The sequence below is a fragment of the Pseudomonas sp. IT-P218 genome (genome assembly GCF_949767605.1).
Classification (GTDB): domain Bacteria; phylum Pseudomonadota; class Gammaproteobacteria; order Pseudomonadales; family Pseudomonadaceae; genus Aquipseudomonas; species Aquipseudomonas putida_AE.
The window spans coordinates 171759-229259 of the sequence record NZ_CATKQQ010000077.1 but is presented as its reverse complement, the minus strand read 5'-3'; the positions used below and the strand labels follow the sequence as shown (position 1 = coordinate 229259).

General features: G+C 60.9%; 51 protein-coding genes and 1 pseudogene (2 of these 52 running past the window's edge). 30 read left to right on the top strand and 22 right to left on the bottom strand.

All coding sequences use genetic code 11. The features are described from left to right. From ACM6I6_RS27205 to ACM6I6_RS27185, 5 genes and pseudogenes are all read left to right on the top strand, one after another. Positions 1-403, top strand: a pseudogene (locus tag ACM6I6_RS27205) (cache domain-containing protein) (its annotated part extends 629 nt beyond the left edge of the window); the annotation flags it as partial. A gap of 93 nt (positions 404-496) precedes the next feature. Then, positions 497-1261, top strand: coding sequence for a methyl-accepting chemotaxis protein (locus ACM6I6_RS27200; RefSeq protein WP_406592124.1), 765 nt, complete (start codon positions 497-499; stop codon positions 1259-1261). Positions 1262-1448: 187 nt separating this feature from the next. Beyond that, positions 1449-2570 carry a glycosyltransferase family 4 protein gene (locus tag ACM6I6_RS27195; RefSeq protein WP_274074346.1) on the top strand — a complete coding sequence of 374 codons (1122 nt, stop codon included), beginning with the start codon at positions 1449-1451 and terminating at the stop codon, positions 2568-2570. Next, complete coding sequence (locus tag ACM6I6_RS27190) at positions 2563-3339, top strand: DUF2334 domain-containing protein (protein WP_406592113.1); 777 nt, start codon at positions 2563-2565, stop codon at positions 3337-3339. The genes ACM6I6_RS27195 and ACM6I6_RS27190 overlap by 8 nt, the downstream gene beginning before the upstream one ends. Next, the gene (locus ACM6I6_RS27185) at positions 3336-4331 is read left to right on the top strand and encodes a lysylphosphatidylglycerol synthase transmembrane domain-containing protein (protein ID WP_274074344.1); all 996 of its coding nucleotides are present in this window, start codon (positions 3336-3338) and stop codon (positions 4329-4331) included. Before ACM6I6_RS27190 ends, ACM6I6_RS27185 begins: the two co-directional genes overlap by 4 nt. A 268-nt stretch (positions 4332-4599) precedes the next feature. On the opposite strand, the gene purU is transcribed toward ACM6I6_RS27185, so the two are convergent. Next, positions 4600-5448, bottom strand: coding sequence for a formyltetrahydrofolate deformylase (gene purU, locus ACM6I6_RS27180; protein ID WP_323607822.1), 849 nt, complete (start codon positions 5446-5448; stop codon positions 4600-4602). Positions 5449-5785: 337 nt separating this feature from the next. Between purU and mvaT the strand changes: the two genes are divergently transcribed. Continuing rightward, the gene (gene mvaT, locus ACM6I6_RS27175) at positions 5786-6163 is read left to right on the top strand and encodes a histone-like nucleoid-structuring protein MvaT (protein ID WP_008058684.1); all 378 of its coding nucleotides are present in this window, start codon (positions 5786-5788) and stop codon (positions 6161-6163) included. 95 nt (positions 6164-6258) lie between these two features. Here mvaT and sbcB read toward each other — a convergent pair whose 3' ends face one another. After that, positions 6259-7689 carry an exodeoxyribonuclease I gene (gene sbcB, locus ACM6I6_RS27170; RefSeq protein WP_274074343.1) on the bottom strand — a complete coding sequence of 477 codons (1431 nt, stop codon included), beginning with the start codon at positions 7687-7689 and terminating at the stop codon, positions 6259-6261. A gap of 184 nt (positions 7690-7873) precedes the next feature. Between sbcB and ACM6I6_RS27165 the strand changes: the two genes are divergently transcribed. From ACM6I6_RS27165 to ACM6I6_RS27140, 6 genes are read left to right on the top strand one after another with little or no spacing between them, the layout of a single operon-like run. Next, a complete protein-coding gene (locus tag ACM6I6_RS27165; protein WP_406592115.1) occupies positions 7874-8599 on the top strand; it encodes an RDD family protein in 726 nt (241 codons plus the stop codon). Beyond that, positions 8596-9573, top strand: a complete 978-nt coding sequence (locus tag ACM6I6_RS27160; protein WP_414920962.1) for a stage II sporulation protein M — start codon at positions 8596-8598, stop codon at positions 9571-9573. Before ACM6I6_RS27165 ends, ACM6I6_RS27160 begins: the two co-directional genes overlap by 4 nt. Continuing rightward, positions 9560-11107, top strand: coding sequence for a DUF4129 domain-containing protein (locus ACM6I6_RS27155; RefSeq protein ID WP_414920961.1), 1548 nt, complete (start codon positions 9560-9562; stop codon positions 11105-11107). The genes ACM6I6_RS27160 and ACM6I6_RS27155 overlap by 14 nt, the downstream gene beginning before the upstream one ends. Then, a complete protein-coding gene (locus ACM6I6_RS27150; RefSeq protein WP_414920960.1) occupies positions 11104-12267 on the top strand; it encodes a DUF4350 domain-containing protein in 1164 nt (387 codons plus the stop codon). The genes ACM6I6_RS27155 and ACM6I6_RS27150 overlap by 4 nt, the downstream gene beginning before the upstream one ends. After that, positions 12264-13265 (top strand): AAA family ATPase, encoded by a 1002-nt coding sequence (locus ACM6I6_RS27145; protein ID WP_414920959.1) that lies wholly within the window; start codon positions 12264-12266, stop codon positions 13263-13265. The genes ACM6I6_RS27150 and ACM6I6_RS27145 overlap by 4 nt, the downstream gene beginning before the upstream one ends. Continuing rightward, positions 13262-14593, top strand: a complete 1332-nt coding sequence (locus ACM6I6_RS27140; RefSeq protein ID WP_414920958.1) for a DUF58 domain-containing protein — start codon at positions 13262-13264, stop codon at positions 14591-14593. The genes ACM6I6_RS27145 and ACM6I6_RS27140 overlap by 4 nt, the downstream gene beginning before the upstream one ends. A gap of 40 nt (positions 14594-14633) precedes the next feature. On the opposite strand, the gene ACM6I6_RS27135 is transcribed toward ACM6I6_RS27140, so the two are convergent. Both ACM6I6_RS27135 and ACM6I6_RS27130 read right to left on the bottom strand, forming a co-directional pair. Then, positions 14634-14993, bottom strand: a complete 360-nt coding sequence (locus tag ACM6I6_RS27135) for a PilZ domain-containing protein (protein WP_274074336.1) — start codon at positions 14991-14993, stop codon at positions 14634-14636. A gap of 240 nt (positions 14994-15233) precedes the next feature. Beyond that, complete coding sequence (locus ACM6I6_RS27130; RefSeq protein WP_274074335.1) at positions 15234-15608, bottom strand: tetratricopeptide repeat protein; 375 nt, start codon at positions 15606-15608, stop codon at positions 15234-15236. 172 nt (positions 15609-15780) lie between these two features. On the opposite strand from ACM6I6_RS27130, the gene pyk reads away from it, so the two are divergent. The 3 genes from pyk to ACM6I6_RS27115 all read left to right on the top strand — a co-directional run bounded on the left by pyk (position 15781) and on the right by ACM6I6_RS27115 (position 20398). Further along, positions 15781-17232 carry a pyruvate kinase gene (gene pyk, locus ACM6I6_RS27125; protein ID WP_150733727.1) on the top strand — a complete coding sequence of 484 codons (1452 nt, stop codon included), beginning with the start codon at positions 15781-15783 and terminating at the stop codon, positions 17230-17232. A gap of 238 nt (positions 17233-17470) precedes the next feature. Then, positions 17471-18853: a hypothetical protein gene (locus ACM6I6_RS27120; RefSeq protein WP_414920957.1), complete on the top strand. Its 1383-nt coding sequence runs from the start codon at positions 17471-17473 to the stop codon at positions 18851-18853. Between the two features lie 243 nt (positions 18854-19096). Beyond that, positions 19097-20398, top strand: coding sequence for a hypothetical protein (locus ACM6I6_RS27115; RefSeq protein ID WP_414920956.1), 1302 nt, complete (start codon positions 19097-19099; stop codon positions 20396-20398). A gap of 271 nt (positions 20399-20669) precedes the next feature. On the opposite strand, the gene ACM6I6_RS27110 is transcribed toward ACM6I6_RS27115, so the two are convergent. Further along, the gene (locus tag ACM6I6_RS27110) at positions 20670-21605 is read right to left on the bottom strand and encodes an iron-sulfur-binding ferredoxin reductase (RefSeq protein ID WP_323607833.1); all 936 of its coding nucleotides are present in this window, start codon (positions 21603-21605) and stop codon (positions 20670-20672) included. After that, the gene (locus ACM6I6_RS27105; RefSeq protein ID WP_323607834.1) at positions 21598-22704 is read right to left on the bottom strand and encodes a GGDEF domain-containing protein; all 1107 of its coding nucleotides are present in this window, start codon (positions 22702-22704) and stop codon (positions 21598-21600) included. Before ACM6I6_RS27105 ends, ACM6I6_RS27110 begins: the two co-directional genes overlap by 8 nt. 311 nt (positions 22705-23015) lie before the next feature. Between ACM6I6_RS27105 and ACM6I6_RS27100 the strand changes: the two genes are divergently transcribed. From ACM6I6_RS27100 to ACM6I6_RS27075, 6 genes are all read left to right on the top strand, one after another. Next, positions 23016-24539 carry a fumarate hydratase gene (locus ACM6I6_RS27100; protein ID WP_008061943.1) on the top strand — a complete coding sequence of 508 codons (1524 nt, stop codon included), beginning with the start codon at positions 23016-23018 and terminating at the stop codon, positions 24537-24539. Between the two features lie 135 nt (positions 24540-24674). Next, positions 24675-26441, top strand: a complete 1767-nt coding sequence (locus ACM6I6_RS27095; RefSeq protein ID WP_406592122.1) for an ATP-binding protein — start codon at positions 24675-24677, stop codon at positions 26439-26441. Continuing rightward, complete coding sequence (locus ACM6I6_RS27090; RefSeq protein ID WP_414920955.1) at positions 26435-27760, top strand: sigma-54-dependent transcriptional regulator; 1326 nt, start codon at positions 26435-26437, stop codon at positions 27758-27760. Before ACM6I6_RS27095 ends, ACM6I6_RS27090 begins: the two co-directional genes overlap by 7 nt. Before the next feature lie 306 nt (positions 27761-28066). Further along, entirely contained in the window at positions 28067-29386 is a 1320-nt protein-coding gene (locus ACM6I6_RS27085; protein ID WP_274074327.1) for an MFS transporter, read from the top strand. 320 nt (positions 29387-29706) lie between these two features. Beyond that, entirely contained in the window at positions 29707-29922 is a 216-nt protein-coding gene (locus tag ACM6I6_RS27080; protein ID WP_323626980.1) for a hypothetical protein, read from the top strand. Positions 29923-30175: 253 nt separating this feature from the next. Next, entirely contained in the window at positions 30176-30805 is a 630-nt protein-coding gene (locus ACM6I6_RS27075; protein WP_323607838.1) for a flavin reductase family protein, read from the top strand. On the opposite strand, the gene ACM6I6_RS27070 is transcribed toward ACM6I6_RS27075, so the two are convergent. Continuing rightward, complete coding sequence (locus ACM6I6_RS27070) at positions 30806-31036, bottom strand: hypothetical protein (RefSeq protein ID WP_274074324.1); 231 nt, start codon at positions 31034-31036, stop codon at positions 30806-30808. 41 nt (positions 31037-31077) lie between these two features. Further along, positions 31078-31431, bottom strand: coding sequence for an antibiotic biosynthesis monooxygenase family protein (locus tag ACM6I6_RS27065; protein ID WP_274074323.1), 354 nt, complete (start codon positions 31429-31431; stop codon positions 31078-31080). 404 nt (positions 31432-31835) lie between these two features. On the opposite strand from ACM6I6_RS27065, the gene ACM6I6_RS27060 reads away from it, so the two are divergent. Then, a complete protein-coding gene (locus tag ACM6I6_RS27060) occupies positions 31836-32765 on the top strand; it encodes an AraC family transcriptional regulator (protein ID WP_274074322.1) in 930 nt (309 codons plus the stop codon). 103 nt (positions 32766-32868) lie between these two features. Here ACM6I6_RS27060 and ACM6I6_RS27055 read toward each other — a convergent pair whose 3' ends face one another. The 6 genes from ACM6I6_RS27055 to ACM6I6_RS27030 form a co-directional block, all read right to left on the bottom strand. Continuing rightward, positions 32869-33924 (bottom strand): ABC transporter ATP-binding protein, encoded by a 1056-nt coding sequence (locus ACM6I6_RS27055; protein WP_274074321.1) that lies wholly within the window; start codon positions 33922-33924, stop codon positions 32869-32871. A 16-nt stretch (positions 33925-33940) separates the two neighbouring features. Further along, positions 33941-34789, bottom strand: coding sequence for an ABC transporter permease (locus tag ACM6I6_RS27050; RefSeq protein WP_007986104.1), 849 nt, complete (start codon positions 34787-34789; stop codon positions 33941-33943). Next, on the bottom strand, positions 34786-35694 hold the full coding sequence (locus tag ACM6I6_RS27045; RefSeq protein WP_414920954.1) for an ABC transporter permease: 909 nt from the start codon (positions 35692-35694) through the stop codon (positions 34786-34788). The genes ACM6I6_RS27050 and ACM6I6_RS27045 overlap by 4 nt, the downstream gene beginning before the upstream one ends. Positions 35695-35888: 194 nt before the next feature. Next, positions 35889-36992 (bottom strand): extracellular solute-binding protein, encoded by a 1104-nt coding sequence (locus ACM6I6_RS27040; RefSeq protein ID WP_274074319.1) that lies wholly within the window; start codon positions 36990-36992, stop codon positions 35889-35891. Positions 36993-37210: 218 nt separating this feature from the next. Next, the gene (locus tag ACM6I6_RS27035; protein ID WP_414920953.1) at positions 37211-38659 is read right to left on the bottom strand and encodes an aldehyde dehydrogenase family protein; all 1449 of its coding nucleotides are present in this window, start codon (positions 38657-38659) and stop codon (positions 37211-37213) included. After that, positions 38656-40293: a 5-guanidino-2-oxopentanoate decarboxylase gene (locus ACM6I6_RS27030; protein ID WP_274074317.1), complete on the bottom strand. Its 1638-nt coding sequence runs from the start codon at positions 40291-40293 to the stop codon at positions 38656-38658. The genes ACM6I6_RS27035 and ACM6I6_RS27030 overlap by 4 nt, the downstream gene beginning before the upstream one ends. Positions 40294-40452: 159 nt before the next feature. Between ACM6I6_RS27030 and ACM6I6_RS27025 the strand changes: the two genes are divergently transcribed. After that, on the top strand, positions 40453-41334 hold the full coding sequence (locus ACM6I6_RS27025) for a LysR substrate-binding domain-containing protein (RefSeq protein WP_274074316.1): 882 nt from the start codon (positions 40453-40455) through the stop codon (positions 41332-41334). A 103-nt stretch (positions 41335-41437) separates the two neighbouring features. On the opposite strand, the gene ACM6I6_RS27020 is transcribed toward ACM6I6_RS27025, so the two are convergent. Continuing rightward, on the bottom strand, positions 41438-42316 hold the full coding sequence (locus tag ACM6I6_RS27020; protein ID WP_414920952.1) for an MBL fold metallo-hydrolase: 879 nt from the start codon (positions 42314-42316) through the stop codon (positions 41438-41440). 113 nt (positions 42317-42429) lie between these two features. On the opposite strand from ACM6I6_RS27020, the gene ACM6I6_RS27015 reads away from it, so the two are divergent. Both ACM6I6_RS27015 and ACM6I6_RS27010 read left to right on the top strand, forming a co-directional pair. Further along, positions 42430-43335 (top strand): LysR family transcriptional regulator, encoded by a 906-nt coding sequence (locus tag ACM6I6_RS27015; RefSeq protein ID WP_274074314.1) that lies wholly within the window; start codon positions 42430-42432, stop codon positions 43333-43335. A gap of 213 nt (positions 43336-43548) precedes the next feature. Further along, complete coding sequence (locus tag ACM6I6_RS27010) at positions 43549-43725, top strand: hypothetical protein (RefSeq protein WP_162837843.1); 177 nt, start codon at positions 43549-43551, stop codon at positions 43723-43725. Between the two features lie 8 nt (positions 43726-43733). Here the strand turns inward: ACM6I6_RS27010 and ACM6I6_RS27005 are convergent, their stop codons facing one another. Next, positions 43734-44630, bottom strand: coding sequence for a helix-turn-helix domain-containing protein (locus ACM6I6_RS27005; RefSeq protein WP_414920951.1), 897 nt, complete (start codon positions 44628-44630; stop codon positions 43734-43736). A gap of 190 nt (positions 44631-44820) precedes the next feature. On the opposite strand from ACM6I6_RS27005, the gene pobA reads away from it, so the two are divergent. Beyond that, the gene (gene pobA / locus ACM6I6_RS27000) at positions 44821-46005 is read left to right on the top strand and encodes a 4-hydroxybenzoate 3-monooxygenase (RefSeq protein ID WP_274074384.1); all 1185 of its coding nucleotides are present in this window, start codon (positions 44821-44823) and stop codon (positions 46003-46005) included. Between the two features lie 76 nt (positions 46006-46081). Next, entirely contained in the window at positions 46082-47599 is a 1518-nt protein-coding gene (locus ACM6I6_RS26995) for an MDR family MFS transporter (RefSeq protein ID WP_414920950.1), read from the top strand. 96 nt (positions 47600-47695) lie between these two features. On the opposite strand, the gene ACM6I6_RS26990 is transcribed toward ACM6I6_RS26995, so the two are convergent. The 4 genes from ACM6I6_RS26990 to ACM6I6_RS26975 all read right to left on the bottom strand — a co-directional run bounded on the left by ACM6I6_RS26990 (position 47696) and on the right by ACM6I6_RS26975 (position 51614). Beyond that, entirely contained in the window at positions 47696-48544 is an 849-nt protein-coding gene (locus ACM6I6_RS26990) for a cache domain-containing protein (protein ID WP_274074383.1), read from the bottom strand. Between the two features lie 100 nt (positions 48545-48644). Continuing rightward, positions 48645-49517, bottom strand: a complete 873-nt coding sequence (locus tag ACM6I6_RS26985) for an ATPase (protein WP_414920949.1) — start codon at positions 49515-49517, stop codon at positions 48645-48647. Positions 49518-49625: 108 nt separating this feature from the next. After that, positions 49626-50618, bottom strand: a complete 993-nt coding sequence (locus tag ACM6I6_RS26980) for an NAD-dependent epimerase/dehydratase family protein (RefSeq protein ID WP_323626992.1) — start codon at positions 50616-50618, stop codon at positions 49626-49628. 96 nt (positions 50619-50714) lie between these two features. After that, positions 50715-51614, bottom strand: a complete 900-nt coding sequence (locus ACM6I6_RS26975) for a LysR family transcriptional regulator ArgP (protein ID WP_274074309.1) — start codon at positions 51612-51614, stop codon at positions 50715-50717. Between the two features lie 96 nt (positions 51615-51710). Here ACM6I6_RS26975 and ACM6I6_RS26970 point away from each other — a divergent pair, with 96 nt between their 5' ends. From ACM6I6_RS26970 to ACM6I6_RS26960, 3 genes are all read left to right on the top strand, one after another. Next, positions 51711-52112: an ACT domain-containing protein gene (locus ACM6I6_RS26970; protein WP_414920948.1), complete on the top strand. Its 402-nt coding sequence runs from the start codon at positions 51711-51713 to the stop codon at positions 52110-52112. Between the two features lie 5 nt (positions 52113-52117). After that, positions 52118-52720: a LysE/ArgO family amino acid transporter gene (locus tag ACM6I6_RS26965; RefSeq protein ID WP_274074307.1), complete on the top strand. Its 603-nt coding sequence runs from the start codon at positions 52118-52120 to the stop codon at positions 52718-52720. Positions 52721-52897: 177 nt separating this feature from the next. Further along, entirely contained in the window at positions 52898-53494 is a 597-nt protein-coding gene (locus tag ACM6I6_RS26960) for a superoxide dismutase (protein ID WP_274074306.1), read from the top strand. Positions 53495-53610: 116 nt separating this feature from the next. Here ACM6I6_RS26960 and ACM6I6_RS26955 read toward each other — a convergent pair whose 3' ends face one another. Then, a complete protein-coding gene (locus tag ACM6I6_RS26955; RefSeq protein ID WP_274074305.1) occupies positions 53611-53922 on the bottom strand; it encodes a YqfO family protein in 312 nt (103 codons plus the stop codon). A gap of 5 nt (positions 53923-53927) precedes the next feature. Next, positions 53928-57501 carry the 3' portion of a phosphoribosylformylglycinamidine synthase gene (purL, locus tag ACM6I6_RS26950; protein WP_323626995.1) on the bottom strand. It continues 323 nt past the right edge of the window, so 3574 of the gene's 3897 nt are visible here — the last part of the coding sequence; its start codon lies off the right edge, out of view; the stop codon is at positions 53928-53930.

Genomic DNA, 57501 nt, shown 5'->3' with positions numbered 1-57501 from the left:
CCTGGTCATGAAGTCCCTGGGCGAGGCGTACCCGCAAAACACCCCGCGCATCAGCCGCGACTTCAGTGAAATCGTGGTCGACGGCAAGACCCGCATCGTCACCTTTACCCCGATCAAGGGCCTGCCGTCGGTCAACTGGTACATCGGCCTGTCGGTGGACAAGGACAAGGCCTTCTCGATGCTCAGCGAGTTCCGCACCTCGGCGGTGGTTGCCACGGTGATCGCCGTTGCCATCATCATTGCCCTGCTGGGCATGTTGATACGCCTGCTCATTCAGCCGCTGCACGTCATGACCCGGGCCATGGCCGATATCGCCGACGGCGAAGGCGACCTGACCAAGCGCCTGGTGATCCAGAACAACGACGAGTTCGGTAGCCTCGGCACCGCCTTCAACCGCTTCGTGGAACGTATCCACGGTTCGATCCGCGAAGTGTCCTCGGCCACCGGCCAGGTCAACGAAGTGGCGTTGCGCGTGGTCGCCGCCTCGAACTCCTCGATGTACAACTCCGATCAGCAAGCCTCGCGCACCAGCAGCGTGGCCGCGGCGATCAACCAGCTCGGTGCCGCCACCCAGGAGATCGCCCGCAATGCCGCGCACGCGTCGAGCCAGGCCAGCGATGCCCGTAACCTGGCCGAAGATGGCCAGCAAGTGGTGGACCGCAGTATTGCCGCGATGAATAAACTGTCGAACATGCTCAGCGCCTCGAGCAGCAACATCGAATCGCTCAACAGCAAAACCGTGAACATCGGGCAGATTCTCGAAGTGATCACCAGCATTTCCCAGCAGACCAACCTGCTGGCGCTCAACGCCGCCATCGAAGCGGCGCGTGCCGGTGAAGCCGGGCGTGGGTTTGCCGTGGTGGCCGATGAAGTGCGTAACCTGGCGCATCGCACCCAGGAATCGGCGCAGCAGGTGCAGACCATGATCGAAGAACTGCAGGTCGGCGCTCGCGAGTCGGTCAGCACCATGAGCGACAGCCAGCGCCACAGTCAGGACAGCGTGGAAATTGCCAACCTGGCCGGCGAGCGCCTGAGCAGCGTGACCCAACGCATCGGCGAAATCGATGGCATGAACCAGTCGGTGGCAACCGCGACCGAGGAACAGACCGCGGTGGTCGAGTCGATCAACGTCGACATCACCGAAATCAACACGCTGAACCAGGAAGGCGTGGAAAACCTGCAATCGACGCTGCGCGCCTGTTCGGACCTTGAGCAACAGGCGGCGCGGTTGAAGCAGTTGGTGGGCAGCTTCCGAATCTAGCGTCTGAAAGGGCCTTTTCGCGGGCAAGCCCGCTCCTACAAGATCGCGTGATTCTGTAGGAGCGGGCTTGCCCGCGAAGGCAATCGCCCAAACTCCGCGAATCCTCGCTGACACCCCACCTGCTGAACACCAACCGAACATCTATTCTTCAATAAGGTCAACCAAGGGAGAACAACGGACCGGAGGGATGTTCATCGTGCATATCGCTGACATAACCATGTTCTACGCCCCTGCCAGCGGTGGCGTGCGCACTTATCTGGATGCCAAGCATCATCGCCTGTGCATTCGGCCAGGCATTCGCCACAGCGTGCTGATACCGGGGGCTGTCCTCAGCGAAAAGGATGGCATCTACACGGTTCCGGCACCCGCCCTGCCCTTCGGCAAAGGTTACCGCTTCCCGCTGCGTCTCGCGCCCTGGCGCAATGTCCTGCAGGATCTGCAACCCGAGCTGATTGAAGTCGGCGACCCTTACCTCACCGCATGGGCGGCCTTGGACGCGCGCCGCCAACTGGACGTGCCCGTAATCGGCTTTTATCACTCCGACCTGCCGCTGCTGGCCAGCAATCGCATGGGCAACTGGGTCACGCCAAACGTCGAGGCCTATGTCAGCAAGCTCTACGGCAACTTCGACCGGGTGCTGGCGCCGAGTCAGGTCATGGCCAACAAACTGATCGGGCTGGGGGTGAAGAATGTTTTCGTGCAGCCCCTGGGGGTCGATCTCCAGATGTTTCATCCCAATGCACGGGATACCGGTCTTCGGGCCGAGCTGGGCCTGGACGAAAACACTCATCTTTTGATCTTTGCCGGGCGTGGTTCCAAGGAGAAGAACCTGCCGGTGCTGCTCGAATGCATGAAACGCCTGGGCCGACATTACCACCTGCTGCTGGTCGGTTCGTCGATGCCGACCTCGGTGCCGGGCAACGTCACGGTTATCGATGAGTTCTGCCCGGCCACGCAAGTTGCCCGTCTGATGGCCAGCGCCGATGCACTGCTGCACGCCGGCGACCAGGAAACCTTTGGCCTGGTGATCCTCGAAGCCATGGCCTGCGGTATCCCGGTGGTGGCGGTGGCAGCCGGCGCGTTCGAGGAAATCATCAACGATCAATGTGGCCTGTTGTGTGCCCCCAACGATCCGTTGGCCATGGCCAACGCGGTGCGCGAGCTGTTCAGCCAGGGCAGCGCTGCCCTCGGCCAGCAGGCCCGACGCCATGTCGAGCGGCATTACGCATGGGACGCCGTAGTCAACAGTCTGCTCGGTCACTATCACGCCGTCCTCGGCAGCCAATGGCCGCGAGCCGCCAATGCTTGAACCCACGGAGGCACCCGGCCTGCTATTGGTACTGCACGATGTCGCGCCACCGACCTGGGCCGATTACCAACCCTTTGTCGAAGCCGTCGATGCACTCGGCGACGTGCCAATCACCTGGCTGGTGGTGCCGGATTTCCACAAACACAACGACCTGCAAGCCCACCCGACATTTCGTCGCCAGCTCGGCGCACGGCTCGAGCGCGGCGATGAACTGGTGCTGCACGGTTACTTTCACTGCGATGACGGGCCGAGGGCGAGCAATCCCCGCGACTGGTTCATGCGCCGGATCTACACCCACGAAGGCGAGTTCTACAGTTTGTCTCGCGAGGCCGCCCTCACCCGCCTCCACGCCGGCATTGAAATGTTCCAGCGATACGATTGGCCACTGCAGGGCTTCGTCGCGCCGGCCTGGCTGATGAGCGAAGGCACGCGCCAGGCCTTGAGCCAATTACCGCTGAAGTACACCAGCGACGCGCAGCATCTTTATCGCCTGCCTGAATTCACTGCGATCGATGCGCCCGGACTGGTCTGGAGTGCACGCAGCGCCTGGCGTCGTGGCGTGTCGAAACTGCTCAGCCAGCAACTCGAACAACGCTGGCGAACCGCGCCGGTGATTCGCCTGGGCCTGCACCCGGTGGACATGCGTCATGAGTTCTCACGCACGTACTGGTTGCAAACCCTCAAGCGCCTGCTCGATGAGGGCCGCGTACCCATGACCAAGGCCCGTTGGCTGGCCTTGCACAGCCAGCGCATGGGGCGAGCGGCATGAGTCGCTCGATTCTGCTGTGCATCGGCCTGCTCGCCGCGGTGCTGATTCCCTGGCTGCTGGGCGGCAGCGAAACCTGGTCGCGGCTCAATGACTTTCCGCTGAGCAGCTTGCTGGTCATGTTCGGCATGATCCTGCTGTGTTGGCTGGTCAATACGATGCGCCTGCGCCTGTTGCTGGGGGATCAGCGCAACAGGGTCGGCACGCTAAAAAGCCTCGGCGTGGTGATGGCCGCCGAATTCGCCTATTGCGCCACGCCGGGTGGCAGCGGCGGGCCACTGACCATCATGGCGTTGCTGGCGCGCAACGGCGTGCGACCGGCCAGGGGCAGCGCAGTATTTGCCATGGATCAACTGAGCGATCTGTTGTTTTTCCTCTGCGCATTGAGCGCAATCCTGATTTACGCCCTGTTCCAGCATCTCAGCCAGCACATGGCGTGGTTGCTGACCGTCAGTGCCCTGTCGATGTTCGGTGGCCTGGTCAGTTGCGTGGTGGTGGCGCGCTATCATCGCCTGCTGATTCGTTTGGGCGGCCGACTGCTGGCGCGCCTCAACGTCGAGCCCTCGAGCCGTATGCGCTGGGCACGAAAACTCCTGCATTTCCTGGCGGCGTTCACCGACACCCTGAAGCTGCCCCTGCAGACGCTGGTCATTGTGTTTGGCTTGACGTGCGTGCATTGGATCCTGCGTTACAGCGTGTTGTACCTGGCACTGCGCGGGCTCGGCGCTGAATTGCAGTGGGCCTGGAGTTTTCTGATCCAGATGGTTTCATTGAGTGCAGGGCAGTTCAGCCTGTTGCCAGGCGGTGCGGGGGCTGCTGAATTGACGTCGGCGGCACTGTTGGCGCCCATGGTCGGCAAATCCACGGCGGCGGCGGCCATTCTGATCTGGCGGGCGGTGACGTTTTACTTCTATCTGCTGGCCGGCGGGCCGGTATTTCTGTTGATGCTCGGACGCCCGCTGCTAAAGAAGCTGATGAAGGGCGTGTATCTGTAGGAGCCGGCTTGCCGGCGAAGGCGTCCTCAAGCGTTGCGTTGGTCTTTCTGGCGCCTTCGCTGGCAAGCCAGCTCCTACATGCCATCTTCCGGGCTCATCTCATCGGGGTCGTAACGGCTCAAACACCCCTCGCCCAAGGTCGCGGGTGCCTTGGAAGTGGCTTTGTCCAGTGGATCGGCCATGGTCAAGTCCTCGGTTCAAAAACGGCGAAGGGCCTGCAGCGATTGAACGCCCAGGCCCTTCGAATTTCAACCGTGACGAGCGCTGATCAGAACACCACGGTTTTGTTGCCGTGTACCAGCACCCGGTCTTCCAGGTGGTAGCGAAGGCCACGGGCCAGCACCATTTTCTCGACGTCACGGCCGAAACGTACCATGTCTTCAATGCTGTCGCTGTGGCTGACGCGCACCACGTCCTGCTCGATGATCGGGCCGGCGTCCAGTTCTTCGGTCACATAGTGGCAGGTAGCACCGATCAGCTTCACCCCGCGCAGGGAAGCCTGGTGGTACGGCTTGGCACCGACGAACGACGGCAGGAAGCTGTGGTGGATGTTGATGACCTTGTGCGCATATTCACGGCACAGCTCAGGCGGCAGGATCTGCATGTAGCGGGCCAGTACAACCACTTCGGCATCGTGCTGCTTGACCAGGCGCGAGACCTCGGCGAATGCCGGCTCCTTGTCCTGGGGATTGACCGGTACGTGGTAGTAAGGGATGCCGTGCCATTCGACCATGCTGCGCAGGTCGTCATGGTTGGAAATCACGCAGGCGATTTCACAATCCAGCTCATCGCTGTGCCAGCGATGCAACAAGTCGGCGAGGCAGTGGGACTCGCGGCTGGCCATCAGCACCACACGCTTCTTCTGCTCGGTATCGGTGATACGCCATTCCATCGAGAATTCTTCGGCAATCGGCGCAAAGGCCTCGCGCAAGGCCTCGATACCGAAAGGCAGCGAGTCGGCACGAATTTCGTGACGCATGAAGAACCAGCCACTCAGATTGTCCGAGTGGTGGCTCGCTTCAGTGATCCAGCCGTTGTGTGACGCCAGAAAGTTACTGACTTTGGCAACGATGCCGACGCGGTCCGGGCAAGAAATCACCAGCCGAAAAGTGCGCATGAGGGGGAAACTCCAGAACTTCGCAAAGTCGGCCATTCTAACGATTGCGCAGCAAATCTGCAGTATTGATCACGTGTTGCCTTGGCCGATGGCTTGCGCCAGGGTTCCCACGCCACCGGGTTGACGCCCGCCACACTGTACTTGGCCCATCGACAAGCAGCGGTTTGTAAATAGGTGTAGCACAAGCATTGAACTATTTAACTGCGTATCCAATGCATGCTGACTTCACTGGATTTTAATTAAATAAACTCCAGTTTAATGTTTACTTGATGATACACCCTGACTATTATTGCCGCACTGTCACCTGCCATCCAGCGTTCTACATAAGGTAGTAATCATGTCCTTGATCAACGAATACCGTGCCACCGAAGAAGCTATCAAAGAGCTGCAAGCCCGTTTGAAGAACCTGTCCCAAGACGACAAACTGCAGACCGAGCTGGAATTCGAAGGCAAACTGCGCACCTTGATGGGCGAATATTCCAAGTCCCTGCGCGACATCATCGCGCTGCTGGATCCAGAAGCCAAAACCAAAGCCCCACGTGGCGGTGCAGTAAAAACTACCGGCACCAAGCGTGCTCGCAAAGTTAAACAATACAAAAACCCGCACAACGGCGAAGTCATCGAAACCAAAGGTGGCAACCACAAGACTCTGAAAGAGTGGAAAGCCAAGTGGGGCGGCGACGTGGTTGAAGGCTGGGCTACCCTGCTGGGCTGATCCTGCGCGCTTGCCGCGAATCGATTGCGAAAAAAAACGCCAGCCTACGCTGGCGTTTTTTATGCCCGGAATTTAACCCTTGGACATTTTCGATTTCAAAGATTCAAACGTTTGCGTAAATCCTGAACATATTCCTGCCAATCATTGAGCACCGCCTGCTGCATCGATGTCGCTGTAAGGGCCAATTGGGCTGCGGCCTCTACGAAACTATCCAGCGTATTGGGCGCGCCGTATTCAGGCACTGACAAACGTTTCTGGCAGAATATTCGCCAGCGTTCCTGCTCATCGAGACTCAAGGTATCGGGAAAGTTACGTGCTCGATATCGAAACAACAGCTCGGGCAAACGTTCATCATCGAAAGGCCATTGCTGTTGTGCCAATTGCAGCGGATCGACTGTTCTGACTTGCTCGCAGAGACGCCGATCACGGTCGCCGATAAATCCGTCGTATAACTGTTGTTCCGGATCCTCGCTCAAGGAGAAATCTTCACGGGCATAAATCGCCAGAACTTTAGCTTGCCAATCTTGCTGCGCGTCACTTAGTCGCAGTGCTCGTGCCTGGTAAAGCGCAACATCCATTCCCAGGCGCAGCTGATCTTCCGGACGAAGTACCGATAAAGGCGCCACCACGGGGCATTTATTGACGTGGATAAGCTTGAGCGGTACTGGCAACTCCCCCTCTGCCAGCTCTTCGTGACGGGTATACAAGCGCTGACGCAAGGTTTCGGCATCGAGATCGAGCAAGCCCTGCGGGTCGAGGTGCAGGTCGCAGACGATCAGTGCGTTCTTGTTGCGCGGGTGCCAGGCCAGGGGCAACACCACGCCGACATAGTTGCGCGCCGCAGAAAAGCGTCCCGACACATGCACCATGGGCTGCAGCAGCCGTACCTGGTCCAATACCTTTTGCTTGCTGCGAAGTTGAAATAACCACTCATACAATTTCGGCTGTTTTTCCCGGATCAGCCGTGCCAGGGCGATCGTGGCGCGAACGTCCGACAGCGCTTCGTGGGCATTGCCATGATCGATGCCGTTGGCGGCGGTCAGGCGCTCAAGCTTGAGCGTCACCCGCCCCTCAGCGTCCGTCGGCCAGACAAGGCCATCGGGGCGCAAGGCATAGGCCGCGCGCACGACGTCGATCAGGTCCCAGCGGCTGTTACCGCCCTGCCATTCCCGCGCATAAGGGTCGAAAAAATTTCGGTACAGGCTGTAGCGGGTCATCTCATCGTCGAAGCGCAACGTGTTGTAGCCCGCGCCGCACGTACCTGGCGCGGCCAGTTGGGCATGGACCCGGGTCATGAAGTCGGCTTCGCTCAACCCGTGCTCGGCCAGTTGGGTGGGCGTGATGCCAGTAATTGCGCAAGCCGCGGGATGCGGCAGGATGTCGTCGCTGGGCCGGCAGAAGAGGTTGACCGGCTCGTCGATTTCATTGAGGTCGAAGTCAGTACGCAGCCCCGCCATTTGCAGCGGGCGGTCGCAACGGGGATTGATGCCCGTCGTTTCGTAGTCGTACCAGAAGATGGAAGTCACGGGCTATTCCTGAACTGAAGATTGGCCAAGTCTAGGCGTTCCCGTCCCGCTCCGGCCAGCAATCCTGCCATTCAATCATCCCCGGTTACTCAATGTGCAATACATAGTTATGTCGTTTTGACCGGCGAGGCTGCTAGCATCCGGTACAGAGACAAACCGATCAGGCCACACCACCAGGTTGCCCATGCTCGACGTCACAGCACTGCCACGGAAAGCAACGCTGCCCCCGCCACTGGACACGCGGTATCAGGTCGAAACGCCCGAAGGCATCGACTTGCCACTGCGCCCGGCCGGGTTGATGGTGCGCGCCCTGGCATTTTCCATCGACCTGGTCCTGCGCGGGTTGATCCTGGGCCTGTTGTTCATCGTCCTGGCGATGCTCGGAAAACTCGGTGCCGGCCTGGTTTCGCTCCTGCTGTTCGGCGTGAGCTGGTGGTACATGGTGCTGTTCGAAGTCTTCAACCAGGGCTGTTCGCCGGGCAAGCAATGGATGGGCTTGCGCGTCATCCAGGACGATGGCACGCCTGTTGGCTGGTCCGCGTCACTGTTGCGTAACCTGCTGCGATTTGTCGACATGTTGCCGTTCGGCTACTTCCTCGGCGCCATCAGTTGCCTGCAACACTCCAACTTCAAGCGCCTCGGTGACCTGGCCGCCGGTACACTGGTGATCTACCGCGAACAACTGCTCACCCGCCCGCAACTGCCCCCCGCGCAACCCCGTCGCCCGCCCTTTGCCCTGACACTGTCCGAGCAACGCGCCATCCTCGGGTTCGCCGAACGCCAGGCCGGACTGTCCGACGCCCGGGTCAACGAGTTGGCAACGATCCTCGCGCGCCCCTTGCAGGTTGCGCCACCCCGGGCCGTGGCCGAACTCAACGGCATCGCCCACGGCTTGTTGGGTCCGGCATGAAACAAAGCCTTTTCGAACATCGGCACATGGCCGAATGGGAGCAGTTTTCCCTCATGCTGGACAGGCTGGAGCGTGGCAGGAAAGCCGATGGGGCCGTTCAATTTCCAGCCGATTATCGGCGCATGTGCCATCACCTGGCGCTGGCCCGCGAGCGTGGTTACAGCAGCTTCCTGATCGACTCGTTGCAGCAACAGGTGTTGCGCGGACATCAACAACTGTATCGGCATCGCAGCCAGCTCGGAGCCAATGCGCTGGGTTTCATCCTGGCCGGCTTCCCGCGGCTGGTACGCGAACAATGGCGCTTCGTGCTCGCCGCCAGCCTGCTGTTTTTCGGTAGCCTGATTGCGTTTGCAGGGCTGGTGTATCTGTTTCCGGACCTGGTCTATAACCTGATCCCGGCCGACCAGGTCAACGACATGCAAAGCATGTACGACCCCGAGGCCGGTCACCTGGGGCGCTCGATGGAGCGGGCGGCCAGTGAAGACTGGGCGATGTTCGGCTACTACATCATGCACAACATCGGGATCGCCTTTCAGACGTTCGCCAGCGGATTGCTGTTTGGCCTGGGCAGCGCGTTTTTCCTGGTCTTCAACGGCTTGATGATCGGCGCGGTGGCCGGGCACCTGACGCATATTGGCTATGGCCAAACCTTCTGGTCATTCGTGGTGGGGCACGGTGCCTTTGAACTGACGGCCATTGCCCTGGCGGGTGCCGCCGGCCTGCAACTGGGCTGGGCGTTGATCGCACCGGGCCCCCTGCCCCGTGGCGAAGCCTTGCGCCTGGCTGCCCGCAAAAGCGTGCTGCTGATTTGCGGCGTGATGCTGTTTCTGCTGATTGCGGCATTTATCGAAGCCTACTGGTCGTCGATGACGGCCCCGGCGCCCCTGACCAAGTACCTGGCCGGTGCGGCCCTCTGGGTGCTGGTGGCGGTTTACCTGTTATTCGCCGGAAGGACCCGCCATGCGCCTGAGTGACACCACCGTGGTCATTCGTCCCAGACCCACCTTCGAAGCCATGGACCTCGGCGTGCTGCTGAGCCAGCGCCACCGACGCCTGCTGATGACCAGTTGGGCGATTGTCACCTTGCCGGTTTTCGCCTTGCTGACATGGTTGCTGTGGGATTCGCCGACCCTCGCCGTGTTCATCTTCTGGTGGCTGAAGCCGGCCTTCGAACGCTTGCCGCTGTACATCCTCTCCAAAGCCATCTTTGGCGAAACGCCCACCCTCAAACAGGCACTTTACCAATGGCCACGGTTGCTCAAGCCGCAACTGCTGGCCAGCCTGACCTGGCGCCGCCTGAGCCTGAGTCGCAGCTTCCTGCTGCCCGTGTTGCAGCTCGAAGGCCTGGGCGCAGAGGCACGCCAGCAGCGATTGCAAGTGTTGTTGCAGCGCGACGCCGGCGCGGCACGCTGGCTGACCGTGATCGGTGTGCTCCTGGAAAGCGCGTTATGGATTGGCTTGATGGTGCTGTTCTACCTGCTGCTGCCACCACAGGTCGCACTCGACTGGAGCTGGCAGTCGCTGATCAGCGCCGCGACGCAGGATTGGCACTGGCTGGAACACCTGTCCAACGGCTTCTACGCCCTGGTGCTGGTGGTGTGGGAACCGGTCTATGTGGCCGCAGGCTTCAGCCTGTATCTGAACCGACGCACCGCGCTCGAGGCCTGGGATATCGAGCTGGTGTTTCGCCGCCTGTCCCAGCGTTTGAGCGGCACAACCCTTGCCCTGTTGCTGGCAGTGTCCTTGCTGTTGCCCATCGCACCCACCGTCCTGGCGGTCGAACCGGCCCCGGCGGCGCCCGACAGCCCGCGCCTGCTGGAGCAATCCCTGACCAGCCAGGCGTCCCGGGACAGCATCAAGGCGATCCTCGATCAGCCACCGTTCAAGAACCGGGAAACCGTCACCCGCTATCGATTCGGCGAAAACCAGGCCGGCGACGAAAGCGCGGACGACGACAACATGCCTCAATGGCTAAAGAGGCTGCTGCAGATGTTTGACCAGCAGCACTTCGGTGCCTTGGCCACGCTGATCGAAGTCACGCTGTGGGCCGTGCTGCTCAGCGCCATCGGGGTACTGATCTGGCACTACCGAGAGTGGTTGCAGGCGTTCGTCAGCCGACGCCCGCGCCCCGTCGAAAAAGCCCCACGCGCGCTTCCTGCGCAGGCCTTCGGCCTGGACCTTGACCGCGAAACCCTCCCGCCCGACATCGCAGCCAGTGCCGAAAACCTCTGGCAGAGCAACCCGCGCGCAGCCCTTGGCTTGCTTTATCGCGCCCTGCTCAGCCGCTCGTTGCACGACTTCGACCTCCCGCTCAAAGCCGCCGACACCGAAGGCCAGGTCCTGGAACGCATCGAGCAACTGCAGCAACCGGACCTGTTGGCCTTCAGCAAAGACCTGACCGTGCACTGGCAAAACATGGCCTACGGGCACCAACTGCCGCCCGCCCATGCGCAGCGCCAACTGTGTGACGCCTGGCGTGGTGTATTTGGCCCGGGAGCCGCCCGTTGAACCGGCGCACCTGGCCGATCATCGGCGTAGTGAGCGCTGCGCTGCTGGGCGCGCTGACGATTTATCTGTACCTGAAGGCAACGCCCTACCCGGTCGAAATCGACCACGGCCCGGCGCCGGAGGCCCTGGCTAATCCCTATCTGGCCGCCGAGCATTTCCTGCGCAAACAGGGCTTGAGTGTCAGCCATGCCAACAGCCTCGATATCCTGCCGAGCCTCACGCCAAAGCATCACAGCCTGTTGTTGCTCGGTGACCGCTACAACATGACACCCAGGCAGATCGATCAGGTGCTGGAATGGACCCGGGCCGGCGGGCGCCTGCTGTTCGTTGCACAGTCGTTATGGGATGAACAGACCGGGCAAAGCAATGACCTGTTGCTGGATCGGGTGCAACTGCAGCAATCGCTGAGCAAAGACCTCAAGGACCCGCCACCCGGTACGCCTGGCGACCCCTTCGCGCAATTGACCAAACTCTATCTGGAAAATGAGGACGCACCGGCCTACGCCGGCTTCGATACCGCGTTCCATCTCGAAGATCCGAAGAACCTCGCCCAGGCCTGGGCCAACAGTGGCAAGGCCACCCATATGATGCAGCTGAACCACGGACTCGGTTCGATCATCGTGGTGACCGACGCCGATCTGTGGAAAACCCCGGCGATCGATCAATACGACAATGCCTGGCTGCTCTGGTACCTGACTGTCGATACCGCTGTGACCCTGCTGTTCAACACAGAACACGACAGCCTGCCGACATTGCTGCTGCGCCATTTCCCCCAGGCGCTGGTCGCCTTGATCGCCCTGGTCGGACTGGCTTTCTGGCACTTCGGCGTGCGCCAGGGCCCTCTGCAGCAACCACAACCGAAAGCCCGGCACCAATGGCAGGAACACTTGCGCGCCAGCGCCGATTTCATGTTGCGCCACAATGGCCAGGACAGCCTGCTGCAAGCCTTGCGGCAAGACATACTGTGCCGTGTGAGACATCGCCATCCTGGCTACGAACGACTCGATGCCACCGAACAATGGCGGGTGCTCGCCCGCCTGGGCGGGCAACCCGAGAGCACCGTCAGCCAAGCCATGAGCCCGCGGCCGAAGCAGCGGCTTTCCAGTGCTGAATTCAGCCGCCAGGTCGCCCGTCTGCAAATTTTGAGGAATGCGTTATGAGTCAACCGACCGAGCCCGATGCAATCAACCACGCCACTGCGCAACGCCAGCGCGCCAGCCAGCTGGCCCAGGCCGTGCGCCATGAATTGCAAAAAGCCGTGATCGGACAGGACACTGTCATCGACGACGTGCTGACCGCCCTGCTTGCCGGCGGCCACGTATTGCTCGAAGGCGTGCCGGGCCTGGGCAAGACGTTGCTGGTGAGGGCGCTGGCCCGCTGTTTCGGCGGCGAGTTCGCGCGTATCCAGTTCACCCCGGACCTGATGCCCAGCGATGTCACCGGGCATGCGGTGTACGATTTGCAGACCGAGCAATTCAAACTGCGCAAAGGTCCGTTGTTCACCAACCTGTTGCTGGCCGACGAGATCAACCGCGCCCCGGCAAAAACCCAGGCCGCGCTGCTCGAAGCCATGCAGGAACGCCAGGTCACCCTCGAAGGCCGCGCCCTGACGATCGCTCAGCCGTTCATGGTGCTCGCCACGCAAAACCCCATCGAACAGGAAGGCACTTACCCGCTGCCGGAAGCCGAACTCGATCGCTTCATGCTCAAGGTGCGCATGGACTACCCCGACGCCGAGCAGGAGCTGGACATGGTGCGTCAGGTCAGCCGCTCTACCCGTGCCGACATGCTCGATGTGCAACCAATGCGCACTGTGCTGCAAGCCAAGGACGTGCTGGTCCTGCAACGCATAACCAGTCATTTGCCGTTGGACGAACAAGTCCTCGATTACGCCGTGCGCCTGGCCCGCACCACCCGCAGCTGGCCCGGCCTGACCCTCGGCGCCGGGCCTCGTGCGTCCATCGCGCTGGTACGCTGCGCACGGGCACGAGCCTTGTTGCGCGGCGGCGAGTTCGTGATACCAGATGACATAAAAGGCTGCGCTCTGGCGGTGTTGCGCCATCGCGTGCGCATCGCGCCGGAGCTGGATATCGAAGGGCTGGACGTCGATCACGTGCTGCAGCAACTGCTCGATCAAGTACCGGCGCCACGGCTGTGAAACCTTCGCGCCTGCTGCTGATCTGGCTTGCGATCCTGCTGGTCATCGGCATCGTGCCTGGCACATTGCGGGCGCTGGACATGGCTGTTCCCCCAACGCTGTTCTCGATCAACTGGGGCTTGCTGCTGGCGCTACTGGCCCTGGCCATAATCGACGCGATCCGCCTGCAACGCCTGCCCTCCCCCCGCGTACAACGACAAATGCCCGGCAGCCTGGCCCTCGGCCGCTGGAGCGAAGTACGACTGCAAGTCGAGCACGACTTTGCCCTGCCACTGAACATCCAGATCCATGACCACGTACCCGATGGCCTGAGCTTCGAGAACCTGCCCCTGTCGGTCGAACTGCAACCCGGCCAGCACAGCCTCGTCGGCTATCGCCTGCGACCCCTCAAGCGCGGTCACTTCACCTTCGATCACTGCGAAATCAACCTGCCGAGCCCACTGGGCCTGTGGTCCGGCAAGCGCCTGCTGCACGTGACGGACAGCACCCGTGTCTACCCGGACTTCGCCCGACTCTACGGTGGCCAACTGCTGGCGGTGGACAACTGGCTCAGCCAACTCGGCGTGCGCCAGCGCCAACGACGTGGCCTGGGCCTGGAGTTTCATCAGCTACGGGAGTTTCGCGAAGGCGACAGCCTTCGCCAGATCGACTGGAAGGCCACCGCGCGCCAACGCACACCGATTGCCCGGGAGTACCAGGACGAGCGTGATCAACAGATCATCTTCATGCTCGATTGCGGTCGACGCATGCGCAGCCAGGACGGTGAGTTGGCGCATTTCGATCACGCGCTCAACGCCTGCCTGTTGCTGAGCTACGTCGCGCTGCGTCAGGGGGATGCAGTGGGCCTCAGCACCTTTGCCAGCGATCACCCGCGCCACCTCGCCCCGGTGAAAGGCGCTGGCCAGCTCAATGTGTTGCTCAACACGGTCTACGACCTGAACAGCACCCAACACAACGCCGATTATCAAGCGGCTGCCACCCAGCTACTGGCTCGGCAGAAACGCCGGGCGCTGGTGCTGCTGATGACCAACCTGCGCGATGAAGACGATGAAGAACTGCTGACGGCCGTCAAGCGATTGAGCAAACAGCATCAGGTGCTGGTCGCCAGCTTGCGGGAAAGTGTCCTCGAGACTACACGCCTGTTGCCGGTGCAAACCTTGTCGGAGGCACTGAGCTATTGCGGGACCGTTGAATACCTGAATTCACGCGCAGCACTCCATGAGCGCTTGAACGCCCATGGAGTACAGGTAGTGGACATGCAACCCGAGGCGTTGGGGCCAGCATTGGTCACGCGCTACCTGAACTGGAAAAAAGCAGGAATGATTTAGAGGTCTCCCTGTTCCAGAACACAGCAAAATATTTGCTGTATCAGGCCGAAGCCGGCAACGGCTGAAAACTGAAGTATCGCTTCAATGCCTGCACCAACTGGCCATACTCCGGCGGTGCCCGTTGCAGGCTGAACCCGGCGTCGTAATGGTGAGGCGTTGCGTCCTCGTGGCACCACAGGCAACACGCCTGCAAATCGATGACCTGCATCCCCCCGTCACTCGCGGGGATTTTCAGGCGCAAACCGAAATCGGCACCGATCATCATCGGCAACTGACTGACGAGCATCAGCCCGTCTGCGGAGACGTTGCCCAGAAAGCCGATCGGCTTGTCGGTGACGCTGTTGAACACTCTCAGAAAATACGGCAGTTGATGCCGCTCGATACGGCGGTCAGTGAACATGCGCAATTCGCCCAGCAAGGCCCTTAAGCAGGGCCGCACTAATGCTTCGGAACGGGCCTGCCTGCGGTTGAATCAGACATGGGCGCGCTCTCCCCGCTCCTGGTGCGACAGTCCATGAACCGCTGCCGCTTACTCCTGCCGATCACGGGTGTTACGTCGGTTGAGAGGCAAGCCTCTAAACCGCTTTATTCGACTATAGCTCACCGTCGTCGCTGAGCCAGCGCTGAATGGGTAACGTAATCAGAAGCGGGTAGGACGCACCGCCGCCGCACTGCGCAGCGGATAGTGACCCAGCGCCTGCAAGGTTTCCAGGCGCGCCTGGGCGCGGTAGGCGTATTCGCTTTGCGGGTACGACGCGATGATGAACTGGTAGGTTTGCGCCGCATCGACAAACAGCTTCTGCCGTTCCAGGCACAGACCGCGCAGCATCGACACTTCCGGCCACACATAAGGCCGCGCGCGGCTGGCGCGTTCGACCTTGGACAGCTCGAGCGTCACCTGCTCGCAATTGCCCCGGTCATAGGCGCTGTAGGCAAGGTTCAAATGGTGGTTCATCGACCAACGGGTGCAGCCCACGACACTGAGGGCAAGGACGGCTATGAGCACGAATCGCATGGGAGTTCTCCTGACTTGAGCTCTGTATCGACCCATGGGCGAAAATCTTCAGGCGACCGGTCAGCAAAAGTGTTCGGTTCAATAAACAAACGAATAAGTAGTGCACATGAACAATGACTACACCCCAAGAGCATAGTAGCCTCACTCAGCGCTTGAACTCAGGAGTCTTTGCATGTCCGTCCGTCGTACCAAAATCGTCGCCACCCTTGGCCCGGCCAGTAACTCGCCGGAAGTCCTCGAACAACTGATCCTGGCTGGCCTGGACGTCGCCCGCCTGAACTTCTCCCACGGCACCCCCGACGAGCACAAGGCTCGCGCGAAGCTGGTGCGTGACCTGGCAGCCAAGCACGGTCGTTTCGTTGCCCTGCTGGGCGACCTGCAAGGCCCGAAAATCCGTATCGCCAAATTCGCCAACAAGAAGATCGAGCTGAAGATCGGTGATCAATTCACCTTTTCCACCAGCCATCCCCTGACCGAAGGCAACCAGCAAGTGGTCGGCATCGACTACCCGGACCTGGTCAAGGACTGCGGCGTGGGTGACGAACTGTTGCTCGACGACGGTCGCGTGGTGATGCGCGTCGACACCGCCACTGCCACCGAACTGAACTGCACCGTGACCATCGGCGGCCCGCTGTCCGACCACAAGGGCATCAACCGTCGCGGTGGCGGCCTGACCGCTCCGGCCCTGACTGAAAAAGACAAGGCCGACATCAAGCTCGCCGCGGAAATGGAAGTCGACTACCTCGCGGTGTCCTTCCCGCGTGACGCCGCCGATATGGAATACGCCCGTCAACTGCGCGACGAAGCCGGCGGCACTGCCTGGCTGGTAGCGAAGATCGAACGCGCCGAAGCCGTGGCCGATGACGAAACCCTCGACGGCCTGATCAAGGCGTCCGACGCCGTGATGGTGGCCCGTGGCGACCTCGGTGTGGAAATCGGCGACGCCGAGCTGGTGGGCATCCAGAAGAAGATCATTCTGCACGCACGCCGCCACAACAAGGCCGTGATCGTGGCGACCCAGATGATGGAGTCGATGATCCAGAACCCGATGCCGACCCGCGCCGAAGTGTCCGACGTAGCCAACGCCGTGCTCGACTACACCGACGCCGTGATGCTCTCGGCCGAAAGTGCTGCCGGCCTGTACCCGCTGGAAGCCGTGCAGGCGATGGCGCGCATCTGCGTCGGCGCTGAAAAGCACCCGACCAGCAAGACCTCCAGCCACCGCATCGGCAAGGAATTTACCCGCTGCGACGAGAGCATTGCGCTGGCGACCATGTACACCGCCAACCACTTCCCGGGCGTCAAAGCGATCATCGCCCTGACCGAAAGTGGCTACACCCCGCTGATCATGTCGCGTATCCGTTCCTCGGTGCCGATCTACGCGTTCACCCCACACCGCGAAGCCCAGGCCCGCGCGGCGATGTTCCGTGGCGTGTACACCATCCCGTTCGACCCGGCTTCGCTGGCGCCGAACGAAGTCAGCCAGAAGGCGATCGACGAGCTGGTCAAGCGCGGCGTCGTACAGAAAGGCGACTGGGTCATCCTGACCAAGGGCGACAGTTACCACACCACCGGCGGCACCAATGGCATGAAGATCCTGCACGTTGGCGATCCAATGGTCTGAGTGACACGCTGAAAACCAAAAGCCCTGCCATGTGAATGGCGGGGCTTTTTTTTGCCTGAAACTTCGCCATCAGAAAGTTTTTTTATCTCAAAATAATCGACAAACCTGTCAACTCTGACAGTTGTTCATTTCCCCCCGCCCCCGTCTCATAGAGAGCAGCAGCACCGTACTGTTTTTGCGGAACGGGCAGAGGATGCGAGTGCAAAGGCACTCGCCCATTACATCAAGGGAAAGTGCAATGACCACGGAAAAAATACATGCTTCGATTCTTTCAGGCCAACTGGACCCCATTTTTGGTGCAAACGGCTTGGCCGTCCTCCGTTCACCAAACCCCGATTTCCCAAACTGGTCCTCACGGGTTGTCGCTGTAGGTCCTGACAATATGATCTACATCGCGGGAGTTCTATATGATGATGTCAACGGAATGCTCTTCGCGCTGACACGCCTGAATGAAGCTGGCTCTGTCGACACCAGCTTTGGCAAACAGGGTTTCTTCTACGATTTTTTTTACGGATCCGCTAACTCCAGCTTCTACGCCGAACAGATTGCATTTGTGAATGGCAGAATTCTGCTGACGGGAACGCTGTTTTACCGTGTAGGCGGCGTGAGTGCGCGGGATAAGGCCGCCGTTCGTTTTCTTCCCAATGGCACCATTGATAAAGAATTTGGCAAAGAAGGAAAAGTCATTATCCCGGCTCCCAACACGACTGCTGATTTACACGCCGTATCCGCGTACAACGAAAAATGTCTGGAAATCGAAAAATCAAGATGTGTTTCATCCGATTCTCTGAACAAGCTTGCGCCCTACGTGCGCGAAACTTCGCCAATTACCGACGATCGCATCATATTGCTTCATGAATCTGGCACCTTCGCCTCGATTGATGCCTGGATCATCTGCTTGACTCCAAGCGGGGAACTTGACCTTTCATTCAATGAATCGGGTTTTGTCCGTGTCAGACATGACATTTTTAACTTCTTGCAACTGAGTAGCCTGATCGTCGACGATGCGGGCAACTACATCAGTGCCGGCCACGTCAAAACAGGTTACTCCAATCCCCCTGAAGCAGTTGTTTTAGTAAAACACAGCAAAGACGGCAAACTGGATAAATCCTTTCAACGAGACGGATTTCTGGTTATGGAAGATGAAGACCCACTCTATTACCGGGAGGTTGCCAATATAGTAAAACAACCCAACAATCGCATTCTGTGCACAGGTTCAAGGCATTCAAGACACGACACTGCGATCTCCGGATTTTTAATGAGTCTGGAAGCTGACGGCTCGAACAATATCCAGTTCAACGGTGGAAAACCGGTATTCATGAACATAAATTCATCCAGTACGTATTTGTACACTGCTGATTTCCTGCCTGACGGAAGCTTTCTGACTACCGGACTTTTAGAAAGATATCGTAAAGAAAGTCATTACTCTATCTCGCGTTTCTTTTACAACGGCGTTCATGACAAGGACTATAACAACGGGGTGGGCTGGCTTGACTATAAAGAAGCGGTAAACATTGGTTTGTATTCTTCAGCCATTAAAGACAACAAGGCCTTTTTTGCGGTGGAATTTAAAGAAGAAACTGTAGTCATCCGCGCAGTAGCAAAAGGACTGATGCCCTGAAAACCAAAAGCCCTGCCATGTGAATGGCGGGGCTTTTTTCGTTTAAAAATAGTCAGATAGACGATTTCACTACCCCTCACCTGTCAGATCTGACAGTAGACAGCCCTCTTGCCCAGCCCCTTTAATCGATCCGGTCAACCGCGGCTATCGCTGTCATCAAGGCTTTCTCACGCCAGGCTGTTGCGGGCTCGTCATTGGCAGCCCTTGTCGACGGACAACTCACCCCATTAAAGGAATAGAACGATGAGCCAATACACAACACTGACCACCGCCGACGGTGATCTCGATCCACAGTTTGGTCTTGAAGGTAGGGTGTCTGTGCTTATCCCTGGTGCCAAGTCCACTATAGCCCAATGTATTGTTGCAGGCCCTGACGACAACCTTTATGTCACCGCATCAATAGAGCCAAGTAACAATATTCGCGAATTCACTCCAGCCGTGGTTTGCCTGCACAAGAACGGGGCTATAAACGAAGCGTTCGGTAACAAAGGAATCGTCATCCAGCGTTTTACTCCTCAACTTGGAGTACGAATGCAACAGATACATTTTCTCGAGGACGGGACTGAAACAAAAATCCTCCTTTGCGCTGTCGACAATACCAACGACATTAATGTACTCATTCGCCTTCACATCAACGGGCGGCTGGATGAAACGTTTGGCGAGAATGGCCTGCTAAAGGTAATACTGCCTGCACCCCTTTCCGATAGCCCTGAACAAATGCCCACATCGCAGGCATCAAGCGACATCGGCGCCTCAGGGATCAGCACGGTAGCCAATGGAAAAATCTACCTTGGCAAACACGTTTACATGGCAGGCTTGATCGCCGACATCGGCATAATCACCCGGCTCAACGCTGACGGCTCGCTGGACCTCAGCTTCAACAAAACCGGTTATGTCGCCGTTGCTCATGGATACTGGGCTAATACCACCATCAACGACATCTTCGTGCAGAACGGAAAAATCACCGTGTGCGGATCGCTCTATAAACGCGATACCTCCCAGCACTACGGCATGCTGGCTCGTCTGAATGACGATGGCACTCTCGATCAGACCTTTGCTGAAAATGGGTTTGCACTGGTCCCGGAAGCGACGTTCGATAGACTCACTCAATACGCCGAAGACAGTATTCTCGCTGCTGGCTCGACGTTATCGCCTGCCCAGGGTGTATTGGCCTGTTTTACCAAAGAGGGTCAACTCGACCCAAAATTCAATGGTGGAAAAATTCTTTATCAATCCGACACAGAGAGAGGCGCTATCGGATTCCATGATGTTGGTATAGTCCAAGAGAAAATCATCGTGGCCGGGAAGTTGATACCGAATGCAGGCCTTCACTCATTAATGGTGGCTCGCTACCAGAATGACGGAACCCTGGATCCCGGCTTTGGCAACGGGAAGGGTTTGGTGTATGTACCTCAAGACACCAGTTTTGGGTTCAGCACCAAAATGGCCCTGCAAAAGGATGGGAACGTGTTGCTCATCCGCGATACTGTCGCCATCCAGGATCGGACCTTGATAGCACGCGTACTGAACACGAACCAGGAATAGCAGCACCACACGGCACGTTGGCGACCCGCAGGTCTGAGTGATCGGTTGCTGGAAAAAAGCCCCGCCATTTGAATGGCGGGGCTTTTTTGTTTTTGATCCGCAAGATGTGTTGCCTGGGGAGGCCTCATCGCGGGCAAGCCCGCTCCCACAGGTTTTTGTGGTGGTCACATGATTTGTGAACAACGGTTCAGTCGTAGCGTCAGCAGGCCGCGGTCGCGTTCAATCTGGATGGCATCGGGCATGGAAGGTCTCGCATCTGAAAAATCAGCGCTCAACCGCGGGGCAGGAAGACGTCGGCCAGCAGTTGGTTGCGTGGCAGCCCCGCCAGGTACAGGCGCCGGGCAAAGGCATCGACGCTGTCGGGGGATCCGCAGAGCAAGGCCTGGGTTTGTCGCGAAACAAGCCGCAGTTGCGCCAAAGCCGCGGGCAACTCGGTCGATGTCCACAGCTCGATGCTGAGGTTCGGACGGCTGGCGGCCATGGCTTGCAGAGGTTTGGCCAGATAATGCTCGTTGGCATCATGGGCCAGGTGGATGACCCGAATGGCGCCCCGATGATCCTGGCGCAAGGCTTCTCGCAAGACGCCGAACAACGGTCCCAACCCGGTGCCGGCCGCCATCAGCCACAGCGGTCGGTCGTGCCAGTCCGGGTCGTAATGCAAGGCTCCGCCACGCAATTCGCCGAGACGGATCGGGTCGCCGATGTTCAGCTGACGGGCTAAATCGCTGAATTCCCCCGACTGGCGACAATCGAGGTGAAACTCGAGAAAACGGTCCTCTTCCGGCAAGCTGGCGAGGGAATACGGCCGCGCCACATTGCCCGCCCATAGCACCAGATGCTGCCCGGCGCTGTAGCGCAACGGGCGTTGTGGCGCCAGGCGCAGGCGCAAAACGCTACTGCTCAACCAATCGGCCGCAGCGACCTCGGCCGGACGGCCATCCTCTTGCGGGTCGAAGGTGTGCACCTGCAAGTCCTCGACCACCTGACACTGGCAGGCCAGGCGCCAGCCTTGCTGGCGCTGCTCTGCGCTCAGGGCATCGGGGCGGCTGTCGCTCGGTAATCCTTGCACACACTGCACCAGGCAGGCATGACAACTGCCGGCGCGGCAGCTGTAGGGTACCGGCACGCCGTTCTGATTCAGGGCATCAAGCAGATTGGCGCCGGTTGCCACCGACCATTGGCGATCGCCCACGCGTAATTCAGGCATCGACGTTTTCCCACGCCGCCGCGCAACGATTGCGGCCGTCACGCTTGGCGCGATACAGCGCCTGGTCCGCCCGCTGCAAGGCTTCGTCAAGATCATCGCCCATGTCCAGCAGGGTCATGCCCGCGGACAGGCTGAGACTACCGACCTTCAAGCCGATCAACTCGACATCGATGAAGGCGAGGCGCAGCCGCTCGCAACAGGCGGTCAAGCGCTCGGCATCGCAATCGGGCAGCAACACCACGAACTCTTCTCCACCATAGCGTGCCAGGACATCGCCGTCGCGCAGGCAGGCCGACGCCACGCCGGCAAACGCCTGCAACACCTGATCCCCAGCCGCATGGCCGTAAATGTCGTTGATCCGTTTGAAGTGATCGAGGTCGATCAGCGCCAGGCCATGCACCACGCCGGCGTCCATGGCTTTGAGTTCGCGAGAAGCCAGGCGCAGGAAATGCCGGCGATTGAACAATCCGGTCAACTCGTCGGTGGCCACCAGGTCCTCGAGCTGGCGCATCATCCCGCGCAACGTGTCCTGGTGCGCCTGCAGGGCGAAGCGGCGTTGACGCATTCGCAGTCGCGAGGCCTGGACGTAGCGGGCGTACAGTTCCAGCCAGACCAGCACGATAAACAGCACGCACACCTGCACCACCGCCAGCGCCGGGTCGGCCAGCTGAAAGTGGTAACCCTCCCACAGGGTGATCGCGCTGAAACTGAAAAACACCAGCAGCGCGCACCGCGCAAACGCACGACGCGACAGATGAAACAGCCCGAACAGCAGAATCAGCACGTAGAACACCAGGAACGTGCCGCGGGCCTCATCCAGATTGGCAATCAGCCAGGTTTGCCAGCCAAGCCCCAGCAGCACCTGCGCCTCGGTCAGGCTGGGGTCGGAAAAACGCAGGTTGCAGCCGCTGTAAAACACCGCGAACAACGCCGCCTGGCTGATGACCACCAGAGCGCTGCCAACGGCGACGTTGGCCAGCGGCTCATCGTAATGGCCGGTGAAAAACGCCAGCCACAGCAGCAACAAAGCCAGGGCATAGGTGCCGGCCGCGAGGGCAAACCGTTTGAGTAACAGGCGCTGGATGGCGTTATGGGTCAATCGTTGACTCACCCTATGAAAGGAGACTGACAGAGCGTCCTACTCTACAGACCGATAACCACTTTAGTGGTGCGGCCGATAAATGACCATTCAATTTTCGGGCTGACCCGATTCGGGGATCGGGTTCGACCATGCGACCAAGGTTTGACCACCGGCGCGTGTACCCGCCAGCAAGGCGCGTTATACTGCCGCGCCTTTTTAGCGTCGCGCCAGCAGCCCCGGCGTGCCTTGAAAGGTGCTTGCAACCGACCGATGCACCCAAGCTGCAAGCACCTTATTGAATGTTCCCGTCTTTTAGAGGAGCGCGACTCATGACCGTGATCAAGCAAGACGACCTGATTCAGAGCGTTGCCGACGCCCTGCAGTTCATTTCCTACTACCACCCCGTGGATTTCATCCAGGCGATGCACGAAGCCTACCTGCGCGAAGAATCGCCAGCAGCCCGTGATTCGATGGCGCAGATCCTGATCAACTCGCGCATGTGCGCCACCGGCCACCGCCCGATCTGCCAGGACACCGGCATCGTCACCGTGTTTGTCCGCGTGGGCATGGACGTGCGTTGGGATGGCGCCACCATGGGCCTGGACGACATGATCAACGAAGGCGTGCGTCGCGCCTACAACCTGCCGGAAAACGTCCTGCGTGCTTCGATCCTCGCCGACCCGGCGGGTGCTCGCAAGAACACCAAGGACAACACCCCGGCCGTTATCCACTACTCCATCGTTCCGGGTAATACCGTGGAAGTGGACGTGGCGGCCAAAGGCGGCGGCTCCGAGAACAAGTCGAAAATGGCCATGCTCAACCCGTCCGACTCGATCGTCGACTGGGTGCTCAAGACCGTTCCGACCATGGGCGCCGGCTGGTGCCCACCGGGCATGCTCGGCATCGGCATCGGCGGCACCGCCGAGAAAGCCGCTGTCATGGCGAAAGAAGTGTTGATGGAATCCATCGACATCCACGAGCTGAAGGCCCGTGGCCCGCAGAACCGCATCGAAGAAATGCGCCTGGAGCTGTTCGAGAAGGTCAACCAGCTGGGCATCGGCGCCCAGGGCCTCGGTGGCCTGACCACCGTGCTCGACGTGAAGATCATGGATTACCCGACCCACGCCGCTTCGCTGCCGGTGTGCATGATCCCGAACTGCGCCGCCACCCGTCACGCCCACTTCGTGCTCGACGGTTCCGGCCCGGCTTCGCTGGAAGCGCCACCGCTGGACGCCTACCCGGAAATCGTCTGGGAAGCCGGCCCGTCGGCCCGTCGCGTCAACCTCGACACCCTGACCCCGGAAGAAGTGCAGAGCTGGAAGCCGGGCGAAACCGTCCTGCTCAACGGCAAGATGCTCACCGGTCGCGACGCAGCGCACAAGCGCATGGTCGAGATGCTGAACAAGGGTGAAACCCTGCCGGTGGACCTCAAGGGTCGCTTCATCTATTACGTCGGCCCGGTCGATCCGGTGCGCGAAGAAGTGGTTGGCCCGGCTGGCCCGACCACCGCAACGCGGATGGACAAGTTCACCCGTCAGATCCTCGAGCAAACCGGCCTGCTGGGCATGATCGGCAAATCCGAGCGCGGCCCGACCGCTATCGACGCGATCAAGGACCACAAGGCCGTTTACCTGATGGCAGTGGGCGGCGCGGCTTACCTGGTGGCGCAAGCGATCAAGAAATCCCGCGTTGTCGCTTTCGCCGAACTGGGCATGGAAGCGATCTACGAGTTCGACGTGAAAGACATGCCGGTGACCGTTGCGGTCGACAGCAAGGGCGAGTCCGTACACATCACCGGTCCTGCCATCTGGCAGCAAAAGATCAGTGAAAGCCTGGCGGTAGAAGTGCAGTAAGCGCTTCGGCTGTCTGAAAAAGGCGACAGGGGATTCAACCCCTGTCGCCTTTTTTATTACCTGCACAAGGCGTGGGAATACCGAAGAGGGCCATGTTATGGTGCGCCCCCTCCGTACACCTGTGTAATGCCCAGCATGTTTGAGTCCTCTCGCCCTTTGCGCCTGGCGCTGTATACCCTGTTGATCATCGCCGGCGCCGCCCTCGCCGCGACCCTGGCCGTTCGTCAAACGGTGCGCCAGTCATTGGTCGATGACGCAGCCCGTGCCAATCAGCAACTGGCGCTTTACGCCACTTCCCTGCACACCCTGATCGAACGCTACCGCGCCCTGCCCTCGGTGCTGGCACTCGACCCGCAGTTGCGCGACGCACTCAAAGGCCCGGTGAGCCCCGAGCTGGCGCAGGAATTGAACCGCAAACTGGAAAAAATCAACGGCGCCGCCGAATCCTCGACCCTGGAGCTGCTGGATCGCACGGGCCTGGCCGTGGCGGCGAGCAACTGGCGCTTGCCCAGCAGCTACGTCGGCCACAACTACGGTTTTCGTCCCTACTTCAGCCAGACCCGCACCCAGGGCACCGGGCGTTTTTACGCCGTTGGGGTCACCAGTGGCATTCCTGGCTATTTCCTCTCCAGCGCCGTAACCAACGACGATGGCCAGTTCCTCGGGGCCATGGTAGTGAAATTGGAGTTTCCCGAGCTGGAACGCGAATGGCGCCAGGGTAGCGACACCCTGCTGGTCAGCGATGCCCGCGGGATTATCTTCATCGCCAACCAGTCGGGCTGGCGCTATCGGTACCTGAAACCGCTGAGCGACAGCGATCACGCCGAACTCAAGATCACCCGCCAATACGACAAGCAGCCGCTGACACCGCTTCAATACCAATCATTGCGCCGCTTCGACGAGAACAGCGACCTGGCACGGGTCGATGGCCCCGACGGCCCTGCCGATTACTTGTGGGAATCCCTGCCGCTGGCCGCCGAAGGCTGGACCCTGCACCTGCTGCGCCGCCCGCAGGTTGCCTTCGAAGACAGCCGCAACGCCGCGCTCGCTGCGGCGGGTATCTGGCTGACGCTGGTGTTTTTGCTGCTGTTTCTCACCCAGCGCTGGCGCCTGGCCAAACTGCGCCAACGCAGCCGCGAAGAACTGGAACAGCTGGTAGAAGAGCGTACCCGCGACCTGCGCACCGCCCAGGAAGGCCTGGTGCAATCGGCCAAGCTCGCGGCCCTAGGGCAGATGTCCGCCGCCCTCGCCCACGAGATCAACCAGCCGTTGACCGCCCAGCGCATGCAGCTGGCGACCTTGCGCCTGTTACTGGATCACGGTCGCGTCGACGACGCCTACAAGGCACTCAAGCCGGTGGATGACATGCTCACGCGCATGGCCGCCCTCACCGGCCACCTGAAGACTTTTGCCCGCAAAAGCCCCAGTGGCTTGCGCGAACGCCTGGACCTGGCAGCGGTGGTGGACCAGTCCCTTGAGCTGCTCGACACGCGTCTGCGCGATGAACAGGTCAGCACCGTGCTGCACCTGACGCGCCCGGCCTGGGTGCGGGGCGATGCGATTCGCCTGGAACAGGTACTGATCAACTTGCTGCGCAATGCCCTGGATGCGATGCAGGACAAACCCTGCAAACGCCTGGAAATCCGCCTCGAAGCCGACGAACAATTGTGGCGCCTGAGCGTCATCGACAACGGCAGTGGCATCGCCGAGGAAAACCTGGCGAAAGTGTTCGACCCGTTTTTCACCACCAAACCGGTGGGTGATGGCCTGGGCATCGGTCTGGCCGTATCCTTCGCCATCGTTCACGAATCGGGCGGACGCCTGAGCGCTGATAATCACGACAACGGCGCGGTGTTCACCCTCACCCTGCCCATCGACGCGGAGGCTCCTGACCCATGCTGAATTCAGTGATGGTGGTCGACGACGAAAGCAGCATTCGCAGCGCCGTCGAGCAATGGCTGAGCCTGTCGGGTTTCGAGGTGCAGCTGTTCAGCCGCGCCGACGAGTGCCTGGCGCAGTTGCCCAGGCATTTTCCCGGGGTGATTCTCAGCGACGTGCGCATGCCCGGCATGAGCGGCCTGGAACTGCTGGCCGAAGTACAGCGCCGCGATGCCGACTTGCCGGTGATTCTGCTGACGGGCCACGGCGACGTGCCGATGGCTGTCGACGCGATGCGCGATGGCGCCTACGACTTCCTGGAAAAACCCTTCAGCCCCGAAACCCTGCTCGGCAGCTTGCGCCGGGCGCTGGACAAGCGCCGGCTGGTCCTGGAAAACCGTGCCCTGCACGAACAGGCCGACAACCGCGCCAAACTTGACGCCACCTTGCTTGGCGTCTCCCGTGGCTTGCAGACTTTGCGCCGGCAGGTGCTCGACCTGGCGGCGCTGCCGGTCAACGTGTTGATCCGCGGCGAAACCGGCAGTGGCAAGGAGCTGGTTGCCCGTTGCCTGCACGACTTCGGCCCACGCGCCGATAAACCCTTCGTCGCATTGAACTGCGCGGCCATCCCCGAACAACTGTTCGAAGCCGAACTGTTCGGCCACGAAAGCGGCGCATTCACCGGCGCCCTGGGCAAGCGCATCGGCAAGCTCGAATACGCCGATGGCGGCACGCTGTTTCTCGATGAAATCGAAAGCATGCCCCTGGCGCAGCAGGTGAAATTGTTGCGGGTGTTGCAGGAGCAAAAACTCGAGCGATTGGGTTCGAACCAGAGCATTCGCGTGGATCTGCGGATCATTGCCGCGACCAAACCGGACTTGCTGGAGGAAGCGCGGGCCGGACGTTTTCGCGAGGACCTGGCTTACCGCTTGAACGTCGCCGAGCTACGCCTGCCGCCGTTGCGCGATCGCCGCGAAGACATTCCATTGTTGTACGAGGCCTTTGCCCGGAGTGCCGCCGAACGCCTGGGTCGCTCCTTTGCGCCGTTGAGCGGGCCGCAGTTGAGTCATCTGCTGAGTCACGACTGGCCGGGCAATGTGCGTGAGCTGGCGAACGTGGCCGAGCGCCAGGTGTTGGGGCTTGGCGAGCCCGTGCCGGCGGGCATCGAGCCTGGGCAGTCACTGGCGGCGCAGCAGGAGGCGTTTGAAGCGCAATGCCTGCGCGCAGCGTTGACCCGGCACAAGGGCGATGTGAAAGCGGTGCTCGAAGAGCTGCAACTGCCGCGCCGGACTTTCAATGAAAAGATGCAGCGGCATGGATTGAGCCGGGAGATGTTTTTGTAGTGACTGTGCAGGCCTCTTCGCTTCAAGCCCGCTCCTACAATGACCGAGCCGGTCGCGAATTTTGTGTACGACACCCGCCACTGTGGGAGCGGGCTTGCCCGCGAAAAGGCCAGTTCAGGCAACACACCTGCCAGGACCTAAGCAGTTTTCCGCTCAAGCCCAGCCTTTCATGAGCGGATTTCCGCTCATCAACTCCCCTAAACCCCTCTAAACCGCCCCTCTCCCCGTTGGCACAGCTCCTGCTATAGCCCCCGCAGGCTGCGTTTAATCGCGCTCCACAAAAACAATTAAACGAAGGATCCTTCAATGGATAACTCCAACGCCCTGCCACTTGGGTCGGCTGCCGCGCCGGCCAAAGCAAGAACCACCGCCAGTCGCATCAAATCGATCTTCAGCGGTTCCGTTGGCAACATGGTCGAGTGGTATGACTGGTACGTCTATGCCGCCTTCTCCCTGTACTTCGCCAAGACCTTTTTCCCCAAAGGCGACACCACCGCACAACTGCTGAACACCGCTGCGATTTTCGCCGTGGGCTTCCTGATGCGTCCGATCGGGGGTTGGCTGATGGGCCTGTACGCCGACAAAGTCGGGCGCAAAAAGGCGCTGATGGCCTCGGTGTACCTGATGTGCTTCGGCTCGCTGCTGATCGCCCTGAGCCCGGGTTATGAAATCATCGGCATCGGCGCGCCGATCCTGCTGGTGTTCGCCCGTCTGCTGCAGGGCCTGTCGGTCGGTGGCGAATACGGCACCTCCGCCACCTACCTCAGCGAGATGGCGACCAAGGAACGTCGCGGTTTCTACTCCAGCTTCCAGTACGTGACCCTGATCTCCGGCCAGCTCATCGCCTTGGCCGTGCTGATCATCCTGCAAAACGTACTGACCACCGAAGAGCTGTATGCCTGGGGCTGGCGTATCCCGTTCGCCATCGGCGCGCTGTGTGCCGTGGTCGCGCTGTACCTGCGTCGCGGCATGGAAGAAACCGAGTCGTTCACCAAGAAGGAAAAGGCCAAGGAAAGCGCGATGCGCACCCTGATGCGCCATCCGAAGGAACTGATGACCGTGGTCGGCCTGACCATGGGCGGTACGCTGGCGTTCTACACCTACACCACCTACATGCAGAAATACCTGGTGAACACCGTCGGCATGAGCATCTCCGACTCCACCACCATTTCCGCCGCCACGCTGTTCCTGTTCATGTGCCTGCAACCGATCATCGGCGGGCTGTCCGATAAAATCGGTCGCCGGCCGATCCTGATCGCCTTCGGTATTCTCGGGACGCTGTTCACCGTACCGATCCTCACCACCCTGCACACCATCCAGACCTGGTGGGGCGCGTTCTTCCTGATCATGGCGGCGCTGATCATCGTCAGCGGCTACACCTCGATCAACGCGGTGGTGAAGGCCGAACTGTTCCCGACCGAAATCCGCGCCCTGGGCGTCGGCCTGCCGTATGCCCTGACCGTGTCGATCTTCGGCGGCACCGCTGAATACATCGCGCTGTGGTTCAAGAGCATCGGCATGGAAACCGGGTACTACTGGTATGTCACCGCGTGTATCGCCGTGTCGTTGCTGGTGTACATCACCATGAAAGACACCCGCAAGCATTCGCGGATCCTCACGGACTAAGTCCAGGCGCGTTTGACAAAAGGGGGCAGACCGTCGGGGTCTGCCCCCTTTTTTGTTGCTCGTGCGCTACATGAAAAATCCTTCACTGCCGTGGGAGGCAGATTAATCACGAGTTAATGCGCTCCCCTCATCCTGAACCTGCCTGATCGATTACCTGTGATGCGCTCATTCATACCTTGAAAGCGAAAACGCCTGCTGGCCTTAACATCAGTTTAATCGATTGTTTTTAGCATAATTTTGCGCTTTTTAATCAGTTTAATTGGCGTAGCATAAAACCCATGCCCAAGACACAAAACGCCAAAGAACCTGGAGAAATGAAGATGAAAACCAAACTGTTCCTCGCCATCGCCCTGTCCGTACTGGCCGCCAATACCTTCGCCGCCGACGGTTACGACCGCACAGGCTCCGCCGTTGCCGCCGATGGTTATGACCGCACTGGCTCCGCTACCGTCGCTGCAGACGGCTACGACCGCACCGGCGGCGCAACCGTCGCTGAAGATGGCTACGACCGTACTGGCGGCGCTACCGTCAGCTGATTTACTCAAGCGGCACCACAGCCCGGCTTCGGCCGGGCTTAGTCATTTCTGTGGCACCGAAAATCTGCGGGCAAACCATATAACCTGTGGGAGCGGGCTTGCTCGCGAATGCGGTTTTACATTCAACATTCCTGTTGCATGACACACCGCTTTCGCGAGCAAGCCCGCTCCCACATTGACTGAGTCCGTACTGGAAAAATGTCGGCGGTCCTTGCACCATGTCCGCCTCCCGCAAGTGCCAGGAATTCCCGCCATGCCCGACGACATCCACTATTACGAACCCGCCAACGGCCACGGCCTGCCCCACGACCCCTTCAATGCGATCGTCGGCCCGCGTCCCATCGGCTGGATTTCCTCACAGGATGCCGAAGGCCGCTTGAACCTGGCGCCCTACAGCTTTTTCAACGCCTTCAACTACATTCCGCCGATCATTGGTTTTTCCAGCGTCGGGCGCAAAGACAGCCTGAACAACATCGAACAGACCGGCGAATTCGCCTGGAACCTGGCCACCCGGCCATTGGCCGAGCGGATGAACCAGAGCAGTGCCATGGTCGAGCCGCAGGTCAACGAGTTCGAGCTGGCAGGCCTGGGCACCGTCGCCTCGAAAGTCATTCAGGTGCCACGGGTCGCCGAAAGCCCGGTGTCCTTCGAGTGCAAGGTCACGCAGATCATTCAGTTGCAGCGGGCCGATGGCAATGTGGTGCCAAGCTGGCTGATTCTCGGCGAAGTGGTCGCCGTGCATATCGCCAAGTGGCTGTTGAAGGATGGCGTGTACGACACCGCCGCGGCAGAACCGATTCTGCGCGGCGGCGGGCCGGCGGACTATTTCCAGCTGGGGCCTGAGGCGTTGTTCAAGATGTATCGCCCGGGGGCGGTGAAGTAATTACCAGAGCAGGTCGGTATCTTCCTTCACATCCTTGAGGCGGGTCAGCTCCTTGGCCGCCGCCAGATCAGCCTCATTGGCCGTCTTGAAGGTCTGGCCTTCCAGCACTTTGTGAAAACGCGGGGCGCCGGAACCACCCAGCGCTTTGACGGCGATAGCGGCGTAGTAACCACCCTCACCCGGTACTACGGCGGAAACAGCTTCGAAGTGTTCAAAGGCTTTACGTGCCATGTCGCGAATCCTGGCTGATTGAGAATGCCGCCATTAAACCCTCAACCGGCCAGTTTGTGTATATCTGCCCCGGACTGGCGCAAGGCCTGCGCCGCCGACACATCCTTGAAGGTGTGAAAATCCAGGCTATTGACCACCAGTTCCTGCACCAGCTCGGCAAAAACCTCCATCGCCGGGGTGCTGAAATACGCGGTCATGGCCTGCTGGTTGACCCAGAAACCGGACACCAGCCACAACTCGGGGTCGCATAACGAATGCTGCAAGGCAAAGTTCAGGCAACCGGGTGCAGCGCGGGACGGCTCGATCAGCGCGCTCAGGCGCACACCCAGCTCTTGGGAACGTCCGGCGCGCGCTCGGACAAAGGCCATATGACTGACGGGGATCTGCTTGGACATGTTCAACCCTCCCGGGGAGTCGCGTGGCAGCCAGGGGCGGGCTGCGACAGGATCAAAGGTTAAAGGCCTCTGCGTCTGTGTCGTTAGTCGATTCCTGCCGGCGCGTTGCACAATCCTGCGAAGGTGCATCAGTCACCTGTAACAATGCGTAAAACATTGTCGGGGTTGTACCCTGTAGGAGCTGCCGCAGGCTGCGATCTTTTGATCTTAAAAACAAAATCAAAAGATCGCAGCCTGCGGCAGCTCCTACAGGGGTTTGGCTGTGTGTCGGGACGCTGGGTAGGCGAAGGGATGAAGACACTCCGTGCAGAATCAGGCAAGCATCAGGCAGGATGTGTCTACCGCTGCTGCTTGCACAAACTTATGCTCTAGCCATCACCCAAGCCTTGCCGAGGATGCCTTGCATGTCGTCGTTCGATCAATTTCAAGCCCCGCTTGACACCGACATGGAAAAGCAGCGCGCGGAACTGGCGGCGATCATTCGCCGCAACACCGCCGAAGATGGCAGTTATGCCACTGCCATCGGCTCGCTGTTCATGTCGCGCCACAGCCAATCCCACGAGTTCGCTCCGGTGCTCGCTCAACCGGCGCTGTGCATCATGGCCCAGGGGCGCAAGGAAGTTCAGCTGGCCAACGAGTACTTCAATTACGACCCGCTGAACTACCTGGTGGTCTCGGTCTCGATGCCGCTGAGCGGGCGGGTGATCGATGTTTCGGCCGAGGAACCGATCCTGGCCTTGCGCCTGGACATCGACCCGACGGAAATCACCGCGCTGATCGCCGACGCCGGCCCCCTTGGCGTACCCACCCGGCCGACCGGGCGCGGGTTGTATGTCGAACAGCTCGACAGCGCCATGCTCGACGCCGTGCTGCGCCTGGCGCGGTTGCTCGACACACCCAAAGACATCGCCATGCTCGCGCCGCTGATTCGCCGGGAAATTCTCTATCGGTTGTTGCGCAGCAAGCAGGGGCACCGGCTGTATGAAATCGCCATTGCCAACAGCCAGAGCCATCGCATCAGCCAGGCGATCAAGTGGCTCAATGGCAACTACGAGCAGCCGTTGCGCATCGATGATCTGGCCAAGGAAGTGAACCTGAGCGTGTCGACCTTGCATCACCGCTTCAAGGCGATGACGGCGATGAGTCCGTTGCAGTATCAGAAGCAGTTGCGCTTGCAGGAAGCCAGGCGGCTGATGCTGGCCGAAGGATTGGAGGCTTCGGCGGCGGGATATCGAGTGGGGTATGAAAGCCCTTCTCAGTTCAGCCGGGAGTACAGCCGGTTGTTCGGGGCACCGCCGTTGCGGGATCTGGCGCGGTTGCGGTTGTCGGTTTGATCCGGCATTCGCGGTGCCGTGACCGGCGCCTTCGCTGGCAAGCCAGCGCCTACAAGGGATCGCGGTAACCTGTAGGAGCTGGCTTGCCAGCGAAGGGGGCCTGTCAGGCGCCCAGTACCCGGCAAGCCTCGACCGGCAATGTCACCGACACCGGATGCCCAACGCTCAAACCAAAGCCCTGGCACGGCGTACTCAACGCCGTAAACGACACCCCGGAACACTCCACCGTAGTCTCGATGGTCGCGCCAATATCCCGCACGAACGTCACCTTGCCCAGCAAGCGGTTGCCCGCCGTGGCCTGCGGCGCCGACAGTTGCAGGTCTTCCGGACGAATCAGCATCTTCACTTTTTCCCCCACCACAATGCTGCTGCAGATCGGCACTTGCAGTGCATCACCGCCCGGCAGGCTGACTTTGCCATTGCCCAGCGCCGTGGCCGGGAAGATGTTGCCCGATCCGATGAAGTCCGCGACGAATTCGTTGGCCGGGTGCCGGTAGATCTCGATCGGCGTACCCACCTGCTGCACCTTGTGCTCGCCCAACACCACGACAATATCGGCCATGGTCATGGCTTCGCGCTGGTCGTGGGTGACCATGATGGTGGTGATGTTCAGGCGCTGTTGCAGCTGACGGATCTCCACCTGCATCGACTCGCGCAGCTTGGCGTCCAGCGCCGACAGCGGTTCGTCGAGCAAGAGGATTTTCGGGTGATTGGCAATCGCCCGGGCAATCGCCACGCGCTGACGCTGGCCGCCGGACAGTTTCGCCACCGGCCGATCGATCATCGGTTGCAGCTGGATCAGTTCCAGCAACTCCACCACCCGCGCCTGCTGGTCAGCCTTGCTGACCCCGCGCAGTTTCAGTGGATAAGCAATATTTTCGCCCACGGTCATGTGCGGGAACAGCGCCAGGGACTGGAACACCATGCCGAAATTACGCAGGTGCGCCGGGGTGTGGCCGATGTCCTCGCCGTCCAGGCGAATCTCGCCACCGCTCAGGGTTTCCAGCCCGGCGATCATCCGCAGCAAAGTGGTTTTGCCGCAACCCGAGGGGCCGAGGAAACACACCAGTTTGCCCTCGGGCAAATGCAGGTTTACATCCTTTACCGCGCAGGCCGAGCCGTAATGTTTCTCGACGTTTTCCAGAATCAGACCAGACATAAATCACCTCAAGAAATCAGAACGAAACGCCACCTTCACCGACCAGCTTCTCCAGCGCCCAGATCAGGACGAAGTCGATCAGCACGATCAGCACGGCAAACGAAAATACGGTGGGGTCGAGCGAGGACACGGTGCGGCTGTACATCCAGATCGGCACGGTCATGACGTCGATGGTGTAGAGAAAATAGGTCACGGTGAACTCGTTGAACGAGACGATGAACGCCAGCAGCATGCCCGCCAGGATCCCCGACTTCATCAACGGCACCACCACGTCGACAATCGCCCGCAGCGGCGAAGCGCCAAGCATTTGCGCGGCCTCCTCGACTTCGCTGCCGATCGAGAGCATGGCCGCCGTGCAGTTCTTCACCACGAACGGCAAGGCCAGGATCACATGGGCAATCACCAGGCGCGAGGTGGTCATCTGGAACGGCAGGCTGTCGAACACCAGCAGCAACGCCAGCCCCAACACCACCATCGGGAACACCAGGGGCAGCGACATCAGTTGCAGGGCCACGGCCTTGCCACGGAACTCACAACGGGTCAGGGCATAGGCTGCCGGCACGGCGATGATGGTCGCAAAAACCATGGTCAGGCACGACACCATCAGGCTGGTGGTCATGGCCTTGCCCAGGCTCAGCACATCGCTGGCATCGGGTGAGACGAAGGTGTGCCAGGCGGCCTTGTACCATTGCAGGCTGTAGCTGCTCGGCGGGAAGTCGAGGTTCGACGCGCCGCTGAACGACATCACGATCATGGTCAGGATCGGCAACACCGCCAGCAGCAGGATGAAGCCCGAGAGGATGCCGGCGAACTTGCCGGTTTCGCCCGGCAGTAGCCCATAGCGTTTCTTGGTCAGGGTGCTCATTGCGAAGCCTCCAGCATGCGCCGACGGCGGCCAGTGATGTATTCGGACAGGGTCATGATCGCGAGGGTGGTGACGATCAGCACCACGCCGGCGGCGGAGGCGGCGGGCCAGTTCATCAGTGGGGCGATCTGGTCATGCACCATCACCGCCAGCATCGGCACGCGGCGGCCACCGAGCAGCAACGGCACGACGAAACTGCTGGCGTTGTAGGCGAACACCAGCGTCGCGCCGGTGATGATCCCCGGCAGGCTCATCGGCAACACCACCTGGCGGAACACCTGGAAGCGGCTCGCGCCCAGGGTGGCGGCGGCTTCTTCGTAGCTGCGGGCCACGCCGCGCATGGCACTGGCGATCGGCAGCACGGCCAGCGGGAAGGCGGTTTGCACCAGGCCCATCAGTACGCCGTTCTGGTTGTACAACAGCATGATCGGCCGCTTGATCAGGCCCAGGCCCATCAGTGCCTGGTTGAGCATGCCGCCGGGGCCGAGGATGACCAACCAGCCGTAGCTTTGCAGCAGCAGGTTGACCAGCAGGGGCAACAGCACCGCGGCGAGGAAGATCCGGCGCACAAACGGAGAGGTCAGCCGCGACATGGTGTAGGCCACCGGGATCGCCAGCACCACCGCGATCACCGCGCTGATCAGCGCCAGGCGCAGGGTCAGCATCAGGGATTTGAGGTAGTAGGGTTCGAGCAATTGGGCGTAGCTGGCCAGGCTGAACCCGGACCATTCCGCGCCCTTGGTGCCCACGCTCATGCGCAGCACCAGCAGGCTGGCGGCAATCAGCACGCCCAGGAACAGCATCGACGGTGTGAGGAAAAACCAGGCGCGGGCCGTCGGCGAAACGCCCCGACTCGGGCGCGACTCAGCGGCGCTGACCGAATGGGTCAAAGGTTGGTGTTCCATAGCAAAGGTCTCGTCAATGGAAAGCAGCTGAAGAACACGTCCTTCAAAACCACCGTGAACCCTGTGGGAGCGGGCTTGCTCGCGAAAGCGGCCTGTCAGTCACATGCATGTTGAAATGTGCTGACGCATTCGCGAGCAAGCCCGCTCCCACATTGGATTTGTGGTGTTCCAAAGAGCCGGTGTTCGTCAAACGATCAGGAAGAAAAGATTTCCGTGTAACGACGAATCCATTGGTCATGCACGGTGGCCAGGAAGGCGTTGTCGTGCATGATCGCCTTCTCGGCAATCTGCTCCGGCGTGAGAATGAACGGGCTCTTGCGCGCTTCGGCGGAGATGATCGCCTTGGCGTTGACCGGGCCGTTGTAGATGTCTTCAGCCATCTTGCCCTGCACCAGCGGGTCCAGGGAGTGGTTGATGAAGGCGTAGGTCAGGTCGGTATCGCCCGGACGATTCTTCGGCATCACCGAGAGCATCAGGTCGGTGTAGAAACCTTCCTTCATGCCGAAGGTGGCGCCCAGGCCGTAGGCCGGATCGCGGATCTGTTTCGGGAAGAATGCCGGGGCGTACAGGCCGCCCATGTCCAGGGAACCGGTGCGGAACAGCTCGGCGATCTGGTTCGGGTTTTCGCCCAGGGTCACTACGCGGTCTTTCAGCTCGGCGAGTTTCTTGAAGCCCGGCTCGATGTTGTGCTCGTCACCACCGGCCAGTTTGGCGGCGATGATGATCAGGTCCATGGCCTCGGTCCAGTTGGGCGGCGGCAGGAAGATGTTCGGCGACAGGTCGGCGTCCCACAGGGCGGCGTAGCTGTCCGGCGCTTGCTGGATGGTGCGGGTGCTGTAGACCAGGCTGTTGCACCAGAGCAGGTAACCGATACCGTGGCCATTGGCGCCGGTACGGTATTTTTCCGGTACGTCGACCAGGTTGGGAATGCGGTTGAGGTCGGGTTTTTCCAGCAGGTTGGCGGCGGCCAGGCCTTCGGCGCCGACGCCGGCCAGGGTGATGATGTCGTACTGCGGACGATCACCGCCGGCCTTGAGTTTGGCGACCATTTCCGAAGTACTGCCGGTGCGGTCGGCGATGACCTTGCAGCCGTACTTGTCTTCGAAGGTCGCGGCGATGTTGCGCAGTGCAGCCAGGCCGGTGTCGTCGGACCAGGTCAACAGGCGCAGGGTCTTGCCTTGAAAGCGGGTGTCGCTGGCATTGGCCTTGACGAATGGCAGGCTCATGGCCGCCGCGGCAACCGAGGCTACGCCCACGGTCTTGATGAATTGACGTCTGTTCAGATCATGCTCGCCCATTACGGACTCCCTTTGTTTTTGTAGGTATAAGGCAGGTCGAAACTGTTGCATCCGCGCGGCTGGAGCAGCGGGTTACCCCTCGTATTTGCGGGGCTTGGCTGAACCAGTGAGTTCATCCTGAGGTGGTGCAAAACACCTGACTATCGATAAAAAATCATCGAAGCCATGACGCCAACGCATGCCTCGCCATGAGGCATGCGTTCACCGTTTTCGTGCCGTCAGACGGCGTGAATCACGTGTTTGATTTCCTGGAAAGCCTGCAAGCCCCACGGCCCCAGTTCACGGCCGATGCTGCTCTGCTTGTAGCCACCCCAGGCGGTCTGCGGGAAGATCACTTGCGGCGCGTTGATCCACACAAGCCCCGCCTGCAAAGCGTTGGCGACGCGGTCCGCCGCCTCGGCATTGCGCGTGACCACGCTGGCGACCAGGCCGAACTGGCTGTCGTTGGCCAAGGCAATCGCTTCGGCCTCGGAGGCGAAACGGCGCACGCAGATCACCGGGCCGAAAATCTCTTCACACCACAGCGCACTGTCGAGGGGCACGTCAGTGAAAACCGTCGGCTGCAAAAAATACCCGCGCGGCAGATCCGCCGGACGATTACCGCCGCAAACCAGCTTGGCGCCCGCACTCAAACCACGATCGATGTGGCCGAGCACGCGCTGGTATTGCGCCTGATTGACCAGCGCGCCCATTTCCACGTTCGGGTCGAACGGGTCGGCCACACGAATGGCTTCGGCGCGGGCCTTCACCCGGGTGAGGAATTCATCGGCCAGTTCATCGGCGACCAGCACGCGGCTGGTGGCGGAGCACATCTGCCCGGCGTTGAAGAAACCGCCCCCGCAGGCCACGTCCACCGCCAGGTCGAGGTCGGCATCGGCCAGCACCAGCAAGGAGGATTTACCACCCAGTTCCAGGCTCACGCCCTTGACGGTTTCCGCGGCACGCTGCATGACCTGCACGCCGACTGCGTTGCTGCCGGTGAACGATACCTTGGCGATACGCGGGTCTGCCGACAACGGTGCGCCAACGGCCAGGCCGGTGCCGCACACCAGGTTGAACACACCGGCAGGCAAGCCGGCCTGGGCAATGATGGTCGCCAGTTCCAGCTCCGGCAGCGGCGTCACTTCAGATGGCTTGAGCACTACACAGCAACCGGCGGCCAGGGCCGGGGCGAGCTTCCACGCGGTGGTGACCATCGGGAAGTTCCACGGCACGATCAGGCCGACCACACCGCACGGCTCGCGGCGCAGGCGCGCACTGAAGTCGTCAGTCGGCAGTTCGACCGGGCTGTCCTGTTTCGCGTCCAGCCCTTCGGCCAGACCTGCGTAATACTCGAACGTGGCGATCACGTCATCGACGTCGATGGCCGCCTCGAACAAAGGCTTGCCGTTGTTGCTCGACTGCAAATGCATGAGTTTTTCGCGACCGGCCTGCACGCCTGCCGCAATCGCGCGCAGGATCGCACCGCGCTCGGCACCGCTGGTGTGCGACCAGGCGGCGAAAGCCTTGCTTGCCGCGCCCACGGCCAGGTCGACGGCGCGTTCGTCACCGCCATTTACGGTGGTCAACAGCGCTTCGGTGGCCGGGTTGATCACGCGCAAATGTTCGTCGCCCGCCGACCATTGGCCGTTGATGTACAGGCCATCCAGGGTGGTTGGAAAACTCATTTCGACACCGCCTTGGTCCACTCGGTCTGATCGATTTCAATCAGCGTCGGCCCCTGGCGATCAGTAGCGACACGCAATGCCGTACGCAGTTGTTCAACGCCATTGACCGCCTCGGCCGCGCAACCCAGGGCCTTGGCCACACCGATGAAGTCCGGGGTGTAGATGTCCACGCCGACCGGTTCGATGTCACGGTTGACCATGTACTTCTTGATCTCTTCGTAGCCCTGGTTATTCCACAGCAGCACGATCACCGGGGTGCGCGCTTCCACCGCGCTGGCCAGTTCCGGCAGGGTGAATTGCAGGCCGCCGTCGCCGATCAGGCACACCACCGGCGGGCGTGCGCCGCCTTCGACGGTGCCGCCCAGCCAGGCACCAATCGCCGCCGGCAAGGCGTAACCCAGGGTGCCGTAACCGGTCGACGAGTTGAACCAGCGACGCGGGCGCTCGGGGTTGAACGTCAGGTTGCCGGTGTACACCGGTTGGGTGGAATCGCCGACGAATACCGCGCTCGGCAGTTCGTGCAGGACGGTTTCCAGGAAGCGGGTCTGGGCCAGGGTCGGTGCATCCCAGGTGGCGGCCAATTCTTCACGCAAGCGGGCGGCGCGCACCTGGCCCCAATCGTTGCGGCGTTCGGCCAGCGGCTTGTGCGACAGGGCGCTGAGCAAGGCCTGGGCGGCGTTGCGCGAGTCGGCCACCAGGGCCACGTGTGGCGGGTAGTTGCGTACGGTCTGGTCTGGATCGATATCGATGCGCAGCAGCTTGCCGGGGATCTCGAAACCACCGGCGAAGGTGACGTCGTAGTCGGTCTCGGCCAGTTCGGTACCGATGGCCAGGACCACATCGGCCTCGGCGACCAGGGCGCGAGTGGCGACCAGGCTCTGGGTCGAACCGATCAGCAACGGGTGAGCGGAGTGCAGCATGCCCTTGGCGTTGATGGTCAGCGCGACGGGGGCGTCCAGCAGTTCAGCCAGTTCGGTCAGCTCGGCGGCGGCATCAATGGCACCGCCACCGGCGAGGATCAACGGCCGCTTGGCGCCCGCCAACAGATCGGTCATGCGCGAAACGGCGGACGGCGAAGCACCGGCGCGGTCGATGTGTACCGGCAGGCTGGCGAGCAGGTCGTCGGCTTCTTCAACCAGCACGTCCAGCGGAATTTCGATGTGCACCGGACGCGGGCGACCGGCCTGGAACAGCGCGAAGGCACGGGCCAAAACACCCGGCAATTCCGACGCCGACATCAGGGTATGGGAGAACGCCGCCACGCCACCGACCAGTGCGCTCTGGTTCGGCAACTCGTGGAGCTTGCCGCGACCACCGCCCAGCTGGTTGCGGGTCTGTACGCTGGAGATCACCAGCATCGGGATCGAGTCGGCATAGGCCTGGCCCATCGCCGTGGTGATGTTGGTCATGCCAGGGCCGGTGATGATGAAGCACACACCCGGCTTGCCGCTGGTGCGGGCATAGCCGTCGGCCATGAAGCCGGCGCCCTGTTCGTGACGCGGGGTGACGTGGTTGATGCTCGAACGGGCCAGCCCGCGATACAGCTCCACGGTATGCACCCCGGGAATGCCGAACACCTGCTCGACCCCGTAACCTTCGAGTAACTTGACCAATACTTCGCCGCACGTCGCCATGTGATTGCCCTTCCTGTTCGTTTGAGACGCCGGGCCTGCGCAGTGTTTATGATGGATTGGCAGGTCCAGGGATGGCCTCATTGGAACGGGCGACACGTAGCCGCAACAATGGATAAAAAGTCATACTAGCCATGTCCTCACGTCATACCTTGGATCCCAATGAAACGATTGCCTCCCCTGCCGGCGCTGCACACTTTTCTGATTACCGCGCAGTGCTGCAACTTCACCCGGGCCGCCGAGCAACTGCACATCACCCAGGGCGCCGTGAGCCGGCAGATCGCCGGGCTGGAAGATCACCTGGGTTATGAACTGTTCATTCGCCAGGCCCGAGGCCTGGACCTGACCGCCGAGGGACGCGAGTGGTTGCCACGGGTCCAGCAGATTTTCGGCCTGATCGACGAAGCCGTTGAGCAGATCGGCGAGAAGCGCGAAACCCTGCAACTCAAGGCCCCGACCTGTGTCATGCGCTGGCTGTTGCCACGGCTGTTGCAGTGGCAAAAAGAACGCCCGGACGTGCCGGTCGAGCTGACCACCACGGTCAAGCACGGGGTGGATTTTCATCTCGAACAATTCGACGCAGCGGTGATGTACGGTGCGTCGCCGGACGACTCGCTGGTGGCGCAAAAACTCTTCGACGAGCAACTGACACCGGTGTGTTCGCGGCCCATGCTCGAAGGCCCCCTGGCCCTGCAGACACCGACCGATCTGCAACAACACCTGCTGCTGCACCCCACTCGCGATGAACGGGACTGGAAGGCCTGGTTGAAAGCCGCGGACGTACAGTTGAGCAATGTCGGCAAGGGCCAGCATTTCGAAACCCTGGACCTGGCGATGTCGATGGCGTCCCAGGGGACCGGCGTGGCGATCGGTGACTGGTCGCTGATCGGCGACGACCTGAATGCCGGACGGCTGGTCATGCCTTTCGAATTGAAGGTGAAAACCGGGCTGGCGTATTACCTGGTGTTCCCGGAAAAACCCGGACCTTCAGCGAAGTTGCGTGAATTGATGGGATGGTTGGTGGAGCAGGCCCAAAGTCGCTGAGCCCTGTGTAGGAGCTGCCGCAGGCTGCGATCTTTTGACTTTGCTTTTAAAAAACAAGATCAAAAGATCGCAGCCTGCGGCAGCTCCTACAAGGTACCGCGGGTTACCACTTCATTTCGCCCTTGGCGACCTTCGCGCTCAGCTCCAGTGAGCTTTCTTCACCCAGTGCCGGGTAGCGCTTTTTCATCGCCGCGATCAGGGCCGCCGAATCCTTGGCCTTCGCAGTTTCTTCGTCGAAGGCCTTGATGTAATCAGCGGTGAACTGCACGCCGGCCAGGGAACGGGCGGTGTCGCCGAGGTAGTGACCCGGCACGATGGTTTTCGGCTTCAGGCTTTCGATCGAGTGCAGCGTTGCCAACCAATCGGCATGGGACTGCGGGGTCTGGGTGTCGGCCATCCACACATGGATGTTCTCTGCCACGACCACGCCACCGACCACGGCCTTGATCGACGGAATCCACACGAAGCTGCGATCCGGTTGCTTGCCCGCAAGGCCGACCACTTGCAGTTTCTGCCCTTCGAGCATCAGGCTGTCGCCCTTGAGCACATCCGGCACGACGGTTCTGGCCGGCACATCGGCGCCCATTTTCGGGCCCCAGAACGCCAATTTGCCGTCGACGGTTTGCTTGATGTGATCAACGGTCGGCTGCGATGCGAGCACTTTGGCCTTGGGGAATGCAGCGGTCAGGGTATCGAGGCCGAAGTAGTAGTCCGGGTCGCCGTGGCTGATGTAGATGGTGGTCAGTTGCTTGCCGCTGGCGCGGATTTTTTCCACCACCTGTTCGGCCTGGGATTTACCGAACTGGGCGTCCACCAGGATCGCCTCCTTCTCGCCGCTGACCAGCACCGAAGTCACCGGGAAAATCGCTTTTTCGCCGGGGTTGTACACATCCAGGGTCAGTGTCGACGCGGCTGCGTGTGTGGCAAAACCGAGGGCAGTGGTCGCCAGCAAAATGCGCTTCAGGGTGGTGAAACCGATCATCTGTTGCTCCGTTGTTTGATGGCCAAGGTTGGCCGATAACAGAGCTTAATTGCCTGGTTCCGTACAAAAAATGCGATGCTTGAACATAGTTTGTTTCTGAAATCGGGCAAATCATGGATCGTCTGCAAGCAATGAGGGTGTTCGTCACAGTGGTCGATCTCGGCAGCCAGTCAGCTGCGGCCGATCATCTGGAGCTTTCAAGGCCGGTGGTTTCGCGCTATCTGGCGGAACTGGAAGACTGGGTCGGCGCACGCCTGATGCACCGCACCACGCGCAAATTGAGCCTGACCGCCGCCGGCAGCGAAATACTTCCCCGCTGCCGGCAGATGCTCGACCTGTCCACGGACATGCAGGCCGCCGTCAGCGTATCGGACGATGCACCCCGTGGCCTGCTGCGCATCAGCGTCAGCACCTCGTTCGGCCAGGCGCAACTGGCCGATGCCATGGCGGCCTACGTCAAGCGCTACCCGGGTGTCAGCATCGACATGCAGATGCTCGATCGCACGGTGAACCTGGTGGATGAGCGCATCGACCTGGCGATTCGCACCAGCAATGACCTGGACCCGAACCTGATCGCCCGTCGGTTGACGGTGTGTCGCTCGCTGATCTGCGCCGCCCCCGCCTACCTGCGCGAACACCCGGCGCCCCAGCGGATCGAGGACCTGAGCCAGCACAATTGCCTGACGCACTCGTACTTCGGCAAAAGCCTGTGGCACTTTGAATTCGGGGGAGAACAGGTTTCGGTACCCGTGCAAGGCAACATCAGCGCCAACGAAGCCAGTACCCTGCTGCGCGCCACCCTGGCCGGCGCCGGCGTGGCCATGTTGCCCACCTATCAGGCCGGCGTGCACATCCACAGCGGTGAGCTGGTCCGTCTGCTGCCCCAGGCCGAGCCAAGGCAGATGAACGTGTACGCGGTGTATGCCTCACGCAAGCACATGCCGACGGCGCTGCGCAGCTTGCTGGATTTTCTGGTGGCGAGGTTTCCAGAAGAACCGGAATGGGATGTTGGCCTGTAACACCGCCCTCTGTAGGAGCGAGCTTGCTCGCGATGGTCGCCAACGATGACGCTGGGAACCTGATACCCCGCGGCGTTCTCAGGCTCATCGCGAGCAAGCTCGCTCCTACAAGGGTTCATCAGTGTTCTGAATACGGCGCTATTGCTGGCAACTCCCCGCCCCTGACCTATGCTCAAGGTAATACCCACGGGTATTCGTTCAGAGGTCTACGCCATGAACATCAAAACAAGAAGGTACCTCGCCATCTTCATCACCTGCGCGGTCACGCTCGGCCTGTATGGCGCCGCCGCCTGGCGCGTCGAGCAGCTGCGCAACCTGCCCCGGGAATACGCCAGCTGCAATTTCGAGCGCTGCATTCCCCACAACGCGACCCTTAACGCCCTGCGGTAACCAGAGGGTCAGGCCTCGTTGTCCTGATCGGCCTTCAAGCGGTCGCGGAACGCTTTTGGCGAGATTCCCACCCGGCGTCGGAACAGGCGCGTGAAGTTGGTCGGATCAGAGAACCCCAACACGTCGGACATTTCATAGATGGTCATGCTGGTGTACGTCAGCAAGCGCTTGGCCTCCAGCAATTGCCGTTCGTGCATGATCTGCAACGCCGGTTGCCCCGCCAGCTCACGGCAGGTGCCATTGAGGTGCGAAACCGAAATCCCCAGGCGATGAGCCAGGTCCTCGACCTTGACGTGCTGGCGATAGGTCTCCTCCACCAGCTGGATGTAGCCATTGAGGTATTCCCGCGCCCGTTGCGGTCGTTGACTGGCCGACCGGCGCTGGATCACCTGGCGGCTGACCCACACCATGATCACGCTGACCAGCGAATGCATGAGCATTTCCCGCGCCGGTTGATGGCTGGTGTATTCGTTCTGCAACGCGCAAAACAGACTGTTCAAGTACTCGGCGTCCTGTACCGCCGGGTAGCTCTCGGCCTGGGCCAGGGCATTCACCGAATGCCCCAGTTGCCCCTGAAGATGCGTGATCAGCGGCGCCGCGAGGGTCACCACGAACCCTTCGACATCTTCACTGAAGCGGAAGCCATGCACCGACAGCGGCGGCAGGATCTGGATCGCCGCTTCAGTCAGTTGCGTACGTTTGCCTTCGATTTCAAGCTCTGCCTGACCTTTGAATACGAAGAGCAACTGACATAAATCGGCGTGACGGTGGGGTTTGATTTCCCATTGATGTTCGCGACTGCGTTTGGAAATGGTTTCACAGTGCAGCAAGTCCGGAGTCGGCCAATCCAGGCTTTCCCCGTAGAGCTTGAACACCGGAATCGAAGGCAGGTCAGGCTTGTTCATCACTTCAATCCAGGTTTCGGAATGGACGACGGGCGATAATCGCACCGATTGGCAGAATGTACAGCTATCCGCTCAGTTTTCACCTTCAATTGACAGACCCGCAAGGGAAAAATGCAAGCACTCGATCCATAAAAATCATTCACCGACCCCCGTCGCGTGTAGCTTGCGAGTCATAAAAACAATGAAAACACTGAAAACCCAAGTTGCCATTATCGGTGCCGGTCCGTCCGGTTTGCTCCTCGGTCAGTTGTTGCACAACGCCGGCATCGACACCGTCATTGTCGAGCGTCAGGCTCCGGACTACGTGCTCGGGCGAATCCGTGCCGGGGTACTCGAACAAGGCATGGTAGAGCTGTTGCGCCAGGCTGGTGTGAGTCAGCGCATGGACGCCGAAGGGCTGGTCCACGGTGGCTTCGAACTGGCGCTGGATGGCCGTCAGGTGCACATCGATCTGCAGGCCCTGACCGGTGGCAAAACCGTGATGATCTACGGTCAGACCGAGGTCACCCGCGACCTGATGGCCGCTCGTCAGGTCGCCGGAGCGCAAACCATTTATCAGGCCGCCAATGTCGTTCCCCACGGCATGAAAACCGATGAAGCGTTCGTGACCTTCGACAAGGACGGCGAAAGCTGGCGTCTCGATTGTGACTATATTGCCGGATGCGACGGCTTCCATGGCGTGGCGCGCCAATCGATTCCCGCCGAATGCCTGAAGGTCTTCGAACGGGTCTACCCGTTCGGCTGGCTGGGGATCCTGGCCGATACCCCGCCTGTCCATGAAGAGCTGGTGTACGCCCGCCACGAGCGCGGTTTTGCCTTGTGCAGCATGCGTTCGGCAACCCGCACCCGTTATTACCTGCAGGTACCGGCGGACGAAAAGGTCGAGGCCTGGTCCGACCAACGCTTCTGGGATGAACTCAAGACCCGCCTGCCGCAAGCGTTGGCGGAGAAGCTGGTGACCGGTCCGTCCATCGAAAAGAGCATCGCGCCGTTGCGCAGTTTCGTGGTCGAACCGATGCAGTACGGGCGCATGTTCCTGGTCGGCGACGCAGCGCACATTGTCCCGCCCACCGGGGCCAAGGGCCTGAACCTGGCGGCCAGCGATGTCAGCACGCTGTTCAATATCCTGCTCAAGGTCTATCGCGAAGGCCGTGTCGATCTGCTGGAGAAATACTCCGAGGTCTGCCTGCGCCGGGTGTGGAAAGCCGAGCGGTTTTCCTGGTGGATGACCTCGATGCTGCACCGCTTCGACGATCACGACGCCTTCAGCCAGCGCATTGCCGAATCGGAGCTGGACTATTTCGTCGATTCCGAAGCGGGCCGCAAGACTATTGCGGAAAATTACGTCGGTCTTCCCTACGAGGCTATCGAATAGCTTGCTATCGACTTAAACTGGCGAGCATCCCGCTCGCCTTGCCTCTGGCGGGTCTACCACTGCCGAAGGTTCACCCGTGACCACTCTCCACCAGCCTGAATTGCCCAAACCGGCCATCCGCAGCGTGCTGATCGCGCTGATGCTGGCGATTTTCCTCGGTGCGCTTGACCAGACCATCGTTGCCGTGTCGATGCCGGCCATTTCCGCGCAGTTCAAGGACGTCAGCCTGCTGGCCTGGGTGATTTCCGGCTACATGGTGGCGATGACGGTGGCGGTGCCGATCTACGGCAAACTGGGCGACCTGTACGGCCGGCGCAAACTGATGCTGTTCGGCATGGGCCTGTTCACCCTGGCGTCAGTGTTCTGCGGCATGGCCCAGAGCATGGAGCAGCTGGTGCTGGCACGCATTCTCCAGGGTATCGGTGCCGGTGGCATGATCTCGGTCAGCCAGGCGATCATCGGTGACATCGTGCCGCCCCGCGAGCGTGGCCGCTATCAGGGCTACTTCAGCAGCATGTATGCAGTGGCCAGCGTCGCCGGCCCGGTGCTGGGCGGGTACATGACCGAATACCTGTCCTGGCGCTGGGTATTCCTGATCAATCTGCCGCTGGGCCTGGGCGCGTGGCTGGTGGCCAATCGCACGCTGGTGGGCTTGCCGATCCCGCAACGCAAGCCGGTGATCGATTACCTCGGCACGCTGTTGATGATCATCGGGCTGACAGCCTTGTTGCTGGGCATTACCGAATTCGGCCAGGGCCATTCCTGGCGCAGCGCCGAAGTATTGGGTTTGCTGGCTTGCGCGGCGGCCGTGCTGGGCTTGTTCGTGCTGCATGAACGACGGGCGGCGGAGCCATTGTTGCCCATGCACCTCTTCGCCAACCGCAATGCCATCCTGTGCTGGTGCACGATTTTCTTCACCAGCTTCCAGGCCATCTCGATGATCGTGCTGATGCCATTGCGGTTCCAGAGTGTCACCGGTGCCGGTGCAGACGCCGCCGCCCTGCACCTGCTGCCGCTGGCCATAGGCTTGCCGATCGGCGCGTATTTCGCCGGCCGCCGTACCTCCATCACCGGTCGCTACAAGCCGATGATCCTGGGCGGTGCCCTGCTCATGCCGCTGTCGATTCTGGGCATGGCGTTCAGCCCGCCCCAGGCCTTCTGGTTGAGCAGCCTGTTCATGCTGCTCTGCGGGATCGCCTCGGGCATGCAGTTTCCCACCTCGCTGGTCGGCACGCAGAATTCGGTGCAACAGCGGGACATCGGCGTCGCCACCAGCACCACCAACCTGTTCCGCTCATTGGGCGGTGCGGTGGGCGTGGCCTTGATGTCGGCGCTGTTGCTGGCGTTGCTGCAGGATTCGAGCTTCGCCCATCTGGCCGGCGCTTCGCTGCTGGCCGAGGGTCATTCGGGGAATGTTTTGCTGGACGGCCTGAACGCCACGCCGGGGGAGGCACAAAATGCCTTGCGCGCTGAATTGCTGCTGACGTTCCGGCATTTGCTGATGATCAGCGCGGCGGTATCGCTGCTGGGGCTGGCGGCGGCGATTGGCATGCCGAACATGTTGTTGCGCGGACGCGAGGATAAAGTCCTGTAGGAGCCCGGCTTGCCGGCGAACCAGACGCTGCGGTGGGTCTTTAATACCGCGTTATCGTTCTTCGCCGGCAAGCCGGGCTCCTACAGGTCTGCGATATCAAGGGCTGTAATACCCCACAGCCACCAGGAAATGCCCGACCTTTTTCAGGTAGGCATGCTTGTTCTCGACCTTCCCGGTCACCGGGTTTTTCCAGCGGTACTCATACTCGCCGTAATCCTGTTTCGCGATCAACGCCAGCATCGGCTCACCCACCGGCTTGCCATCCGGATCCTTGATCATGCTGAAATCAGTGTTGATCAATCGCAGGTTAGTGCCATGGGCCACGTAGCGCCCGGTATTGATGTCGACGACAAAGACATACAGGTCATCCTGCAGATATCCGCCCTTCAGGGAGTTGATCGCCGCCAGGGTGCCCTTCTCGTCCTTGGCCAGGTCGGTCGCCGCCTTGTTCAGCAAGGCCATGGCCTGTTCCGCCGAGGCCCGGGGCAGGTAGTAGCCGACCGCGAGAATGCGCTGGCCGACGCGCTGATAGTAGACATGCTTGCGCTCGACCTTGCCGTCGGACCAGTTCTGCCAACGGTATTCCGCTTGCTGGATGCCATTGCCCTCGGGCGTTTTCAGCGCCTCCTTGAAGGCCTTCTGCAGATCCGGCCCGAGCACATCCGACACATCACGGCCAATCAGCGCCGCCGAAGGCCCGCCGCTGGCGAGCATCACACCCTGGGTATCGACCACGAAGACATAGCGATCCTGGTCGACGAACTCCCCCTGGCGGCTGAACGCGGCGAAGGCCTTGTCGCCATTGTCGTGGTAGTAGGCCAGGGCCTTTTCGAGCAAGGCGATGGCGGCCTGGCTGTCAGCCTTTTCCGTCTCAGCCGCTTGAACCTGGCCCAGGCACATCAGCAGCATGCCGCATAACCAGGCCAACTTGTGCACAACTCCCATGGCGCGTCCCTCGTTCTTTTTTGGTGTTTCAAGAGCGTAGACGGCAATGGCGTGGGTGCGGGAGGGATTCATTCCCGGCGAACCGGGAATGAACCAGGGCTTACTGGCGAGTGCGCAACTGCTGCTGCAGGTACTGGATCTGCGCTTGCAGGGAGTTGATGGTCCGGGTGACCTGGCTGCGGAACGCATCGAACTCCGCCAGGTTGGCGCTTTGAGAAGCGCCCGAACGGTTTTCCTGCTGGCTTTTGAGGACAACGATGTCCTGCTCCAGACGGTCGATGGCGGCGCCTGGATTGCCCTGTTTCTTCAGGGCCGTGATGTCAGCCCCCAGGCTTTTAAGCTGCGCATCGAATTTTTCGGTGTCCGCCGGGGTGTCCTTCAGGGTGGTCAGTTCAGCGCTCAAGGCTTTGACCTGCGCCTGCAATTGCGTATCGGCATTCTGCTGCTCGGTGTACTGGGCGCTCATCTGGGCCAGGCGCTTGTCGAGCTCGCTGGTTTGCGCGGTCATCTGCGCCAGGCGCTTGTCCAGGTCCGATGCCTGGCCGGCGACGCCCAGCTGTTGCTTGCCCTGATCCTGCAACTGGTTTTCCAGCTGTTTGATTTGCAGTTTCAGCGCTTCGCTGTCGCTGGTGACGTTAGTCTGGCTGGCGACCACCTTGCCGGAAATATCCTGCAGGCGCCCCGCCGCTTCTTCACTGATACGCGCAAAGCTTTCCTGGGTCGCCACCAGCTGTTGCTCCATCAGCGAAATCTGCTGGAAGCTCCACCAGGCAAGGCCCGCGAAGGCAAAGAGCAAGGCGCCGACCAGGGCCCACAACGGCCCTGTGCTCGCCGCCTTGACCCTGACCGCGGGCGGTGTGCGCGAATGCACGGTGGTGCGGGTGGTCTTCGGGTAATCATCGTCATCGAGGATGTCTGCACGCAGGCTCGGTACATCGTCGAAGTCATCGTGGGCATCGTTACGCATGGACATTGAGTCAACCTTTGTGAAACACGGTGATGGCTTGATGCGGCGCAGTATAACCCCCCATGGCCGCATCGATTGACCCCGGACCCGAACCTCGGTTCAGTGCGGCAGGTATCAGCGAAGGTCCTGGGCCTTCCACCAGGCGCAAAATTCATCGAGCGCCGTCCAGAGACTGACCTTGGGGTCGTAGTCCAGATAATGCCGGGCGCGGCTGATATCCAGGGTGAAATTCTTCTTCATGACCTGCATGCCCAGGCGCGACAGGGTCGGTTCGGGACGTCCCGGCCACAGCTTGCAGAACCCCTCGTTGAGCGCCGCGACGCTGTAGCCCAGGCCGTAGGAACGGTAGCGCGTCACTTGTGGGACTTCCATCCTGCGCATCACGTAATTGACCACGTCCCACAACGGGATCGGCGTTCCGTTGCTGATGTTGTACACCTTGCCCAGGGCTGAACCGCTGGCCAGCAAACTGCTGAGCAAGGCTTCATTGAGGTTTTGCACACTGGTGAAATCGACCTTGTTCAAGCCGTTGCCGATGATCGCCAGGCGCCCCTTGCGCTGCATGTTCAGCAGCCGCGGGAAGATGCTCATGTCGCCCGCACCGGTGACGAAACGCGGACGCAGCGCCAGGGTTTCCAGGCCAAACTCCTGGGCACCGAAGACTTTCTGCTCAGCCAGGTACTTGGTCGCGGCGTACGGATGCTTGAAGCGTTTGGGCACTTGTTCTTCGGTCAGCCCCAGGTGATCGCGGCCATCGAAATAGATCGACGGCGACGACAGATGCACCAGGCGCCGCACCCGCTGTTTCAGGCAGGCTTCGACCACGTTTTCGGTGACCTGGACGTTGCCCAGATGAAAGTCCTGATAACGCCCCCACAGGCCAACGGCACCGGCGCAATGCACCACGGCCTCAACCCCGGAACACAGGTCGTGGGCCAGGATCGGATCGCTCAAGTCGCCCTGGACGAACTCGGCGCCACGGCGCACCAGGTGCTCGACACTTTCGGCCCGGCGACCGTTGACCCGCACGTCCAGGCCCTGCTCCAGGGCGAATCGCGCAAAGCGCCCGCCAATGAAGCCGCTTGCGCCGGTGACCAGAATTTTCATGAAGTATTCCTTCGGATACAGCTGCGAGATTCAAGCTTCAAGCTGTAAGTTAAATATGATGCGCAGGTTGTTCTCTTGCCGCTTGCAGCTTGACGCTCAAATCTGCCCGAAGGGCACTAGACATTGCCTCGACGCCTGCACCAATTGCTCGGTCAACAACCCCAGCAACTGACCGCCATTGCGCCAATGATGCCAGTACAGCGGCACGTCGATCGGTTTATCTGGCAACAACTCCAGCAAAATGCCGCGTTCCAGCTGCTCGCGCACCTGCAGTTCCGGCACCAGGCCCCAGCCCAGTCCGGCCTCGGTGAGGCGAATGAACCCTTCGGACGAGGGGCACAGGTGGTGTTCGAAACCACCATCGACGCCCAGGGACGCCAGGTAGCGATGCTGCAGGAAGTCGTCCGGGCCGAAGACCAGCGCCGGGGTTCGGGCCAACTGATCGGCACGCACGCCGTGAGGAAAGTGCCGCGCAATGAACGCTGGGCTGGCCAGGGCCCGATAGCGCATGGCGCCGAGCAATACGCTGCGCGCACCGGCTACCGGGCGCTCGCTGGCACACAGACACGCCGCGACTTCGCCTGCACGCATGCGTTTGAGGCCGACGGTCTGGTCTTCGACCACCAGGTCCATCAACAGGTGTTGCTCTGCGCAAAAATCCCCCACCGCCCGGGCCCACCAGGTCGCCAGGCTGTCGGCATTCAGGGCGATCCGCAGGCGTTCGGGCAGGCCCTCTTCGTCCAGCGCCGGCACCAGCGTCTGCAAATCCCGCTCAAGCAGGCGCACCTGCTGCACGTGGTTGAGCAAACGCCGACCGATCTCGGTCGGTGACGGCGGCGTACCCCGCACCAGCACCGGTTGACCAACCCGCGCCTCGAGCAGTTTGATCCGCTGGGAAATGGCCGATTGCGACAACCCCAACACCTGGGCCGCCCGTTCGAAACCGGCCTGCTCGACCACCGCGGCCAGGGCAGAAAGCAATTTATAGTCGAACATCAGTTTTCCTAATGAGCGATCAGCAATATTGGTTTTTCTTATACAGGCTCGTACTGGAGAATGGCTAGCAAGAACTCTCCAACAAGGACCACCGATATGGCTGGTGAAACGTCATTGGCAACGCTGCTGCGCAGCATGAGCCCGCAACTCAACGCCGGCGACTACGTGTTCTGCACCCTGGGCGACGGCCAGTTGCCGGCGGGCCTGGACATCGTCGGCAGCTTTCGCGAGCAGGAAGGCCTGACCGTGATTCTCGAACGTTCCCAGGCTGAACAGGCCGGTTTCAGCTACGACTACGTCGCCGCGTGGATCACCCTGAACGTGCATTCGGCCCTCGAAGCTGTCGGCCTCACCGCGGCGTTCGCCACGGCCCTGGGCCAGGCAAGCATCAGCTGCAATGTGATCGCCGGTTATTACCACGACCATTTGTTCGTCGGCCAGGCCGACGCCGAGCGCGCCCTGCAAGTGTTGCGCGACCTGGCAGCCAACGCGGAGTAAAAGCCATGTGGCAAAGTTATGTGAACGGGCTGTTGGTGGCCTTCGGCCTGATCATGGCGATCGGCACGCAGAATGCATTTGTGCTGGCGCAGAGCCTGCGCCGCGAACATCACCTGCCGGTGGCGGCACTCTGCGTGGCCTGTGATGCCTTGCTGGTGGCCGCCGGTGTATTCGGCCTGGCGACGGTGCTGGCACAGAATCCCACCCTGTTGGCCATTGCCCGTTGGGGCGGCGCGGCGTTTCTGCTGTGGTACGGCAGTCAGGCACTGCGCCGCGCCTGCTCGAAGCAGAGCCTGCAACAAGGTGAAAACCAGACCGTGCGTTCGCTGCGCGCGGTAATGCTCAGTGCCCTCGCGGTGACGCTGCTCAATCCCCACGTCTATCTGGACACTGTGTTGCTGATCGGCTCCCTCGGCGCCCAGCAAACAGAACCCGGCGCTTACGTGGTAGGTGCGGCGAGTGCTTCATTGCTGTGGTTCTTCACCCTGGCGCTGGGTGCGGCGTGGCTCGCGCCATGGCTGGCTCGCCCGAGCACTTGGCGTATTCTTGATCTGTTGGTGGCCGTGATGATGTTTGCCGTAGCACTGCAGCTGATCACCGCTGGTTGAATTATTCCAAACGGCTCTGGAACCTCTATTCCACACAGTTGTTGCGTGGTTATGCCGCCACCCCGGTGCTATGATCCGAATCCCTGCGCCGCAAAGAGTACAAACTCCCCGGCGCTTGTTTGGCCGCCCGTGATCGGCCTTGCGCTCACCGCAACAGACCTGATTAGGAGAATCATCATGGCTTTCGAATTGCCGCCACTGCCGTACGCACACGATGCCCTGCAGCCGCACATCTCCAAGGAAACCCTGGAGTTTCACCACGACAAGCACCACAACACCTACGTCGTGAACCTGAACAACCTGGTGCCAGGCACCGAGTTCGAAGGCAAGACCCTGGAAGAAATCGTCAAGACTTCCTCGGGCGGCATTTTCAACAACGCCGCTCAAGTGTGGAACCACACTTTCTACTGGAACTGCCTGGCGCCAAACGCTGGCGGTCAACCAACCGGCGCGCTGGCTGAGGCCATCAACGCGGCCTTCGGTTCGTTCGACAAGTTCAAGGAAGAGTTCAGCAAGACTTCCATCGGCACCTTCGGCTCCGGCTGGGGCTGGCTGGTGAAAAAGGCTGACGGTTCCCTGGGCCTGGCCAGCACCATCGGTGCCGGCAACCCGCTGACCAGCGGCGACACCCCGCTGCTGACCTGCGACGTCTGGGAACACGCTTACTACATCGACTACCGCAACCTGCGTCCGAAGTACGTCGAAGCGTTCTGGAACCTGGTCAACTGGAAATTCGTGGCTGAGCAGTTCGAAGGCAAAACCTTCACCGCTTAAGCTCGATGCCCCAAAAAAACCCGGCTTTCATGCCGGGTTTTTTGTGGGTGCAGAAAATGAAGACAATAAAAAACCCGCTGACGAATCAGCGGGTTTTTTATTTGGCAGCCACAGGATCAGAAATCCTCCAACCGCCACACTTCATAAGCCGGCGTCTCATAGGGGTGACTCTGTTTCAGAGCCGCCACCACCGAGCCAATCAACTCATCGGCCACCACAAGCTCGACCTTCCATTCCTCGACTCGCTCGACCTGCCCGGCCTCGCCAATGAACGGCGTACTGCCGTCCAGTGGACGAAACTGGCCCTGGCCCAACACCTGCCAGGCGCAGTGATCGTAAGCGCCGATCCGCCCGCCACCGGCAGCGAATACGGCGCTCTTGACCACTTCGACATGACTGTCGGGAACGAAGAAAGCGAGCTTGTACACAGCTATCAGTTAACCCAGACGCGAGCATTACGGAACATACGCATCCAAGGCGCGTCTTCGTTCCAGTCTTCCGAACGCCACGAGTTCTGCACGGCACGGAACACACGCTCCGGGTGCGGCATCATGATGGTCACGCGACCGTCGCGGCTGGTCAAACCGGTGATCCCGCGCGGCGAGCCGTTCGGGTTGGCCGGGTAGCTTTCGGTGACCTTGCCGTGGTTGTCGACGAAACGCATCGCCACGCAACCGGACAGGTCGGCTTCCAGCAACGCTTCTTCGCTGGCGAACTCGGCATGGCCTTCACCGTGGGCGATGGCGATCGGCATGCGCGAACCGGCCATGCCCTGCAGGAAGATCGAGTTCGACTCCTGGATCTGCACCATGGCCACACGGGCTTCGAACTGCTCGGAACGGTTACGCACGAAGTGCGGCCAGAACTCGCTGCCCGGGATCAGCTCGTGCAGGTTGGACATCATCTGGCAACCGTTGCACACGCCGAGGGTGAAGCTGTCGTTACGCTCGAAGAAGCCCTGGAACGCATCACGGGCACGGCTGTTGAACAACGCCGACTTGGCCCAACCTTCACCGGCACCCAGTACGTCGCCGTAGGAGAAACCGCCGCACGCCACCATGCCCTTGAACTCGTTCAGGTCGACACGGCCGGCGAGGATGTCGCTCATGTGCACGTCGATCGCGTTGAAACCGGCGCGGTCGAACGCGGCCGCCATTTCCACCTGACCGTTGACGCCCTGCTCACGCAGCACGGCAACCTGTGGGCGGATGCCTTTCTTGATGTAAGGCGCGGCGATGTCCTGGTTGACGTCGTAGCTCAGCTTGACGCTCAGGCCCGGGTTGTCTTCTTCCAGCAGCACGTCGAACTCTTGATCGGCGCAGTCGGCGTTGTCGCGCAGACGCTGGATCTGGTAGCTGGTCTCGGCCCACTGGCGTTGCAGCAGACGACGCTGGCCTTCGAACACGGTGTCACCGTTGAAGGTGATGTTGATCTGGCCATTGTTGATCGGCTGACCGATCACCGACACGCACTCGCCCAGACCGGCAGCGCTGAACTGCGCGAGGATGTCCGCGGTAGCGTCCTGGCGAACCTGGATCACGGCGCCCAGTTCTTCGTTGAACAGGATCGCGGCGATGTCGGCGGACGTTTCCGCCAGGCCATCGAGGTTCAGGCTCAGGCCGCAGTGACCGGCGAACGCCATCTCGACCACGCTGGTCAACAGACCACCGTCGGAACGGTCGTGGTAGGCCAGCAGGTGACCGTCGGCGTTGAGGCCCTGGATCACCGCGAAGAAGGCCTTCAGGTCTTCGGCGTCGTCGACGTCCGGCGCCTGCTTGCCGAGCTTGCCGTGAACCTGCGCGAGGATCGAGGCGCCCATGCGGTTCTGGCCACGGCCCAGGTCGATCAGGATCAGGTCGGTGGTGCCCTTGTCCATGCGCAGTTGCGGGGTCAGGGTCTGACGGATGTCAGTCACTGGCGCGAAACCGGTCACGATCAGGGACATTGGCGAAGTCACGGACTTGTCCACGCCTTCATCGTTCCAGCGCGTGGCCATGGACATCGAGTCCTTGCCCACCGGAATGGTGATGCCCAGCTCAGGGCACAGTTCCATACCGACCGCTTTCACGGTGTCGTAGAGACGTGCGTCTTCGCCCGGGTGACCGGCGGCGGACATCCAGTTCGCCGACAGCTTGATGTCGGAGATCTTGCCGATGCGCGAAGCCGCGATGTTGGTCAGGGTTTCGCCGATGGCCATGCGGCCCGACGCCGGAGCGTCCAGCAGTGCCAGCGGAGTGCGCTCGCCCATCGCCATGGCTTCACCGGTGTAGACGTCGAAGCTGGTGGCGGTGACGGCAACGTCGGCCACTGGAACCTGCCACGGGCCGACCATCTGGTCGCGGGCCACGAGGCCGGTGATGGTGCGGTCGCCGATGGTGATCAGGAAGCTCTTGCTGGCCACAGCCGGGTGATGCAGGACGCGCTCGACGCACTCGCCGATGTCCAGGGTCGACGGATCGAAATCGTCGCCCAGCTCGTTTTCACGTACCACCGAACGGTGCATGCGCGGGGCTTTGCCCAGCAGCACTTCGAGCGGCATGTCCACCGGGCTGTTGCCGAAGTGGCTATCCGTAACAGTAAGCTGCGGCTCGGCAGTGGCTTCGCCGACGACGGCAAACGGGCAACGCTCACGTTCGCAGATTGCCTTGAAGCGCTCGAAGTCGGCCGGGCCGACGGCCAGTACGTAACGTTCCTGGGATTCGTTACTCCAGATTTCGTGCGGGGCCATGCCCGGCTCGTCGTTTGGAATGTTGCGCAGTTCGAAACGGCCACCGCGGTCGCCGTCGTTGACCAGTTCCGGGAAGGCGTTGGACAGACCGCCCGCACCCACGTCGTGGATGAAGCTGATCGGGTTCTTGTCGCCCAGCTGCCAGCAACGGTCGATGACTTCCTGGCAACGACGCTCCATCTCAGGGTTTTCGCGCTGTACGGAAGCGAAGTCCAGGTCCGCCGAGCTGGTGCCGGTGGCCATGGAGGAAGCCGCGCCGCCACCCAGGCCAATCAGCATCGCCGGGCCGCCGAGCACGATCAGCTTGGAGCCCACGACGATCTCGCCTTTCTTGACGTGTTCTTCACGGATGTTGCCCATGCCGCCAGCCAGCATGATCGGCTTGTGGTAACCGCGCACTTCATCGCCGTGCGGGGTGCTGATCGACTGTTCGAAAGTACGGAAGTAACCGGTCAGCGCCGGACGACCGAATTCGTTGTTGAACGCAGCGCCGCCCAGCGGGCCTTCGATCATGATGTCCAGCGCGGTCACGATGCGCTCGGGCTTGCCGTACGGCACTTCCCACGGCTGTTCGAAGCCAGGGATCTGCAGGTTGGACACGGTGAAGCCGGTCAGGCCAGCCTTCGGCTTGGCGCCACGACCGGTCGCGCCTTCGTCGCGGATCTCGCCACCGGAACCGGTGGATGCGCCCGGGAACGGGGCAATCGCGGTCGGGTGGTTGTGGGTCTCGACTTTCATCAGGATGTGCACCGGTTCCTGCACCGCGCCGTACTGGCGGGTTTCAGGGTCCGGGAAGAAACGCCCGGCCACGGAACCGACGATCACCGAAGCGTTGTCCTTGTATGCCGACAGAACGCCTTCGCTGTGCATCACGTAGGTGTTCTTGATCATGCCGAACAGGCTTTTTTCCTGGCTCTCGCCGTCGATGTCCCAACTGGCGTTGAAGATCTTGTGACGGCAGTGCTCGGAGTTGGCCTGGGCGAACATCATCAGTTCGATGTCGTGCGGGTTGCGCTTCAAGCCGACGAAAGCGTTGACCAGGTAGTCGATCTCGTCTTCGGCCAGGGCCAGGCCCAGCTCGGTGTTGGCTTTTTCCAGCGCGGCGCGGCCGCCACCCAACACGTCGATCGCGGTCAGGGGCTTGGGTTCGGCGTGGCTGAACAGGCCGGCGGCCTGTTCCAGGTTGCCCAGGACGATCTGGGTCATGCGGTCGTGCAGTGCATCGGCAATCAGCTGGGCGTCAGCATCGCTGAACTGGCCGGCGACGTAGAAGGCAATG

What these genes read in the sequence shown, in the direction of transcription:
- ACM6I6_RS27200 (WP_406592124.1), top strand. Translation starts at nt 497, where the DNA reads ATGTACAACTCCGATCAGCAAGCCTCGCGCACCAGCAGCGTGGCCGCG.
- ACM6I6_RS27195 (WP_274074346.1), top strand. Translation starts at nt 1,449, where the DNA reads ATGTTCATCGTGCATATCGCTGACATAACCATGTTCTACGCCCCTGCC.
- ACM6I6_RS27190 (WP_406592113.1), top strand. Translation starts at nt 2,563, where the DNA reads ATGCTTGAACCCACGGAGGCACCCGGCCTGCTATTGGTACTGCACGAT.
- ACM6I6_RS27185 (WP_274074344.1), top strand. Translation starts at nt 3,336, where the DNA reads ATGAGTCGCTCGATTCTGCTGTGCATCGGCCTGCTCGCCGCGGTGCTG.
- purU (WP_323607822.1), bottom strand. Translation starts at nt 5,448, where the DNA reads ATGCGCACTTTTCGGCTGGTGATTTCTTGCCCGGACCGCGTCGGCATC.
- mvaT (WP_008058684.1), top strand. Translation starts at nt 5,786, where the DNA reads ATGTCCTTGATCAACGAATACCGTGCCACCGAAGAAGCTATCAAAGAG.
- ACM6I6_RS27165 (WP_406592115.1), top strand. Translation starts at nt 7,874, where the DNA reads ATGCTCGACGTCACAGCACTGCCACGGAAAGCAACGCTGCCCCCGCCA.
- ACM6I6_RS27160 (WP_414920962.1), top strand. Translation starts at nt 8,596, where the DNA reads ATGAAACAAAGCCTTTTCGAACATCGGCACATGGCCGAATGGGAGCAG.
- ACM6I6_RS27155 (WP_414920961.1), top strand. Translation starts at nt 9,560, where the DNA reads ATGCGCCTGAGTGACACCACCGTGGTCATTCGTCCCAGACCCACCTTC.
- ACM6I6_RS27145 (WP_414920959.1), top strand. Translation starts at nt 12,264, where the DNA reads ATGAGTCAACCGACCGAGCCCGATGCAATCAACCACGCCACTGCGCAA.
- ACM6I6_RS27135 (WP_274074336.1), bottom strand. Translation starts at nt 14,993, where the DNA reads ATGTTCACTGACCGCCGTATCGAGCGGCATCAACTGCCGTATTTTCTG.
- ACM6I6_RS27130 (WP_274074335.1), bottom strand. Translation starts at nt 15,608, where the DNA reads ATGCGATTCGTGCTCATAGCCGTCCTTGCCCTCAGTGTCGTGGGCTGC.
- pyk (WP_150733727.1), top strand. Translation starts at nt 15,781, where the DNA reads ATGTCCGTCCGTCGTACCAAAATCGTCGCCACCCTTGGCCCGGCCAGT.
- ACM6I6_RS27120 (WP_414920957.1), top strand. Translation starts at nt 17,471, where the DNA reads ATGACCACGGAAAAAATACATGCTTCGATTCTTTCAGGCCAACTGGAC.
- ACM6I6_RS27115 (WP_414920956.1), top strand. Translation starts at nt 19,097, where the DNA reads ATGAGCCAATACACAACACTGACCACCGCCGACGGTGATCTCGATCCA.
- ACM6I6_RS27110 (WP_323607833.1), bottom strand. Translation starts at nt 21,605, where the DNA reads ATGCCTGAATTACGCGTGGGCGATCGCCAATGGTCGGTGGCAACCGGC.
- ACM6I6_RS27100 (WP_008061943.1), top strand. Translation starts at nt 23,016, where the DNA reads ATGACCGTGATCAAGCAAGACGACCTGATTCAGAGCGTTGCCGACGCC.
- ACM6I6_RS27095 (WP_406592122.1), top strand. Translation starts at nt 24,675, where the DNA reads ATGTTTGAGTCCTCTCGCCCTTTGCGCCTGGCGCTGTATACCCTGTTG.
- ACM6I6_RS27090 (WP_414920955.1), top strand. Translation starts at nt 26,435, where the DNA reads ATGCTGAATTCAGTGATGGTGGTCGACGACGAAAGCAGCATTCGCAGC.
- ACM6I6_RS27085 (WP_274074327.1), top strand. Translation starts at nt 28,067, where the DNA reads ATGGATAACTCCAACGCCCTGCCACTTGGGTCGGCTGCCGCGCCGGCC.
- ACM6I6_RS27080 (WP_323626980.1), top strand. Translation starts at nt 29,707, where the DNA reads ATGAAAACCAAACTGTTCCTCGCCATCGCCCTGTCCGTACTGGCCGCC.
- ACM6I6_RS27075 (WP_323607838.1), top strand. Translation starts at nt 30,176, where the DNA reads ATGCCCGACGACATCCACTATTACGAACCCGCCAACGGCCACGGCCTG.
- ACM6I6_RS27070 (WP_274074324.1), bottom strand. Translation starts at nt 31,036, where the DNA reads ATGGCACGTAAAGCCTTTGAACACTTCGAAGCTGTTTCCGCCGTAGTA.
- ACM6I6_RS27065 (WP_274074323.1), bottom strand. Translation starts at nt 31,431, where the DNA reads ATGTCCAAGCAGATCCCCGTCAGTCATATGGCCTTTGTCCGAGCGCGC.
- ACM6I6_RS27060 (WP_274074322.1), top strand. Translation starts at nt 31,836, where the DNA reads ATGTCGTCGTTCGATCAATTTCAAGCCCCGCTTGACACCGACATGGAA.
- ACM6I6_RS27055 (WP_274074321.1), bottom strand. Translation starts at nt 33,924, where the DNA reads ATGTCTGGTCTGATTCTGGAAAACGTCGAGAAACATTACGGCTCGGCC.
- ACM6I6_RS27050 (WP_007986104.1), bottom strand. Translation starts at nt 34,789, where the DNA reads ATGAGCACCCTGACCAAGAAACGCTATGGGCTACTGCCGGGCGAAACC.
- ACM6I6_RS27045 (WP_414920954.1), bottom strand. Translation starts at nt 35,694, where the DNA reads ATGGAACACCAACCTTTGACCCATTCGGTCAGCGCCGCTGAGTCGCGC.
- ACM6I6_RS27040 (WP_274074319.1), bottom strand. Translation starts at nt 36,992, where the DNA reads ATGGGCGAGCATGATCTGAACAGACGTCAATTCATCAAGACCGTGGGC.
- ACM6I6_RS27035 (WP_414920953.1), bottom strand. Translation starts at nt 38,659, where the DNA reads ATGAGTTTTCCAACCACCCTGGATGGCCTGTACATCAACGGCCAATGG.
- ACM6I6_RS27030 (WP_274074317.1), bottom strand. Translation starts at nt 40,293, where the DNA reads ATGGCGACGTGCGGCGAAGTATTGGTCAAGTTACTCGAAGGTTACGGG.
- ACM6I6_RS27025 (WP_274074316.1), top strand. Translation starts at nt 40,453, where the DNA reads ATGAAACGATTGCCTCCCCTGCCGGCGCTGCACACTTTTCTGATTACC.
- ACM6I6_RS27020 (WP_414920952.1), bottom strand. Translation starts at nt 42,316, where the DNA reads ATGATCGGTTTCACCACCCTGAAGCGCATTTTGCTGGCGACCACTGCC.
- ACM6I6_RS27015 (WP_274074314.1), top strand. Translation starts at nt 42,430, where the DNA reads ATGGATCGTCTGCAAGCAATGAGGGTGTTCGTCACAGTGGTCGATCTC.
- ACM6I6_RS27010 (WP_162837843.1), top strand. Translation starts at nt 43,549, where the DNA reads ATGAACATCAAAACAAGAAGGTACCTCGCCATCTTCATCACCTGCGCG.
- ACM6I6_RS27005 (WP_414920951.1), bottom strand. Translation starts at nt 44,630, where the DNA reads ATGAACAAGCCTGACCTGCCTTCGATTCCGGTGTTCAAGCTCTACGGG.
- ACM6I6_RS26990 (WP_274074383.1), bottom strand. Translation starts at nt 48,544, where the DNA reads ATGGGAGTTGTGCACAAGTTGGCCTGGTTATGCGGCATGCTGCTGATG.
- ACM6I6_RS26985 (WP_414920949.1), bottom strand. Translation starts at nt 49,517, where the DNA reads ATGTCCATGCGTAACGATGCCCACGATGACTTCGACGATGTACCGAGC.
- ACM6I6_RS26980 (WP_323626992.1), bottom strand. Translation starts at nt 50,618, where the DNA reads ATGAAAATTCTGGTCACCGGCGCAAGCGGCTTCATTGGCGGGCGCTTT.
- ACM6I6_RS26975 (WP_274074309.1), bottom strand. Translation starts at nt 51,614, where the DNA reads ATGTTCGACTATAAATTGCTTTCTGCCCTGGCCGCGGTGGTCGAGCAG.
- ACM6I6_RS26970 (WP_414920948.1), top strand. Translation starts at nt 51,711, where the DNA reads ATGGCTGGTGAAACGTCATTGGCAACGCTGCTGCGCAGCATGAGCCCG.
- ACM6I6_RS26965 (WP_274074307.1), top strand. Translation starts at nt 52,118, where the DNA reads ATGTGGCAAAGTTATGTGAACGGGCTGTTGGTGGCCTTCGGCCTGATC.
- ACM6I6_RS26960 (WP_274074306.1), top strand. Translation starts at nt 52,898, where the DNA reads ATGGCTTTCGAATTGCCGCCACTGCCGTACGCACACGATGCCCTGCAG.